The organism is Parasedimentitalea nitratireducens (assembly GCF_057444295.1).
Genome location: NZ_JBYAXC010000018.1, coordinates 1 through 43,422, shown reverse-complemented (window position 1 = coordinate 43,422; position 43,422 = coordinate 1). Strand labels below are relative to the sequence as shown.

Annotated in this window: 38 protein-coding genes and 1 tRNA gene; 25 read left to right on the top strand and 14 right to left on the bottom strand. The window is 54.9% G+C overall.

Features of this window, described 5'->3' with window-relative positions; genetic code table 11:
- Window positions 1–237: 237 nt before the first annotated feature.
- Window positions 238–948, bottom strand: coding sequence for a glutathione S-transferase family protein (locus AC2T28_RS23520; protein WP_486751049.1), 711 nt, complete (start codon window positions 946–948; stop codon window positions 238–240).
- Window positions 949–1,047: 99 nt separating this feature from the next.
- Window positions 1,048–1,590: an RNA polymerase sigma factor SigZ gene (gene sigZ / locus AC2T28_RS23515; protein WP_486751048.1), complete on the bottom strand. Its 543-nt coding sequence runs from the start codon at window positions 1,588–1,590 to the stop codon at window positions 1,048–1,050.
- 220 nt (window positions 1,591–1,810) lie between these two features.
- On the opposite strand from sigZ, the gene AC2T28_RS23510 reads away from it, so the two are divergent.
- The 6 genes from AC2T28_RS23510 to AC2T28_RS23485 all read left to right on the top strand — a co-directional run bounded on the left by AC2T28_RS23510 (window position 1,811) and on the right by AC2T28_RS23485 (window position 11,428).
- On the top strand, window positions 1,811–2,470 hold the full coding sequence (locus AC2T28_RS23510; protein ID WP_486751047.1) for a hypothetical protein: 660 nt from the start codon (window positions 1,811–1,813) through the stop codon (window positions 2,468–2,470).
- Window positions 2,471–3,095: 625 nt separating this feature from the next.
- Entirely contained in the window at window positions 3,096–3,575 is a 480-nt protein-coding gene (locus AC2T28_RS23505; RefSeq protein WP_486751046.1) for an ImuA family protein, read from the top strand.
- Entirely contained in the window at window positions 3,502–4,968 is a 1,467-nt protein-coding gene (locus AC2T28_RS23500) for a Y-family DNA polymerase (protein WP_486751045.1), read from the top strand. The genes AC2T28_RS23505 and AC2T28_RS23500 overlap by 74 nt, the downstream gene beginning before the upstream one ends.
- Window positions 4,965–8,249: an error-prone DNA polymerase gene (locus tag AC2T28_RS23495; RefSeq protein WP_486751044.1), complete on the top strand. Its 3,285-nt coding sequence runs from the start codon at window positions 4,965–4,967 to the stop codon at window positions 8,247–8,249. Before AC2T28_RS23500 ends, AC2T28_RS23495 begins: the two co-directional genes overlap by 4 nt.
- Window positions 8,250–8,380: 131 nt before the next feature.
- Window positions 8,381–8,920: a putative pterin-binding protein gene (locus AC2T28_RS23490; RefSeq protein WP_486751043.1), complete on the top strand. Its 540-nt coding sequence runs from the start codon at window positions 8,381–8,383 to the stop codon at window positions 8,918–8,920.
- A gap of 15 nt (window positions 8,921–8,935) precedes the next feature.
- Window positions 8,936–11,428 (top strand): hybrid sensor histidine kinase/response regulator, encoded by a 2,493-nt coding sequence (locus AC2T28_RS23485; RefSeq protein ID WP_486751042.1) that lies wholly within the window; start codon window positions 8,936–8,938, stop codon window positions 11,426–11,428.
- A gap of 8 nt (window positions 11,429–11,436) precedes the next feature.
- Here the strand turns inward: AC2T28_RS23485 and AC2T28_RS23480 are convergent, their stop codons facing one another.
- Window positions 11,437–12,123 carry a fumarylacetoacetate hydrolase family protein gene (locus tag AC2T28_RS23480; protein ID WP_486751041.1) on the bottom strand — a complete coding sequence of 229 codons (687 nt, stop codon included), beginning with the start codon at window positions 12,121–12,123 and terminating at the stop codon, window positions 11,437–11,439.
- Between the two features lie 365 nt (window positions 12,124–12,488).
- Here AC2T28_RS23480 and AC2T28_RS23475 point away from each other — a divergent pair, with 365 nt between their 5' ends.
- The 8 genes from AC2T28_RS23475 to AC2T28_RS23440 all read left to right on the top strand — a co-directional run bounded on the left by AC2T28_RS23475 (window position 12,489) and on the right by AC2T28_RS23440 (window position 21,038).
- The gene (locus AC2T28_RS23475; RefSeq protein WP_486751040.1) at window positions 12,489–14,102 is read left to right on the top strand and encodes an ABC transporter substrate-binding protein; all 1,614 of its coding nucleotides are present in this window, start codon (window positions 12,489–12,491) and stop codon (window positions 14,100–14,102) included.
- Between the two features lie 69 nt (window positions 14,103–14,171).
- Entirely contained in the window at window positions 14,172–15,101 is a 930-nt protein-coding gene (locus AC2T28_RS23470; protein WP_486751039.1) for an ABC transporter permease, read from the top strand.
- Window positions 15,098–15,961 carry an ABC transporter permease gene (locus tag AC2T28_RS23465; protein ID WP_486751038.1) on the top strand — a complete coding sequence of 288 codons (864 nt, stop codon included), beginning with the start codon at window positions 15,098–15,100 and terminating at the stop codon, window positions 15,959–15,961. The genes AC2T28_RS23470 and AC2T28_RS23465 overlap by 4 nt, the downstream gene beginning before the upstream one ends.
- Window positions 15,958–17,025 (top strand): ABC transporter ATP-binding protein, encoded by a 1,068-nt coding sequence (locus AC2T28_RS23460; RefSeq protein WP_486751037.1) that lies wholly within the window; start codon window positions 15,958–15,960, stop codon window positions 17,023–17,025. The genes AC2T28_RS23465 and AC2T28_RS23460 overlap by 4 nt, the downstream gene beginning before the upstream one ends.
- Window positions 17,022–18,014: an ABC transporter ATP-binding protein gene (locus AC2T28_RS23455; RefSeq protein ID WP_486751036.1), complete on the top strand. Its 993-nt coding sequence runs from the start codon at window positions 17,022–17,024 to the stop codon at window positions 18,012–18,014. Before AC2T28_RS23460 ends, AC2T28_RS23455 begins: the two co-directional genes overlap by 4 nt.
- Window positions 18,011–18,811: a pyrroline-5-carboxylate reductase family protein gene (locus AC2T28_RS23450; RefSeq protein ID WP_486751035.1), complete on the top strand. Its 801-nt coding sequence runs from the start codon at window positions 18,011–18,013 to the stop codon at window positions 18,809–18,811. The genes AC2T28_RS23455 and AC2T28_RS23450 overlap by 4 nt, the downstream gene beginning before the upstream one ends.
- Entirely contained in the window at window positions 18,808–20,577 is a 1,770-nt protein-coding gene (locus AC2T28_RS23445) for a hypothetical protein (protein WP_486751034.1), read from the top strand. Before AC2T28_RS23450 ends, AC2T28_RS23445 begins: the two co-directional genes overlap by 4 nt.
- Before the next feature lie 11 nt (window positions 20,578–20,588).
- On the top strand, window positions 20,589–21,038 hold the full coding sequence (locus AC2T28_RS23440; RefSeq protein ID WP_486751033.1) for a gamma-glutamylcyclotransferase family protein: 450 nt from the start codon (window positions 20,589–20,591) through the stop codon (window positions 21,036–21,038).
- A gap of 36 nt (window positions 21,039–21,074) precedes the next feature.
- Here AC2T28_RS23440 and AC2T28_RS23435 read toward each other — a convergent pair whose 3' ends face one another.
- From AC2T28_RS23435 to AC2T28_RS23415, 5 genes are all read right to left on the bottom strand, one after another.
- Window positions 21,075–21,767 (bottom strand): GntR family transcriptional regulator, encoded by a 693-nt coding sequence (locus tag AC2T28_RS23435; RefSeq protein ID WP_486751032.1) that lies wholly within the window; start codon window positions 21,765–21,767, stop codon window positions 21,075–21,077.
- Between the two features lie 212 nt (window positions 21,768–21,979).
- Entirely contained in the window at window positions 21,980–23,167 is a 1,188-nt protein-coding gene (locus tag AC2T28_RS23430; protein WP_486751031.1) for a carbohydrate porin, read from the bottom strand.
- A 55-nt stretch (window positions 23,168–23,222) separates the two neighbouring features.
- Window positions 23,223–24,602 (bottom strand): amidohydrolase family protein, encoded by a 1,380-nt coding sequence (locus AC2T28_RS23425; RefSeq protein ID WP_486751030.1) that lies wholly within the window; start codon window positions 24,600–24,602, stop codon window positions 23,223–23,225.
- A gap of 344 nt (window positions 24,603–24,946) precedes the next feature.
- Window positions 24,947–25,285 carry a DUF2141 domain-containing protein gene (locus AC2T28_RS23420; protein ID WP_486751051.1) on the bottom strand — a complete coding sequence of 113 codons (339 nt, stop codon included), beginning with the start codon at window positions 25,283–25,285 and terminating at the stop codon, window positions 24,947–24,949.
- A gap of 72 nt (window positions 25,286–25,357) precedes the next feature.
- On the bottom strand, window positions 25,358–25,846 hold the full coding sequence (locus tag AC2T28_RS23415; protein ID WP_486751029.1) for an efflux RND transporter permease subunit: 489 nt from the start codon (window positions 25,844–25,846) through the stop codon (window positions 25,358–25,360).
- A gap of 204 nt (window positions 25,847–26,050) precedes the next feature.
- Here AC2T28_RS23415 and AC2T28_RS23410 point away from each other — a divergent pair, with 204 nt between their 5' ends.
- On the top strand, window positions 26,051–26,575 hold the full coding sequence (locus AC2T28_RS23410) for a hypothetical protein (RefSeq protein WP_486751028.1): 525 nt from the start codon (window positions 26,051–26,053) through the stop codon (window positions 26,573–26,575).
- 99 nt (window positions 26,576–26,674) lie between these two features.
- Here the strand turns inward: AC2T28_RS23410 and AC2T28_RS23405 are convergent.
- From AC2T28_RS23405 to ychF, 3 genes are all read right to left on the bottom strand, one after another.
- Window positions 26,675–26,764 (bottom strand) — tRNA-Ser (locus tag AC2T28_RS23405).
- A 159-nt stretch (window positions 26,765–26,923) separates the two neighbouring features.
- Window positions 26,924–27,844 carry a nucleoside hydrolase gene (locus tag AC2T28_RS23400; RefSeq protein ID WP_486751027.1) on the bottom strand — a complete coding sequence of 307 codons (921 nt, stop codon included), beginning with the start codon at window positions 27,842–27,844 and terminating at the stop codon, window positions 26,924–26,926.
- Window positions 27,845–27,997: 153 nt separating this feature from the next.
- On the bottom strand, window positions 27,998–29,095 hold the full coding sequence (ychF, locus tag AC2T28_RS23395) for a redox-regulated ATPase YchF (RefSeq protein ID WP_486751026.1): 1,098 nt from the start codon (window positions 29,093–29,095) through the stop codon (window positions 27,998–28,000).
- A gap of 189 nt (window positions 29,096–29,284) precedes the next feature.
- On the opposite strand from ychF, the gene AC2T28_RS23390 reads away from it, so the two are divergent.
- The 3 genes from AC2T28_RS23390 (at window position 29,285) to AC2T28_RS23380 (ending at window position 31,506) form a co-directional block, all read left to right on the top strand.
- The gene (locus tag AC2T28_RS23390; RefSeq protein WP_486751025.1) at window positions 29,285–29,788 is read left to right on the top strand and encodes an acyloxyacyl hydrolase; all 504 of its coding nucleotides are present in this window, start codon (window positions 29,285–29,287) and stop codon (window positions 29,786–29,788) included.
- 107 nt (window positions 29,789–29,895) lie between these two features.
- A complete protein-coding gene (gene trpA, locus AC2T28_RS23385) occupies window positions 29,896–30,687 on the top strand; it encodes a tryptophan synthase subunit alpha (RefSeq protein WP_486751050.1) in 792 nt (263 codons plus the stop codon).
- Window positions 30,688–30,816: 129 nt separating this feature from the next.
- A complete protein-coding gene (locus tag AC2T28_RS23380) occupies window positions 30,817–31,506 on the top strand; it encodes a hypothetical protein (protein ID WP_486751024.1) in 690 nt (229 codons plus the stop codon).
- On the opposite strand, the gene AC2T28_RS23375 is transcribed toward AC2T28_RS23380, so the two are convergent.
- Together AC2T28_RS23375 and AC2T28_RS23370 are read right to left on the bottom strand one after the other, a co-directional pair.
- Complete coding sequence (locus tag AC2T28_RS23375) at window positions 31,503–31,955, bottom strand: MarR family winged helix-turn-helix transcriptional regulator (RefSeq protein WP_486751023.1); 453 nt, start codon at window positions 31,953–31,955, stop codon at window positions 31,503–31,505. The genes AC2T28_RS23380 and AC2T28_RS23375 overlap by 4 nt on opposite strands.
- Window positions 31,948–33,093: an Acg family FMN-binding oxidoreductase gene (locus AC2T28_RS23370; protein ID WP_486751022.1), complete on the bottom strand. Its 1,146-nt coding sequence runs from the start codon at window positions 33,091–33,093 to the stop codon at window positions 31,948–31,950. The genes AC2T28_RS23375 and AC2T28_RS23370 overlap by 8 nt, the downstream gene beginning before the upstream one ends.
- A gap of 137 nt (window positions 33,094–33,230) precedes the next feature.
- Here AC2T28_RS23370 and AC2T28_RS23365 point away from each other — a divergent pair, with 137 nt between their 5' ends.
- The 4 genes from AC2T28_RS23365 to AC2T28_RS23350 all read left to right on the top strand — a co-directional run bounded on the left by AC2T28_RS23365 (window position 33,231) and on the right by AC2T28_RS23350 (window position 37,945).
- The gene (locus tag AC2T28_RS23365) at window positions 33,231–34,394 is read left to right on the top strand and encodes an alpha-hydroxy acid oxidase (protein ID WP_486751021.1); all 1,164 of its coding nucleotides are present in this window, start codon (window positions 33,231–33,233) and stop codon (window positions 34,392–34,394) included.
- 74 nt (window positions 34,395–34,468) lie between these two features.
- Window positions 34,469–35,086 (top strand): hypothetical protein, encoded by a 618-nt coding sequence (locus tag AC2T28_RS23360; protein ID WP_486751020.1) that lies wholly within the window; start codon window positions 34,469–34,471, stop codon window positions 35,084–35,086.
- A gap of 110 nt (window positions 35,087–35,196) precedes the next feature.
- Window positions 35,197–35,835 carry a 50S ribosomal protein L25/general stress protein Ctc gene (locus AC2T28_RS23355; RefSeq protein WP_486751019.1) on the top strand — a complete coding sequence of 213 codons (639 nt, stop codon included), beginning with the start codon at window positions 35,197–35,199 and terminating at the stop codon, window positions 35,833–35,835.
- A 190-nt stretch (window positions 35,836–36,025) separates the two neighbouring features.
- Window positions 36,026–37,945: a DUF3604 domain-containing protein gene (locus AC2T28_RS23350; protein WP_486751018.1), complete on the top strand. Its 1,920-nt coding sequence runs from the start codon at window positions 36,026–36,028 to the stop codon at window positions 37,943–37,945.
- 7 nt (window positions 37,946–37,952) lie between these two features.
- On the opposite strand, the gene AC2T28_RS23345 is transcribed toward AC2T28_RS23350, so the two are convergent.
- A complete protein-coding gene (locus tag AC2T28_RS23345; protein ID WP_486751017.1) occupies window positions 37,953–39,596 on the bottom strand; it encodes a tetratricopeptide repeat protein in 1,644 nt (547 codons plus the stop codon).
- Between the two features lie 174 nt (window positions 39,597–39,770).
- Here AC2T28_RS23345 and pth point away from each other — a divergent pair, with 174 nt between their 5' ends.
- The 3 genes from pth to AC2T28_RS23330 all read left to right on the top strand — a co-directional run bounded on the left by pth (window position 39,771) and on the right by AC2T28_RS23330 (window position 43,387).
- Window positions 39,771–40,448, top strand: coding sequence for an aminoacyl-tRNA hydrolase (pth, locus tag AC2T28_RS23340; protein ID WP_486751016.1), 678 nt, complete (start codon window positions 39,771–39,773; stop codon window positions 40,446–40,448).
- A gap of 74 nt (window positions 40,449–40,522) precedes the next feature.
- Entirely contained in the window at window positions 40,523–41,686 is a 1,164-nt protein-coding gene (locus tag AC2T28_RS23335) for a serine hydrolase domain-containing protein (protein WP_486751015.1), read from the top strand.
- A 75-nt stretch (window positions 41,687–41,761) separates the two neighbouring features.
- A complete protein-coding gene (locus AC2T28_RS23330; RefSeq protein WP_486751014.1) occupies window positions 41,762–43,387 on the top strand; it encodes an AMP-binding protein in 1,626 nt (541 codons plus the stop codon).
- The last annotated feature ends 35 nt before the right edge of the window (window positions 43,388–43,422 follow it).

Below are 43,422 nucleotides of genomic sequence, written 5' to 3'. Positions count from 1 at the left end.
GAAGGAATGCGGTCCACCTAGGGGAGTTATACTTACCCATAGCGGACCGCCGCCCCGTGAGTGTTGAAGGGGTAAGATTAAGGTAGGCGGCTGTTTCATGCTGTCCAACAAAGGAGACCTTGACGGGTAGCGCGGCGAAGGTCAGATCCGAGCCCAAAGTGATGGATGCTGCACTTTGCTCCAATGTCGGCAATGGAAAACGTGCAGGTCATCAGAAGAGATGACCTGCAGCATTAGTTAGCCGCAGCAACTTGCTGCCTTCTGTTGCGGCGCTTCAGGAACAGATTCCGAAAAGTCAGCGCCACGCCCAAGGAACGTTCGGTCGGCGAGATAAAAGTCCGAAAACTTCTCTTCAAAGTCATCTGCGACGGATTGGACATAGAGGCCAGTGCCAGCCAAAGCAGACTGCCAGGCACGGACTTTTGGATAGTCGGTAAAGAAGTCATAGCCCGTATGCTCTTTAACGATTTGTGCCCTGTGGAGCAGCGGAAGCCAGGCAATATCCACATTCCCGAGTATATCACCGTTGAAGAATGGTCCTTCACCTAGTTGTCGTTCCGCTTTCTCAAAAGCTTTGGTCAGCTTGGCTTCACGTTCAGCTAAGATGGATTTGTCCTTGCTTTGCATGGTGCTGCATTGAACCAAGTAGTGTTTGGACGCCTGATAACTCCACGCACGGTCTTGTGCACGCTGAACTGGAGAGACGCCGACAACAAGGGGCGGCGTGACTTCTTCGATGTATTCGACAATGGCGTCGCTCTCAAAAAGCGCTTCGCCCGCTTCAGTGATCAGCAATGGCACCTGCCCGGTCGGAGAAATGTCCAAAAACCATTGCGGTTTGTCGCTGAGGCTGATGAATTCGATGTCATAGGGCACGTTCTTTGCTTCCAGCAAAGCTGTAACACGCTGGACGAAGGGGCAGATCTTGAAGCTTACGATTTTGATCATCGGTTTGTCCTTTCAATGTCGATGTCTACAAGTGAGACGCGCGACATCTGGAAAAGACGAACATCGGCGGATTTTTTTGTCAGCGCCGATACCGGGTGTTTAGCAGCTATCGCAACCCGGAGAATTCCTAGAGTAGTCCAGAACCGACCCGTCCGCTGCGAACGCAATATCGCAACATTGCTCGAACAACTGGCGCAGTTGCTTCCGGCTCGCTTGAACACGGGATTTGAGTGTTGAGTAACTAATGCCAAGTCTCTCCGCATACTCTTTTTGTGACACGCCGTGAATCTCAACAGCACGAAGAAGATCGCCTATATCGCTAGGAAGCGCGTCCAGGAATGGTTCGACACATCCTTCAAAGGCATGTTCAGTTGTTTCGTTCTGTTCAACGTACCAGAGGTCATCCGCCGACGCTGACGCGCCTCGGCTCTTGCTGCGATAATGATCCATCATTGCGTTCCGTGTGATCTGAAACAACCAGGGCTTGATTTTATCTTCAGATTTAAGCGTGTGCAGTTTCTGAAAAGTCTTGATCAGGGCATCCTGCAAAACATCCTCGACATCCGATGGATTGCGCATTCGAGATAACAGGAAGGCTCGAAGCGATGACTGATATTCTGTTATTACTTTTTCAGCGTTCATTTCGTTTCCAGTCGGTGTCGATACAGTTGGATGGGAACTGTTGTCAGATTTCTGCACTTCTTAGACCAGTTTCCTTAAGCCATCTACTTTCGATCTGTCTAGAAAGCAGCCATTCTCTCCATCCTCACGGATGACGGCAACGTTCGCACCTCGGACCTCTGTTGTCCAAACCGGGTAGGTCCGCTTAGGGTAGGGCGTCCAACAAAGGAGCGAATGTAAGGTGATAGAAAGCCAGTGGAATTCATTACCTGCCGACTTGCAGACGAAGCTATACTCATACGCCAGAAAATATCAGTGGTCAGTTTCAGAGTATGCAGGTGATGCAGAATTTCTCCGTGTAAAGGCTGGGAAAAATGAGGCGATGTTACAGTCATTTCTGAAGGCTGTGGGTTCTTGCCTTTTGCATGGCATCCTTGGCATTTTAGTTGTCGTTTCGTTAGTTGCTGGTTCTCGAGTTGCGGGGTTGACCCCTCAGTACATTCCGTTCTTTTGGGGTGTTGTTGCAGTGGCTGGGCTTTCTAGTTCTCTTGCTCGCTTAGCCGTGCTGTTAAGTCGACAGGTGGTGAAGCATCAAATGGCCACCAAAATCTATGTTCCGGGCCAGTTAGAAACGGCTGCCTATTTTATGAAGCAAGGGCTCACGGCGTCAGACTTACCTGGAACACCTTTTTATCACCCCGACGATATTGCGGGGTTCATTGCTGAAAATGACTTTCCTATCGAAGTCACTCGAGAACTGTATCGTTTCGAACATATAGTGAGAACGAACCTAAAAACCTGCCCTCGAGAGGGGTATTTTCAGTTGGCCGTGCTTTCTCAAGGCCTGTTTGTATTACAGGGGTATTATCGAGATAATCCTGAAGGCAATGTATATTTTTAGGGCGAGCCAGCACACTAAGGTCACCGTATGGGGATAGAGGCTTTCTCAAGGAACCTTAGCGTCGACGATGTCCAACAAAGGAGCCAAAGTCGGCTGTGCAGAGCGTTTCCAAGCGTGTGTTGCGTGGACCAGTTGAAACCGCTGCGCATGGCGGCCCTTGGAGGGGATCGCAGCTAAGGTGGGCAATCCGCCCTTTGTGACAGGCAGGCGGTTGCCTAACGTGAATTAGTCTCGATGTGATCGGACACCGCCCCCTTCCCAGCAAGCTGAAATGGGGACGCTTACTATTCACCTAAAACGACCCTTGTTCGGCAAAGGCCAAATCCAGCTCCCGCAACCAAAAAAATATCACCACATAACAACATGTTAAACCGCGCCTCGGCGGGGGTGGCGTTGGGCTCGAATGATGTTTGCTTTGAACAGCGTAGTAGTTTCAAACAGCGGCTTGATCCTTGGGCAATAGGCGTAGCTGGGCGAAAATGGGGAGTTCCTTCATGGGCGTCTCCTATATACAATTGCCTACATGCCAGATTCCTTTGTAAGAAATTTTCCGTTGCGCCAGGCGCGAACGCACGAAGTTTGCGGGGCTGGGGCACAGGCTTTTGCCTTTGCTTTGGCTGGGCAGATGCGGGCCAGTGTTTTGTGGATAGCAGAGGACTGGCCGACAACGCAGATTAACCCCGTTGGGTTTGGGGGCTATTTTTCGCCGCAAAATCTGTTGGTTGCCAAGGTTAAAGATCAAGTTGACGGGCTGGCCAGTGCCGAAGAGGCGCTGCGGTCAGGGGCCGTTTCCCTGGTTGTGATGGAGCTGAGCAAGCCGCTGAGCCTCTTGGCGGGACGGCGGTTGCAATTGGCGGCGGAGGCCGGAAAGTCAACGGGGCTGTGTATCATTCCCGAGGGCATGGGCAGCAATGCGGCCGAGAGCCGGTGGCGCTGTGAACCGGTTTTTGAGGCTGGGGACTCGACTCTGATGCGCTGGGAAATTATCAAGAACAAAACAGGAACATTAAACGGGTGGACCCTGCGCAGGGATGCAAAAACGAGTCGTGTCATTGTGGTTTCCGAGACTGCCCAGCGACAGGGTTCTGCGTGCACGTCCGGTTGATGCGCCTTTTGCGCTGACATTGCATCAGAAAAGCGCAGACCGGTTGTATTGCCTGAATGCGCAGGCCGAGGCACAGGGGCTGCATCGGGGCATGCCTTTGGCAGATGCGCGTGCGTTTTGTCAGGACCTGCAAAGTCAGCCTGTGGAGATACAGGTCGATCAGCTGTTTCTGAACACCTTGGCACGTTGGGCCAAACGCTATTGCCCCTGGGTCGGATTCGAGGGGCGGGATGGGCTGACCCTGGATGTCAGCGGCTCGGCGCATCTGTTTGGCGGGGAGGCCGCGATGCTGGATGATTTGCGGCGGCGGTTGACCCGTGCGGGGTTGAGCGTTCGGATCGGATTGGGGGATACGCGGGGGGCAGCCTGGGCGCTGGCGCATTTTGGCGAGGGCATTGCTGAGCCTGGTGAGGCACAAAAGCGTCTGGCAAAGCTACCAGTCGCGGCGCTGCGGCTGGAAGAGAAAATCTGCGTTGCCCTGCAGCGGCTGGGGCTGCGTCGGATTTCGGATCTGCAGGATTTTCCAAGGTCCACTCTGACTCGTCGCTTTGGGAGTGAGGTGTTGTTGCGGCTGGATCAGGCGTTGGGGGTACAGCTCGAGGAGATATCTCCACAGCGGGATGCGCCGCATTTTGGCGTGCGGATGAGCTTTCCCGATCCGATTGGGCTGGCTGGGGATGTCATGGCGGGCGTGGGGCGGCTGCTGGAGCAGCTCTGTGCCAAGCTGAACCGCCACGAGCAGGGCGCGCGGGTTCTGGTGCTGAGCTTGCGGCGGGTGGATCAGGCCAGCCAGCAGGTGGAGCTGCGGCTGGCCAGCCCCATGCGCGATGCCGCCCGTATGCTGCCCCTGTTTGAGCGGGGTATTGGTGAGGTGGATGCCGGGTTTGGCATTGATCAGATGCGGCTACAGGCGGTTCGAGTTGAGGCGCTGCCGCCCGAGCAGGTGCGCCATATCCGTCGCGATGATCGCAGCGGCTTGGAGGATCTGATCACGCGGATTGGAGCTCGGATTGGACTGGAGAACATCCAGCGGTTCCTTCCGGCGGATAGTCATATCCCGGAACGCAGTTTTCTGATTGCTCCGGCAGCCTATTCCAGCCCCGAGGAAGGGTGGGACTGTTCGCGTCCACGCCCCTTGTTGTTGTTTTCGCCCGAGCCGATTGAGGCTAATGGGCAGACCCCACCGCGCGCATTCCGCTGGCGGCGGATGTCGTTGACCACTGGGCGGGCAACTGGGCCGGAACGCATCGCGCCGGAATGGTGGCTGTCGGATGACAACTGGCGGTCGGGGGTGCGGGACTATTGGAAGGTGGACACCACACAGGGGCGGCGGTTGTGGATGTTCTATACGCCGCAGAACCCGGGATGGTTTGTGCAGGGGGAGTTTGCATGAGCACGGGTCGAGAAGAATATCCGCAGGCTCCTGTTACAGATGGCTATGCCGAGTTGTGTGTGACCAGCAACTTTACCTTTCTAACTGGCGCCTCGCACCCCGAGGAGATGATTGCGCGCGCGGTGGAGTTGGATCTGGCCGCGATTGCGATTACTGACCGGAACTCACTGGCGGGTGTGGTGCGGGCATATTCCGCGCTCAAGGAATTGCGCCGTACGGCAGAGGAGGAGATGGAGGGACCTGTCTCCTGGCCTAAGCTGATTGTCGGCACGCGCCTGTGTTTGCGTAATAGTTCGGTGGACTGGGTTGCCCTGCCGCAGGATCGGCCTGCCTATGCACGGCTGAGCCGTCTGTTGACCCTTGGCAAACGCCGTGCGCCCAAGGGAGAATGCCATCTGGATATGGCGGACCTGCTGGCCGGTGCCGCCGGGTGCATCCTGATTGCGGTGCCGCAGGCGGGATGCCATGTGGGAAGGGTGATCCAACAGGTGCAAAGAATGGTGCGGCAGTATCCCGGCCATGTGTTTCTGGGCGCAGCGCCACGTTACGACGGCAGCGATCAGGCCTATCTGGAGCATATCGCAGGACTGGCGCATCGAACCGCTGCGCCGATGGTGGCGCTTGGCGATGCTCTGATGCACCACGGTAAGCGCCGTCAACTGGCGGATGTGCTCACCTGTATGCGTCACCACATCACCATTGATCAGATCGGCACACGGGCGCTGCCCAATGCCGAGCGTCGCCTAAAAGGCGCGGCAGACATGACGCGGATGTTTCGCAATCATCCGGCGGCGATCCGGCGTGGTCTGGAGATTGCCGCACGGTGCAGCTTTGATCTGAGCGAGCTGTCCTATCAATACCCGGATGAGATTACAGGGGATGAAGCCCCGCAGGAGCGGCTGGCGCGATTGGCCAAAGAAGGGCTGAAACGGCGCTATCCACATGGGGCACCTGACCGGGCTAAGGCACAGGTTGCAAAGGAACTGGCTCTGGTCGCCAAGCTGAAATTCCCGGCTTATTTTTTGACCGTGCATGACATTGTGCAGTTTGCCAAATCCAAGGGGATCCTGTGTCAGGGGCGCGGGTCGGCGGCGAACTCGATCCTGTGTTATCTGCTGGGGATCACCGATGTCAGCCCGGAAACCATTACCATGGTGGTGGAGCGGTTCATCTCGGAACACCGGGGGGAGCCACCGGATATCGACGTGGATTTTGAACACGAGCGCCGCGAAGAGGTGATCCAGCATATATATGAACGCTATGGCCGTCATCGGGCGGGGCTGTGCGCAACGGTGATCCATTTCCGGTCCCGAGCGGCCATTCGTGAGGTGGGTAAGGTGATGGGGCTGTCGCAGGATGTGACGGCCAACCTGTCAGGACAGATTTGGGGGATGTCCAACGGTGGGGCTGATCCTGAGCGGGTGCGCGAGCTGGGGCTGGACATGAACGACCAGCGGCTGGCCCAGACCATCCGACTGATTGGTGAGGTTATCGGCTTCCCTCGTCATTTGTCGCAGCATGTTGGCGGTTTTGTCATCACCAAGGACCGGCTGGACGAGATGTGCCCGATTGAAAACGCCGCGATGGATGACCGCACGGTGATCGAGTGGGACAAGGATGACATCGATGCGCTGGGGATTCTGAAGGTCGATATTCTGAGCCTTGGCATGTTGACCTGCATTCGTAAGTGTTTTGATCTGATCGCCAAACACGGGGGTGAGCAACTTAGCATTGCCTCTGTGCAACAAGACGACCCGGCCACCTATGACATGCTGTGCGTGGCCGATGCGGTTGGAGTGTTCCAGGTGGAAAGCCGGGCGCAGATGAATTTCCTGCCCCGGATGAAGCCGCGCGAATTCTATGATCTGGTGATCGAGGTGGCGATTGTGCGCCCCGGCCCCATTCAGGGCGGGATGGTACAGCCCTATGTGAAACGTCGGCAGGGGCTAGAGCCGGTCAGCTTTCCCTCGGCCGAGTTGGAGGGGGTTCTGGGCAAAACGCTTGGGGTGCCGCTGTTTCAGGAACAGGCGATGCAGATCGCTGTGGTGGCGGCTGGGTTCACGCCGGAAGAGTCCGACCGGCTACGCCGGTCGCTGGCGACGTTTCGACGGATGGGCACCATTGGCACGTTTCGCGATCAGTTCATCAACGGCATGCTTGCAAATGGCTATGATACCGAATTTGCAGCGCGCTGCTTTTCTCAGATCGAGGGGTTCGCTGAATATGGGTTCCCCGAAAGCCATGCGGCGGCCTTTGCCATGCTGGCCTATGTCAGTGCCTGGCTGAAATGCCATCACCCGGCGGCCTTTGCCTGTGCGCTGCTGAACTCTCAGCCGATGGGGTTTTATGCGCCCGCCCAGATCGTGCGGGATGCGCGTGAACATCGGATCGAAACCCGCCCCATCTGTGTCAACAACAGCGGCTGGGATTGCCATCTGGAACATCGCCCTGATGGTGCGCTGGCCCTGCGGTTGGGCTTTCGTCAGATCAAGGGATTTCGCGAAGAGGACGCAGGGTGGATCGTGGCGGCACGCGGCAATGGCTATCGGGATCCCGAAAGTCTGTGGCTGCGGGCGGGTGTTAAGCCTGCCGTGCTGGAGAGGTTGGCCGAGGCGGATGCCTTTGCGGATATGGGATTGGGGCGACGCAATGCGTTGTGGCGGGTCAAGGCGATCCGGGGGCAGGCACCACTGCCGCTGTTTAACGACCCGATCGAGGGCGAGGGGCTCAATGAGCCTGATGTGGTTCTGCCTGCGATGCATCTGGGCGAAGAAGTGGTTGAGGACTATGTGGCTATGCGGTTGTCACTGCGGGCGCACCCGATGGAGCTGATCCGGCCAAAGGTTCCAGGGTTGACCGCACATGCAACCTTGCCAACGGCGCCGCTGGGTAGGGTTTCGGTCTGTGGTCTGGTCATTACCCGCCAACGACCCGGCACCGCGTCTGGTGTGATCTTTCTGACGCTGGAGGATGAAACCGGGGTGTCGAATGTGGTGGTCTGGCCCAAGGTCTATGAGACATACCGGCGGATTGTCATGGGTGGGCGGCTGTTGCAGGTCACGGGGTATTTGCAGCGCGAAGGCATCGTGGTGCATGTGATCGCGCAAGAGATTGAAGACATGTCGCATATGCTCTCGGATCTGGGGCATCCATTAGACAACGCCATTGGCATCACCCAGCCCCAAGCCGATGACGCCCCGCGCCCGTCGCGTCAGCCTCCAAGTGCCCGGCATCCTCGGGAACAGGCTAAGCGTCTATTTCCGAGTCGGGATTTTCACTGACACATTGACGGAAACCGCCTCTGCATCATTTCAATAGGGAAATCCGGGCCAAGTCGTGCGGCTGTTTGGCATGCCGAATGGCTGGGTACCGGAAATGCCGTGCCAACCTTGCAACGATAGGTCTGTTTATGATGACAAAGAACGCCGGAATACACCATTGGAGAAACGTGCTGAGAGTGATTGTGCTCGTGTTTTTTGCTATGTTTGGCACCGCGTCGGCACAAAGCCATGACGACGTTGTTGTATTGCATGTGGATATTCTGACCCTCACAGCAGGGGAGGTGTCAGAGATATCAACAGTCACTTTCAACATGCTAGAGTTGCAGAATTTCCCAGCCGTAACATTTGAAACCGAAACAATATGGACTGATGGCGAACAGTCGTTCAAAGGCGTATCCTTGGCTGTGTTGCTTGATCATCTGGGCATCTCTGGCGGTACACTCCAAGCGCAGGCGATCAATGATTATATTGTTGAAATCCCTGTATCAAATGCGGTCGAGGGTGGGCCTATCATCGCCTATGAACGCAATGGTGCGCCCATGTCGACACGTGACAAGGGGCCGTTGTGGATTGTGTATCCCTATGACAGCAATCGAGACTACAAGACGGAGGAGATATTTTCCCAAAGCGTCTGGCAACTGGTGCGTCTTACCGTGAAACCTTTAAGCTAAAGAAAGGCGAAGCCAGTGCGGGATAAGCCTGCTCACTCTGCACCCAAACCAGCTATCGTTACTGCCTCGGTTGTACTAAGCGTGTTGCTGATTATGTCGGTGTTTCTGGGCCGCGAAGTGCTGCGCAAGCTGCATGATTTGTCAGTCGCGACCACCGACAACGTGCAGTGGAACCTATCTCAGGGCGAAGTCGAGCATCTGCAAATGCAGGCAGCAGCGCATCGGGCAGAAGATGGTGAAAGCCTGGAGCCCCTGCGGCGGAAATTTGATATCTTCTACAGTCGTATGGTCATTCTGCATGAAAGTCCGCTGTTTGCTACCGTTCGTTCGAAGGGTGAGGGAGAGGAAACGCTGTCCCGGATCCAGAGCCGATTGGACCGACTTGTGCCACTCATTGATGGGGCGGATCTGGAACTGCGTATTGCGCTGTCAGATGTCACCAAGGAGTTGGAGGAAAACGCGCGTGATGTGCGTACGATGACACTGCTTGGGGTGGCGGTGTATTCGCAGGAAGCGGATGCAAAACGGCGGGGTATGGTGGAAACTCTTCGGTTGTTGGGCTGGGTGGTCTTGGCGCTTCTTGCTGCGTTGATCATTACGGCTTTTATGATTGGCAGGTTGTACTATCGAAGTCAGGCATTGGCCGCCGCTAGTGACGCATCAGCCGCGCGAATGAAGGCGATGGTGACGTCATCCTTAGACGCCATTCTTGTGTTGGACGCCAACGGGAAAATCGTTTCCTTTAACGGGGCTGCCGAAGCTGTTTTTGGCTATTCGAAGGATGAGGCAATAGGTCAGGATATGGTTGATTTGATTGTCCCGGATCATCTGCGCGAAAAGCATTCACTTGGGTTTGAACGATACCTTCAAACCGGTGAAGCGGCGTTTATGGATCAGGGGCGTGTACGGCTGGAGGCAAAGCGTAAATCTGGGGAGATTTTTCCAGTGGAGCTGTCTGTGGCGCTGAGCCATTCGGGGGAAGATATCGTATTTGTCAGTTTTTTGCGGGATATCTCTGATCGTATTGAGGCAGAAGCTCAACTGACCCGTGCCCGTGACGAAGCTTTGGCCGGGGCGCGGGCGAAGGAAAATTTACTTACCGTCATGAGTCACGAAATGCGAACACCCTTAAGTGGGGTGCTGGGTTCATTGGAACTGCTTGATGCATCTGGGGTGACGGCCGAGCAGCATAGCTATGTACATGCGATGCGCGTTTCGGGGGAGCTGTTGTTACACCATGTCAACGAGGTGTTAGAGCTATCCAGGCTAGAGGCAGGTGCCGTATCAGAACAATCCCGATCTTTTGACCTCGGGGATCTGATGCGCGGGCTGGTCGATAGCCAGAAGGCAAACGCTCAGATCAATGGAAACTCGCTTGAATTGAGTTGTGACTTGGCTGGTGAGGTCAATGTAACGGGACGCCCCCACCAGATCCAACAGGTCATCCTGAACCTGATTGGAAATGCCTTGAAATTCACCGTGAATGGTATCGTTTCAGTTCGGGTTAAGCGTCTGCTTGATGAGTCTCGGGTCGAGTTTCTGGTCAGTGATACCGGGGAAGGAATTGCTGCAGGTGATCTGGAACGCATCTTTGAGGACTTTGTTACGCTGGACCCCAGCTATGGCCGCACCAGCGAGGGGACCGGATTGGGGCTTGCGATCACGCGGCGTATCGTAGACGCATTGGGAGGAGAGATAGAGGCAGAAAGCGAGCAGGGCAAGGGAAGCCAATTTCGGGTTTCTTTACCGCTTCCGGTGGCGATAATGGATTCAAAAAGTGTTTCGAACCAGCATGCTGAGACAGCAACTGCGAAACGTATACTTGTTGCAGAAGACAACGATATTAACCGGCTGCTATTGGCAAAGATGCTCGAACGTTTGGGGCATAGGGTTGTTGCGGCCGAAGGTGGTGCAGAAGCGGTGCAAGCCGCAGTTGAGGGGCAGTTTGATCTGATCCTGATGGACATCAGTATGCCCGGGGTCGACGGCATCGAGGCGAGTCGCCGGATCCGTGAACAAAAACTGGCCGAGGGAGTTGAAATTGTTGCTTTGACCGCCCATGCGGCTGCTGATGATCATGCCCGTATTCTGAAGACAGGATTTGCCGAAGTAGTGACCAAGCCCATCAGTCGGTTTGAGTTGGGAAAATTGGTGACACGTCACGCCGGCGCTTGGCTGCCTCAAGACGCTGACAAGTCAGACATTGACCAGTTTACCGAGGCACTGGGGGCCGAACGCGCGATGGGCTTCCTTGGAGCATTCTGCACGGAAGTGACCAAATTCCTTGACGATTTGAAAATGGTCTCTGCCGCGACTAACGCACAACGCGACGAGGCGCATCGATTGGCAGGGTCCGCAGCCATTTTGGGTTTGGATGCGCTGCGTCGCAGCTTGCTTGAGATTGAAGGTTCAGAAGAGGGGGCGCCGCTTTCGGTTGCCCCTTTGACACAGGCCTGGGCCGAGGCAGAGGCGGAGCTGAAGGCCCATGGTGCACAGGCCAGCAGATGAAGGGCTGTTTACACAACAGTGACTGTTAGCTCTCCGACACCTTGGACCGAGCCTGTCATGACATCGCCGCGCGTGACGGCGCCGACGCCCGCCGGGGTGCCAGCCATTATCAAATCCCCAGCCGCGATCTCGTAGTACTCGGATAGGTAGCTAATCATTTCGGGCACTTTCCAGATCATCTGGTTGAGATCCCCAATTTGGTGCTGTTCTTCGTTTACCCGAAGCTCGATTTGACCAGAGCTGGGGTGGCCTGTTTCGGCAATGGGGCTGATTGGTGTCATCGGGGCGCTGTGTTCAAAGGCTTTGCCAATTTCCCAGGGGCGGCCGGCTTTCTTCATTTCGCCTTGCAGGTCGCGGCGTGTCATATCCAGACCAACGCCATAGCCAAAGACACAGTCAAGCGCATCGTTGAGTGCTATGTTGGTTCCGCCAGACTTGAGAGCGACAACCAACTCGACTTCAAAGTGAACGTTGGTGGATTTGGCTGGGTAGGGAAACTGCCCAGACGAATTGGCGTTATCTGGGTTCTTTTGAAAGAAAAACGGAGGTTCGCGATCAGGATCATGACCCATTTCAATGGCGTGCTCTGCGAAGTTCCGACCAATGCAATAGATCCGGCGCACTGGAAACACCGATGAGCTGCCTGTAACTGGGATGGAGGTTAGCAGAGGTTTTTCGACCGCATAGTCTGTCATCGCACAATCCAATCCTTGGTGCTTGGTTGCCCTGATCAATCACGATCTTGGCGCGGTATTTCAAGCATCTTCATCACTTGAAATGCTTGAAAGGCACAACTGTATAGATTTCGGCGTCGAAAATGGCCTCGGCAATATGGCATTTGTCAGCAAGTGGTCTGTCTATCATATTGTTGCCAAACGATAATATAAAAATTAGAAATCAAATTGTATTTATGGTTGTTGACCGAATCAAATCCGCCTCCTACTGTCCCTCCAACCGTTGGCGGTACTTGGGTATTTTGGCTGGCGGAGGACGGGGGCAAGGAAGAGGCGAAAACCTCTCTCGAAGATGTCCCCGCATTGCTGCTGACATGGAGATTGAAATGAAATTTAGAAAAGTACTTACACTGCTGTCCACCGTCGCCTGCATTGGTGCAGCGGGCGGGTTGGCAACATCCGCCTATGCCGCCGAGCAAGGGGGCACATTCAACTTTGTTGCGCCCTATGACGGAAGCATCCTGTCGCTGGATCCGCATATGACCAGCAAACAGCAGGATCTGCTGGTAACAAGCAACATCTTCCAAAGCCTGTACCAGTGGGACAGTGAAGAGAACCGCCCGAACCCCGAACTGGTCGAAGTGACTTCGATCTCGGATGACGGGCTGACATATACCTACAAGATGCACTCGGGCATCATGTTCCACAATGGCCGCGAGATGACTGCGGATGATGTGATCTGGTCATGGCAGCGTATGTTGTCGATGAAGCCGGTTAGCCCAAATGCTGGCCACATAGAAATCGTTGCGGGCACCGAAGTGTTTAAGAACGGCGAAGCTGACAGCATTTCTGGAATCACTCGGATCAGTGATCATGAGTTTTCGGTCACACTGAACAGCCGTGTGAACCCGGCCTACTATTTCTATCAGCCCGGCACAGCCATTGTTCCAAGCGAAGAGGTTGAGGCTGCAGGTGACAAGTTTGGTCTTTCCCCTGTAGGTAGTGGCGCGTTCAAGTTTGACGAATGGGTCAACGGCAGTCATGTGTCGCTGTCCAAGTTTGATAGCTACCATGAAGAGGGCAAACCCTATCTGAATCAGTTGAACTTCCGCATCATGCAGGAAGGTGCAACACGCGACATCGCATTCCGTTCGGGTGAGCTGGACAGCACCTTGGTTGAGGCTGCGCAGTACCCGCAGTACACCCAAGATGCCGCGCTGGGCGAGAACTTGGTTGAAGTGGCCGAGATGTTTACCCGCCTGATCAGCCTGAACCCTGAGTTCGAACCCTTTGCGGATAAACGTGTCCGTCAGGCGCTGACATTGGCGATTGACGAAAGCGCGATCAACAAGCGGTTCCTGCGTGGTAAGGCCTATGACCCAATTGGCTGGCTGCCACCCACATCCGAAGGCTTTGATCCTAGTGCGACTGGCCTGGGCTATGACGTTGAAAAGGCCAAGGCGCTGATGGCTGAGGCAGGATACGAGGATGGCTTCAAGCTTGAGATCCTGGGCACAGCCAACGAATCCTACGGTGTAGGCGTGGCCGAGGTGCTGGGACAGTTCCTGGATGACATCAATGTTGAGATCAGCACGCAGCAGCTCGAAGGTGGCATCCTGTATGACCGTCTGGTTGCAGGTGACTATCAGGGCATCATCTGGTCGTTTGGTTCTGGTGCTGACCCGCTGAAGGCTCTGAACCGTTGGCATTCGTCCACTGCCAATACATCAGGCAACTATGTCCACTATAACAACGCCGACTATGACGCGCTGCTGGATCAAGCTGCCACGACAAATGATCAGGACGAGCGGGTGAAGCTGCTGCAACAGGCAGACCGTATCTTCCAGGACGACGCACCTGTGTGGATCTTCAACTACAACAAGGCGGTGCTGGCAGTGCAGCCTTGGGTGCATGGCATTCAGCCGGTTGCGATCGAAATCATGTATCAGGATTTCGCAGACGTCTGGGTGGATTCCTCCTCTCCTCGGGCTGGCCAGTAAGGCCCGCACGCTTGGCTGCGGTGATTTATTCACCGCAGCCCTTTTCTTGAATACAACCCGAGCCCTCCCATGACCTCTTTTATTCTGCGACGCCTGTTGCAGTTCATTCCTACCGTGATTGGTGTGACCCTGATCGTGTTCCTGTTGCTGAACCTGGTGCCCGGAAACGCGGCGCTGGCAACGGCGGGGCGGCTAGAGCTGGACGCCGATGTGGTGGAGCAGCTGCGCAAGGACTTTGAGCTGGATAAGCCGGTGGTGGTTCGCTACGCGAATTACCTGGGCCGTTTGGCGCAGGGCGATATGGGGAAATCCATGCTGCGTCGGTATGACGTAGCCGAGGTGGTGTTTGGCCGGGTAGGGGCCACGCTAAAGCTGGCCTGTGCAGCGCTGGGCATCGCGATCTTGATTGGGGTTCCATTGGGGTTCATTGCTGCACTCAGGCAAGGCAGCTGGCTGGATATCGGGTTAACGGTGGCCTCGGTCGCGGGGGTGTCGATCCCGCAGTTCTGGCTGGGCATCCTGATGATGTATGTGCTGAGCTTTAGTCTGAATCTGTTGCCAACATCGGGGTACGGTGACGGGGCATTGGCCAATCTTGTCATGCCCGCCCTGACCTTGGGTGTGGGCTATGCCGCCCTATTGGCGCGGATCACGCGGGCCTCGGTGATAGAGGTTCTGTCGACCGACTACATTCGCACCGCCCGAGCCAAGGGGCTGCATCCGACCGCCATCAATCTGCGTCATGTGTTCCGCAATGCTTGTGTTTTGATCCTGACCACCGCCGGCTTGCTGTTTGGCTCGCTGATGGGGCAGACGGTTGTGGTCGAGCGTGTCTTTGCCTGGCCCGGCGTGGGCTCGCTGCTGGTCGAGAGTATCTTTCAGCGCGACATTCCGGTGGCTCAGGGCTGTTTGCTCGTCATCATTCTGGCATTTCTCATCGTCAATCTTGCCGTTGATATCCTGTATCGCGCCATCAATCCGCGGATCGAGTTCAAATGAGTACATCTGTGATGACCCACCGCTTGATGCGACAAAAGAACTTGCTGGTTGGTGGCAGCATAGTCGCCATTGCCGTGTTGATGGCCGTGTTTGCGCCGCTTATCGCGCCGTTTGATCCGGTGCATGATGCCGACATTATGCGGTCTGAAATGTCGCCAGGGCTACCTTATCTATTTGGCACGGATTCCCACGGGCGTGATGTGTTTTCGCGTGTGGTTTACGGCGCGCAGGTGTCGCTGAGTGTTGGCTTGATCACCCAAGTGCTGAACACCTGTATCGGGGTCAGCCTAGGTCTGATCGCGGGATACCGGGGTGGCCTGGCGGATGACATGATCATGGGGCTGACCAATATCATGCTGTCGATCCCGGTTGTGGTCTTTGCCCTCGCCATCATGGCTGCGCTGGGGCCAGGATTGATCAATCTTTACATCGCGCTGGGCCTGACCAATTGGTCTTATTCCTGCCGCCTGACACGGGCGCAGGTGCTGTCAGCCAAGCAGAGCGACTATGTCAAAGCCGCGCGGGTGCTGGGCTATGGTCATTTCCGCATCATGTTTGGCCAGATCATGCCCAACGTGTTGGGGCCGGTGCTGGTGATTGCTACCCTTGGCGCAGCCGAGGCAATCCTGATGGAGGCGGCGCTGTCCTTCCTTGGTCTGGGTGCGCAGCCGCCGACACCTAGTTGGGGCGGTATGCTGTCTTCGGCGCGTGATCAGTTCTTTACCGCGCCTTGGCTGTCCATCTTTCCGGGTCTTGCGATCTTTGTGACCGTGCTGGGGCTGAACTTGTTTGGTGATGGATTGCGGGACATTCTTGATCCGCGCAGTACCCTGAAAAACAGCGGTGGAGGCACAGCATGACCGTGCAATTCCAACAGGACAAAGGTGTTGGACAGTCGCTGGGACCGTTGCTTGATCTGCGCGGTTTGCGGGTTGGGTTTAACAGCCCAACTGGCGAAGTTCCGGTGGTGCGTGATGTCAGCTTTTCCATCAACCCGGGCGAAGTGGTTGGATTGGTTGGTGAAAGCGGGTCCGGGAAAAGTGTGACCGCGCTATCGCTGTTGCGCCTGATTGCCTCGCCGCCTGGAAACATCCGGGCAGGGCAGGCCTTGTTTGAAGGGCAGGATCTGTTTCAGTTGTCTGAAGCTGAGATGCGCAAGATCCGTGGCAATCGCATTTCGATGATCTTTCAGGAACCGATGAGCTCGTTAAACCCACTGATGCCCATTGGACGTCAGATCTCTGAAGTGTTTCAACTGCACCAGGGGCTGGGCCGGGCGGAGGCCCGTAACCAGGCAATTGCAATGCTGGAACGGGTGCAGATCCCGGCTGCCAAACGACGCATGAAGGATTTCCCACATCAACTGTCCGGGGGCATGCGGCAGCGGGTGATGATTGCCATGGCACTGTGCTGCAATCCGGCAATGCTGATTGCGGATGAGCCAACCACGGCGCTGGACGTGACGATACAGAACCAGATTATGGAGCTGATCATGCAGTTGCGGGCCGAGTTTGGCAGCGCGGTGTTGATGATCACCCATGATCTGGGAGTGATTGCAGAAACCGCGCAGAAGATGGTGGTGATGTATGCCGGTCAGGTGGTTGAAGCCGGCCGGGTGGACGAGATCTTTGCTGCGCCTGCACACCCCTATACCAAGGCCTTGATGCAGTCGGTTCCAGTGCTGGGGCGGCGGGCAAAATATGGCAGGCAGCGGCTGGCCGAGATTTCTGGCACGGTGCCCGATCCAGCCAAGCTGCCGCCGGGGTGTGCGTTTTGCAATCGCTGTGAAATGGCGCAGCCGCAATGCCAGTCTGTCGCGCCAACTCTGACTGAAAATAGCGCTGAGCGTTCGGTGCGATGTCATTTTCCTTTGATCCAAAACCAGCCCGAAAACACAGGCGCAGACCAGATGGTGCCCTCATGACCAAACCTGAAACCCCGCTGTTGTCCGTAAAGGGGCTGAAGGTGCATTTCGGCTCTAAATCAAGGCCTTTGCGGGCTGTTGAGGATGTCAGCTTCTCGATCAATCGAGGCGAGACGCTGGCGATTGTTGGTGAAAGCGGCTGTGGTAAAACAACCACCGGAATGGCGGTGTGCGGGTTGCAAGAGAGCACCGAGGGGCAGGTAATATTTGATGGCCTGTCTCAGCAAGAGATTGCTGCGTTGCCTGCCCGCGAGCGGATGCAGTATCGGCGCCGGGTGCAGGTGGTATTTCAGGACCCATTCTCATCGCTGAACCCCCGGATGTCTCTGGCGCGCACGTTGGAAGAGCCAATGCGATTGCACGGTGCGACCCGTGCCGAGGCGCGGGAGCGGGCAGATTGGTTGCTGGACAAGGTGGGGCTAAGACCGGCGCAGCGTGATCGCTATCCGCATGAGTTTTCGGGCGGCCAACGGCAGCGGATCGGCATTGCACGGGCACTGTCATTGGACCCGGACCTGATTATCTGTGACGAGGCGGTTTCGGCGCTGGATGTTTCGGTGCAGGCGCAGATCATCAACCTTCTGATGGATCTGCAGGATGATCTGGGGCTGTCTTATCTGTTTATTTCACATGATCTGGCAGTGGTCGAACATATCGCGGATCGGGTGGCGGTAATGTATCTGGGCCGGGTGGTTGAAGAGGCCCCGTGGGAGCAGTTGTTCACCGCGCCCAAGCATCCCTATAGCAAGGCACTGCTGTCAGCGATTCCGCGTCCAGACCCAAGCTATCAAAATACGGATCGGATCACCTTGTCTGGCGGAATACCGAATCCGATGGATCCACCCAGCGGCTGCGCATTTCATACTCGGTGTCCGAAAAAGGAACCTCAGTGCAAACTGTATCGCCCTGAACTGGAGACACTTGCGGAGGAACACAAAGTAGCCTGCCACCCGGTGACGCAAGATCAATATGGATCGCTATCGGCATGACACTGACAGTAGCATTCATCGGCGTCGGACACTTGGCTGAGTACATGATACAAGGTCTGCGCAAGGCGGACAAAGCAACGCAGATATGGTTGTTGGCGCGTAGCCAAGAGCGGGCGTTGAAGCTGTCGAGCTGTGACCCCAACACTCATCTTGCGAGTGATAGGCAGGCCGCTGTGGAGCAAGCCGATATCATTGTGGTTGCGACGCGCCCTGACGATGTTGAGCCTGCTTTGTCCAGCCTTCGGTTCCTGTCACATCAATCCATTGTCAGTGTGGCTGCGGGTGTAGACTTGGCCGCACTGTCAGCGGTTTGTGCCCCAGCCAAAGCCGTTCGCAGCTTGCCCTTGTCTTGTGTGTCGATCCAGAAAAGCCCAACACTGGTTTATCCCGATGACCAGATTGCGACGGATTTTTTAAGTCAGTTAGGTTCTGTGCATGTACTGGAGGACGAGAACCAGTTCCCCGCAGCAACCGCGCTGACCGGCGCGCTGTATGCCTGGCTTTTTGCCCTGATGGGCGAGACTTATGAATGGGCAAAGACCAGTGGGTTGCCGGATGGCGTGGCGCGAGAGTTGGTGCAGGATACATTTGCCGGTGCTGCGGCGATGGCGAAGTTTCAGGGCGGTGTGAGTTTTGATGACATCTGGGAGTCATTGGCCACTCCCGGCGGGATTTCGGAGCAAGGGCACCGGGTAATATCCGAACGGCATGGGTTCCAAGCGTTTTCGGATGCGCTGGGCGCGGTGCGGGATCGTTTGGGTGGGGCTGAGAAAGCTTCCTCAGAGGAGAACTCATGAAGGTCGCCAGCTTTGACGGGCGAATGTCGGCCATTCGCTCTACGCCTCTTCCTGATATTTCATCTCTATTTGCCGAGGCAAAGCAGGCCGCGCAGCATATCACGATTGGGGGCACAGCTGCCTTTGATCGGTGGGGTGTGAGTTCTGAGGCCGAGTTCAAGCGCCAATGCATCAAGGATGGGGAGATCACCTATCACGCGCATATTGGCATGGGCAGTTGGGGGCTGACCACGCAGGCCTTGGATTTTCTGTGGACCGAAGGGGCCAATGCCGGAGCTGAGGTGCATCGGGCAGGACTTTGCCTGGATCGACGTATGGGGCTGCCCGAGCAGGTCCGGTCCAAGGCGGCAGCTGAAACAGGCCCTATGTTGGAGACCACATCGGATTGGCGTGAGATTGGCCAGCAGACCCCAATCCAGCCCCATATGGGCGATTTCATGATTGGGTTTCCGTCGTCCTTCGCCAATACCGTGCATGCGTTGCGGGCCGGAGTGACGACGATTGGGAACCTGTCGCAGTTTTTCTCGCACGAGGCGCCGGGGTGGACAGACCCAGTTGCCACTGCCGTGGAAACAACCAAGGCCATCGCATTGCTGTCGCAGTTCCGCGACCAAGGCGTGATGCTGCACTCCTATCTTGAGGATGGGTTTGGTGCGTTGTTCTTTGACTGTACCACCATTGCCGGTTGGGCGCTTCTGGAACGCTATATCGTCGAAGAGCTAATGGGGGCGAAGCTGTCCCATTGCATTGGCGGACTCACCTCGGACCCGGTGAAGCGGGCAGGGTGGGTTTTCGCCTTGGATCGGATCCATCAGGGTGAGTGCCTGGGGTCGATGTTCTATGGCGACACTATTTCGTTCACGCGGAACTTCGACCAGAACCGGGCGATGATCGCGGAATACATGTTGTGGGACATCATGGCGCAGCTGGCTTGCCCGACCGGTCACGCAGTGCTGCCCTTGCCGGTGACCGAGGCGATCCGCGCGCCTTCGGCCCAAGAAATCCTTGAAGCACAGGTGTTGGGGCAGCGGGTTGAGGCGACGGCGCGTCGGCTGTTGCCACGAATGGATTTCAGCGACAGCCATCTGTTTGCCGATAAGATGTTGGAACACGGCCAACAGGTGTTCGACAACGCATTGGCGGGGCTGGAACAGGCTGGAGTGGATATTAGAAACCCGCTGGAGCTGCTGTACACATTGAAGATGCTAGGCCCAGCGGTGTTCGAAGAACGGTTTGGGGCAGGGGCACCTGATAGCGGCGAGGCCCGTGGGCGGAAAATCATCGTACCCACTGATATTTTCCAGCAGTCCATCGCCAAGTATCAAGACAGCCTCACCTCGTTTCAGGACCCCAAGTTGATTGAGCGGCTCAAGGGTAAGCGGTTGCTGTTGGCCTCGGCGGATGTACACGAGCACGCAATTATCGTGCTGAATTGGCTATTGGCGCACGGCAAGGCCGAGGTGAATTATCTGGGTGCAGAAGCCAGCCCCCAAGCCGTTGCCGATGCAGCGAACGGCATGGATGCCATACTTGTCAGCACCCACAACGGAATGGCGTTGGAATATGGCGAGCAATTGAAGGCTGCGCTGCGGGAGAGATCCCTTGATCTGCCCATCTTATTTGGCGGAGTATTGAACCAGAAAATCCCGGATCAAGAGATCCCCGTGGATGTCAGCAACGCCCTGCAAAACATCGGAATCCAATCTGCCACCTCGGACGCCGGGGCGCGGTTGGGCCGCTTTCTAGAACATAAAAACCAGACTTAGGAGAATTTAAAATGTTGCACTTTGGATTTGGGTCCAACCTACAGATGAGCTTTCTCAAAGAGATTTTGCCAAGCGCAGAGTTTCAGCAGAAGGCTTATATCCCGAACTTCGAAATTCAGTTCAATTTCTATTCCAAGATCCAGAACGCCGGGATCAGTAATATCATGCCTGCACCAGGTAAGATGGTGCATGGGGCCTTGTTTGAGGTTCCGGAGCAGGAACTGTTGGATCTGGATGTCAAAGAAGGCGTTTACATCGGCGATTACGAGCGTCAAACATTTGTAGCGCTGGGCGATGATGGCAAGTGGCACGAGGCTGATCTGTATCGGGTGATCGATCCGCAGGGGCCGTTTAAACCAGCCAAGAACTATGTCAAAGGCATGCTCGAAGGTGCGCGTGAGCTGGCGCTAGACCCGGCTTATGTCAAAACGATTGAGGATTTCTACGCCGAGTCCCACTGACCTAGGCGAAGTCGAATTTACATCAGCGAGGTTGGGCTAGAAATTCAGCCCGGCCTTTTCTTGTTCCATCTGAACCAGGTTGTCACAGGCATTGATACGGCTGTTTTCGATGTGTTCAGCAAGCAGCTGTTCAGCCTTTTCAGTGTCACGCGACAGGATAGCGTCGAGAATGCGCCCGTGATCATTTTCGTTTGACGTATTGCGGGTGACATAGCGCAGGCTGGCCTGATATTTCAGATGCAACAGATCAAAAGTATTGCGCAGGGCCCGCACCCTTAGGGCCTGATTAGACAGCCGTGCGATGGTCAGATGGAACTCCATATCCGTGATCAGCTTTTGGGTCATATAGACATTGTCCAAAGCCTCAAGATACTCGGCATGTGCAGTCTTCAAGGTCTGCTCACCTGCTTCATCCAGGTTGGCAATTGTTTCGCGCAACAAGGAGAGTTCCAGCAAAGCGCGAAAACGGAACAGCTCATCCACCTCTTCAAGCTTTAGTTGCTCGATGAAATAGCCCTTGTTGGGTTCGCGCCGGACAATGCCCTGAAATTCCAGAAATTTGAGTGCCTGAACCACCGGGGTTGGGCTCATCTTCATGTCATCAGCAAGTTCTTGGAACGGGATTTTCTGGCCGGCCACCAGCTCATTGTGAAACAACATCTGGCGAATTCCATTATAGGCCTTTTGCGTCAGATCAACTGAGGGCTTCTTTTCAGTTTTCTTGGCCATTTAAACTCGCAATTTGAAGGGAAAAAGGGGACCTTTAGTCAGAAAATACTATTCCGCAGCGGCAGATAGATCAAGCAGGACAACTGGAAGTAACGTGCATCAATTTCGAACACAAGGGGCGAGCGCCGCGTATCAAGGGGATCGGGTTTGCGACCGCAATGCCGTTGAACGTGAGGCGTGCTCGACACCAATAGCAGGCTTGTAGTTACACTCTAGAACACAATCCGCGCCCGAAGTCCGGCTATCGTTATGCTGTTTTGCGCTGGGTTATTCAGTGGGTTGTGAATGTACTGCAACGAAGGGGTGATTTGCAGGCCGGGAGAAATAGAAAAACGGTAGAATAATTCTGCGGTTGTTTGGCTACCGGGAACACCTTTTGCCTCAGCCCAGTTCAAGCCCAGCCCACCCAGATCAGTGTTGTGACCGTAGTACCCAATACCGGCAGACACAGACCGCTCGTAAAGCGCTGCCGTGCCTTTGGATGCCCCAGCGCGCAGGAAGGGCATCCACTTGTTATCAATGAACCAAGCTGCAGAAAAGGAAGCGCCGTAGTCCTCAGCCCGACTGCCATCGGTCGCGGCATCTCCGTGCCACAGGGTCAGGTGGATGTTGTCGAAATAGATCCGGTCAAAGCCGCTTGTGTAACCAATCTCGAGACTTTTGTAGAGATCACCATCTGAAAAGACGTCAAGGTCAGGTTCTGTCGGATCGGCATTGGCGTCTGCCACGGCACCGATGACGTAGAAATTGCTGCCCAGTTTGGCGCCACCAGCAATCCCAAGCCCCTGGTTTGGGGCATTGATGGTTGGGTTGGTGTTAAAGGCCAGGTTTTGGAACGAGGTATAGGGGCTGACCAGCCCGTAGATATCAGTGAAATCCGTGACGTCGAGCTGGCCAATTTGCAGCGTCCAAGAACCGTCAGCCGCGCGCTGGGTCCAGAACAGATTTGTCAGCATTGTGCCATTGCCATTAAAGGCGGTTCCGGTGATCGACAGCGCCCCCCCGTCGAGACCCAGAAACTGCGGAGCGACTGCGCCATAGGTGTGGCGGTCTTCGATTTTGAAAGTCAGCGATCCTAGCTCGGTTGCTTGCCAACTACCGTATAAACGGGCGATGCCCCCGCTGGCATGACCCTCGCCCATGTCCGAGGTCGAGGACTGACCAAGCGACAAGTAATCAATGTTAAATTTGAATCGCTGTTCGCCGAGTTGGTCTTTCCATGCAGACCAACCGGGCGCGACATTATTGGGGAATTCTGAACGGAACTGGGGATCGGCTAGACCGTCACCGGGATCCAGATCGGCCTGAACCGAAGAAGGGCCTCCTAGGCCCTGCGCAACACTCGAAACTGGTAGGGCCAGCAAGCAGAGCGTGGCCATCACTTGGAAACTACGGTTCATCTTTGGGTCTTTCGAATGAGGTGAATGGGGCGGCCCAAAAGAGCCGCCCAAATTATCAATCGAGTGTATTTTTATAGATAACGCCGTCTTTCATGATCAGGCGGATGGTTTCTGGGCTGTCCGGACGCGGGGCCGCAGTGAACCATTCATCGCCTGTACCGATCACAGTTATGTCTTCGAGGGGATTGCCGTCTATAAGCAGAAGGTCAGCGTAGGCACCTGCTTCAATCACCCCCAGTTTTCCTTCAGGGTAAGGGTTCATGAATTCACCTGTTAGCGCGGCGATTTCTCCACCAACCGAGGTTAAAGCAACTAATGTTGTGTGGTTGCCAAAGAATTCGGCGTTCAGGTGCTTTTCGTATGCAACCTGAATGTTGCAGGCAACGGCGTTACCGACACAGTCAGTGTGGAAACCGCGCTTGGCTGGGCATTCGCGCATATTGTCGAGATATCCTTCAAACTCTTTTTGCGCAGCAATTGCTTTGCGGAAGCTGGATGGAACGTCACGCACAGCTGGAATATCCAGAAGGCCGGGATCAAATGCAGTTAGGTTTGTGGTGATGTAAGCACCTTTTTCTTCCATCAGGGCCCCAACTTCACAGGTGTAACCGAACCCGTGTTCCAACGACATCGCACCCAGCTCCAACGCTTTGATCATCAAAGGTGTGCGGTATGAATGTGCCATCACATAGGATCCATAGGCGTTTGCCACCCAAACCGCCGCAGAAAACTCTTCGTCTGTGTAGCTGTCCATCTGCCATGGGTCGAACGCAGAAGTCACGCCGCCGGATTGCATGACCTTCAATTGAGTTGCACCCATGCGGAAATTGTTGCGCGCAGCTTGCAAAACTTCCGCCTTACCGTCGGCTTCTCTTCCAATGTTCAAATACCCGATTTGTCCTTCGTCGCCGGGCTGCCCAGTGAACGGCTGAAAATCAGAATGCCCGCCACGAGGGCCGATAAATGCGTTCGACGGGTACATCCGCGGGCCATCAAGAAGCCCTGCATCAACGGCGCGTTTTATGCCAGCATTCATGCCGCCTGCGTCGCGGATCGTGGTGAAGCCCTGCATCAGATACATTTCTGACATGAGAACCGCGTTAACAGCCATGTCTTCCCAGGTCAGGTTGGTCTCATGTCCCGGAACTGTTGGTCCAGGTAAAGCAAGATGGGTGTGGTTGTCGATAAAGCCTGGCGTCAAAGTGCGGCCACCGCCGTCGATTATCTCTGCGTTAGGGGCATCAATTGCCTCGGTTGAAACCGTTTTGATGAGGTTGTTTTCGATCAACACACTGGCGTTTTCCATCAGGGCTTCGTTGGTGCCGTCAAAAATATTGACGTTTCTGATCAAAACTTGCACGGGGTCTTGTGCCATTGCCGCTGTTGCAAGTGTCGCCCCAACGACAGCTCCGGCTAAAATTCGAAAGTGCTTCATGTCTTGCTCCCAATTTTACTGTTTAAACGTGCTTGTTAATTGCCTTGTATTGTTCGTGCGCCGGACATCGCCGCCATTAAGGTCGGCAGACTGTTGCAGGCTAGGTAGAGTTCAAAATGCGAGAGTCTACGTTTTCTGTTCAACTTCCAGTACTTTAACTGGATGTTGGAATTTGAAAAGGCATTGGGGACATTACGACGGCAATGCCAAAACACACCAGGGGGGATTGTTGGGAGTGGATTGTAGTCACCTTGGTGTGTCATCACTGAAAATTCGCTAAATTAGTCATTTAAAGCCTTGGGTGACGGCCCAAAACTGGATCGTCACTTAGAAAACGGTCAAACTTACTGATCGTAATGAATGGGAATTCGAATATTTCCAGGCCAAACAGAGGCGGCTGCAAAGTCTGGATCGTCTTCGGGCTTTGTCGCTCGGGTTGCTCCTAAACCTTCCAGCAGTTGGGTATCGGCTGCGTTCAAATCTTCATCGCCGGTTTCTTCCTGGAACAGGAAAATCGCATAGGGCCCTTTGGTCATGTTCTTGAATTCATGACGGATGCTGCCTTGTTTTGCAGTAATTTCGCCAAAATCTACCGCCTTCCACACGTTGAGATTTTCAAAGGCGCGTTTGTTGTCGAATACAAAAATCAGAACGTTGCCCTTGGAACTGCGCAGCCCTTCGATTGTGACATTCTGTCCTTGGGAAAGGCGGGTGACGAGAGTGAAAGGCTGAGGACGCTGGTAAGAATGAGTTTTTTAATCATGATTAAATCCTTGGTTTAGCTTGGAGGTGGAGTGGGTGAAAAGTGCAAGCACATCTTCGGTGATTGCGATGAGTACGGGGACAAGAACCAGCATCAGCGCGGTTCCAAACAGTTCGCCAAAAGCCAAAGAAACTGCTGCAGGGATAAGATACTGTGCCTGTTCCGAGGTTTCCGACATCAGCGGTATCAAACCGATCACAGTCGTAGCTGTGGGTAGGAAAATCGCCTTGAATCGGCCTGTGCCAGCACTGTGCAGAGCTTGGGCAACGGTTTGGCCGACGTCACGGGATTGGTTGTAGTGGGTGATCATCACAAGACTGTCGTTCACAACAACGCCTGTCAGTGCCAACATGCCAAAGAGCGAGAAAAGCGACAGTGTGACTCCCATGATCATATGCCCAACCACGGCGCCGATGAAGCCAAAGGGGACGATGGCCAGAATGACAAAGGGCTGCCAATAACTTTTCAATGGGACAGCCATACAGGCGTATGGCCAAAATATTTTCCCGCATTGTATTCTCCAGACAATCAGCTCGAAGCCGCAGGCGACTATCGGAGCCAGGGGCGACCGGCGCAGCCTGTTTTGTTGAACCGTTGTACACACAAAACATTGCTTGCTGGTCTTAACTAATTCAAATGATGGTATCATAATACCTCCATTGATCAATCTTCGTGGAGACATTTGATGTGGACAAACAGCACATGGCGCAGGGAAGTAATGCGCGAAACGCGTCGTCACCTGGCGGGTTTCACACCCGTGTTTTTGGCAGATAGAGATACGCTCAAAGGCAACGGTGCGGCCTACTTGAAGGGGAAAATCTGGATCGCAAAAGAGCTTGAAGATCGTACCGATATTGAGGTCGAAGAGCTACTGCATCATGAAATTTTTCACGGCAAGATCGCGCGGGCAAAACGGCAAAGGGTGCGCCTTGGAGGTATGGATATCGATGAGGCGATACGACTCTCAGGTAGCGTTGCTGGTACTGTTTTAGCTCACAGCCCACGGGTGAAATTAATTGGGCACTATCGCAAGCACGCTGGTGAGGACTTTGCGGAAGAATGCCTAGTACAGCTCTGCTTGTCCGTGCGATTTGATGAGAATGTGGCACTGTGCGTCGGTGCAGCTAAGAGAATCGAACTTTGCCTAGCTCTACAATTTCAGGGTTGTGGACGGGTTCGGCAAGTCGTCAATATGTTAAGTGCACGCTGAATTATTGAGGCATCGCTTTTCAAATGTTGGTGCAAATGTTGGGTGAAGGTGCGTTGCGCCAAATTTTCCCACAATAAACAGCATGTTACTGAAGGTTGATGGCGGAGACGAAGGGATTCGAACCCTCGAGACCCTTCCGGGCCTACTCCCTTAGCAGGGGAGCGCCTTCGACCACTCGGCCACGTCTCCGTTGACCCGTCTAGCAGCGCAGTGGAGTTGAGAACAAGGGCAAAAAACCGGTTTTTGTGATTTTTCTTTGTCAGATGCGTCGGAGTGAAATCGGTTGGGCTGTAGCACAATCTGCATAGGGCCAGAGGGCGCTCTAAGACTGGGGCGCCCTCTGGATATTCAGGGCAGCAGGGCCAGGCGGCTGAGGAACAGGGATTTCACTTTCTCTGATTGGACGGCCAAGTAGACATCGACATCCGGGCGGCCGCTTTCAGGGGCGGCCAAGGTTGCGCCGGATGTTTCACCCTCACAAAAGACCCGTAGTGGAGTTGGCTGTGCTTCAAATAGTTCCGGGTGCGTGCAGGCAATGACTGCGGCCGGGTCGTGCAGGGAACAGCCGTCGAACTTCTCTACCGATTCGTAGAATTTCAAGTAGAATACCGACATTTCCTGCAGCATGCCGCCCAGTTCCGGGGCCTTGGCAGCGATGTCGGCAAAATCTGCTTTGGTGCACAGAATGCGATGGGTGACATCCAAGCCTACCATTTCAACCTTGGCGCCGGACGCAAACACAACATCTGCAGCGTGGGGATCATGGTAGATGTTAGCCTCGGCATGTGGGGTGATATTGCCACCTTCGTTCAGCGAGCCGCCCATGATGACAATGCGCCCGACGTTCTTTGCGAACTCAGGGTCGCGCTGAATGGCGTGGGCGACGTTAGTCAGCGGGCCAATGGGGCAGACGACCAGTTCGCCTTTGTGTTCTCGCGCCATACGGCACAGGAAGTCAGCGGCATCTTCGTCGATCTTTTGCCCTTTGGGCGTAGTGGCACGTATGTCGCCGAAACCTTCGTCACCGTGCACGTGAGCCGAAGGGGTAAAGGGCGGTAGGACCAGAGGAGCCTCTGCACCCTGGGCAACGGGGAGTTCCAAGCCAGCAGCTTCGAGCAGGCGCAGGGCGTTCCGTGTCGCGGTTTTAGTGGTCACATTGCCAAAAATTGTGGTCAGACCCAGCAGCTCGATATCCGGAGCTGCGGCGGCGTAGAAAATTGCCATGGCATCGTCGATGCCTGGATCTGTGTCGATGATGATTTTTTTCATTTTTGTTCGTCCGACTGATGAATTGATCGGGAATAGCACTTCCGTTAGCGCAATCGCAATCCCGGGTTTTCCAAGAAGCTGTCTTCGATAAAAATAGAAAAAGCCCGGCCAGATTGTGTCCTGACCGGGCTTTCTAACGCATTCTTATTGAAATCAGTTATTGAACAGGAAGTGCATGACATCGCCGTCTTTGACGATGTAACTTTTGCCCTCAGCCCGCATTTTGCCGGCTTCCTTGGCACCCTGTTCGCCGTTGCAGGCGATGAAGTCTTCATAGGCGATGGTTTCGGCCCGGATGAAGCCTTTTTCAAAGTCGCCGTGAATGACGCCGGCTGCCTGCGGGGCGCCAGTGCCACTGCGGATGGTCCAGGCGCGGGCTTCTTTGGGGCCAACCGTGAAATAGGTTTCCAAGTGGAGCAGTTCGTATCCGGCGCGGATCAGCCGGTCCAGACCTGCTTCGGCCAGGCCCATTTCGCTCAGGAACATTTCGGCTTCTTCCGCGTCCAGTTGTGATATCTCTTCTTCGATCTGGGCCGAGATGATCACGTGGCTGTTGCCCTGCGCGGCGGCCATTTCGGCAACTTTGGCAGAATGCTCGTTGCCATCAACGGATTCGTCTTCGCCAACGTTGCAGACGTACAGAACCGGCTTGCTGGTCAGCAGCTGCAGCAGCTTCCAGGCTTTGATGTCTTCTTCGTCAACTTCGACCAGACGGGCGGGTTTGCCATCTTCCAGCATCGCTTGGGCATCTGCTAGCAATCGGTCTTGTTGCTGGGCTTCTTTGTCGTTGCCCTTTAGCTTGCGCACCAAATTGGCGCGGCGTTTTTCGATGCTTTCCAAATCGGAGAGCATCAGCTCGGTCTCGATAGTTTCGGCATCGGCAACCGGATCAACACGGTCTTCGACATGGGTTACATCACCATCTTCGAAACAGCGCAGCACATGCGCAATCGAGTCGGTCTCGCGGATATTGGCCAGGAACTGGTTGCCCAGACCTTCGCCCTGCGATGCACCTTTGACCAGGCCGGCAATATCAACAAATGTCATCCGGGTCGGAATGATTTGTTTCGAGGTGGCAATGGCTGCCAGTTTGTCCAGACGTTCATCCGGAACACCAACCTCGCCCACGTTGGGCTCAATGGTGCAGAACGGAAAGTTGGCCGCCTGCGCCGAGGCGGTTTTGGTCAGTGCGTTGAACAATGTGGACTTGCCGACATTCGGTAGTCCCACGATCCCCATTTTAAAGCCCATAACGGCCTCCTGATGACATGTCAGCGGTGCTTCTAGGCAGCATTTGCGCATGACGCAAGCTCAGCCGCTGAAGGTTTGCCCTGTTTATTGCTGCGCTTTGTTGCGCGATCACGGCAATGCGAGCTATTCTAGTGTAATACTTTTGTCTCCCTAGATCGCTTCTAACGTAAACTTAGAGCCGGACTTCTCATGAGAAAGCTAAGTATCGTACTGGCAGGAAGTGCCCTTTTCACACTATTAAGCGCTCCTCTTGCGGCACAGGGGGTTACAATAGGAATTGGGTTCGCTGATTTTTCCAGCGGTCTGTCCGAAGATGGCGGGATGGTATCAGCCGAGTATCATCACTCACCTTTTTATAAAGATGATCGTGTTTCGCTTAAACTCGGGGCTGTGGCGTCGGTTCATTTTTCCGGCGACATTCATCTTGGCGCAGGTGTTGTCGGTAGCTACCAGTTCCAGAACCGGTGGTTCCTAGAGGGAAGTGTTATGCCGGGAGCCTATTTCGAAAATGAGGTTCAAAATGGTCTGGGTTCAACTTTCGAGATTCGCAGCCTGTTGGCACTGGGGCGCAGATTCGAGAATGGAAAAGCTGTTTCTGTAGCGATTACGCATAAATCTAACGCTTCAACAGCTTCCTATAATCCTGGGGTCAACTCACTGCTGCTGCGCTGGCATATTCCATTGAACAAGTAGGAAATAGCTGCCCAGTGCGATTGAATGCGCCATCAATCAAGCAGGCGGGATTGATTTCCCTGTCAGATTTGGGCACATCCGACAGGTACATTGAAAAAGGCCTGATCATGACCCGTATTGACGCCAAATTTGCCGAACTTTCGGCGGCAGGAAAAAAAGCATTTGTATCCTACGTGATGGCGGGTGATCCGGATTTTGAAACGTCGTTGGAGATCGTCAAAGGTCTGCCCGGCGCCGGTGTTGACATCATCGAGTTGGGATTGCCGTTTACCGATCCAATGGCAGATGGTCCGACAATTCAGTTGGCTGGCCAACGTGCCCTTGATGGCGGCATGACTCTACAGCGGACATTGGATCTGGCGACCGAGTTCCGCAAGACGGACGACACCACCCCGATTGTTCTGATGGGTTATTATAACCCGATCTATTCGCGCGGTGTCGACAAGTTCCTTGACGATGCCAAGTCTGCAGGAATCGATGGGTTGATCGTGGTGGACCTGCCTCCCGAAGAAGATGACGAGTTGTGCATCCCGGCACAAAAGGCGGGTTTGAACTTTATCCGCTTGGCAACCCCAACCACCGATGATGCGCGCCTGCCGCGGGTGCTGCAAAACACATCGGGCTTTGTTTATTATGTTTCGATCACGGGCATCACTGGCGCGGCCGAGGCTGAAGCCGGTGACGTTGGCCCTGAGGTCGCCCGCATCAAGGCCGCCACCGATCTGCCGATCATCGTGGGCTTTGGTATCAATACCCCCGAGCGAGCCGAGAAAATCGCGTCTATCTCGGACGGCGCCGTTGTTGGCAGTGCCATCGTCAGCCAGATCGGCGCTGGCAAACCGGTGGCCGAAGTGTTGGCATTTGTGAAGTCGCTGTCTGACGGCGCGCATCGCGCGTGATCAGACACTCCGTCAGGCAGTGAACCCTGCTGCCTGGCGTCCAAGACCCTTTATGAGCTGATTTTTTCAAGGAATTTTACTTTGCTCCAAATGTATCGCCGCGCTGCGAGTGTATTTTCCAAAAACTTCGTGCTCTTTGCGCTTCTTGCCGCTGTCCCTGTTGTTGTTGACGCTTTTATCACCGGCTCTGGCGGGATTGGGGGCAAGCTGGTTCTCTATGCAATAACAATACTCTTCTGTCATCGGTTGGTGCTGAGCGGTGCCTCGATGGGGCTCAAGGATTCACTGAAGGGCGGCCCACTAGACGGTCCGATGAAGCCGTTTATGCTTAGGTTAGTTGGTTTCTGGGCTTTTGCAGCTCTCGTCTGGGCTATCTGGACTTTTGCGATGTTTCAGATTGTCCCTGATACAGACGAATTTCTGGGCCTGATGATACTGGGGCTTATACCCACGGCACTGATTGTCCACATCGTATTGTCGCTTGTCGGGACGATGCTACCTGCAGCGGCTGCGTTGGAAGATGCCAGCTTTGCCCGTGCTTTTGCCGTCGGACGGAGTTCGTTCTGGCGCACCTTTGTGAATCTGCTGCTTGGGAACGGTTTGTTCATTGTTGTGTCCGTTTGTGCACTAGTCGCCATCGACGGTTTCTTTGCAGTGCCTGATACAGGACCGGCTTTTTTTGCCTTTGATTTCCTTGGGTCTTTGTCAGGCATGTTTGGCATGCTTCTGACTGCCACAGCTCTGTGTATCGCTTACGAGGATGGTCAGGCTAAAGAGGTTGATCACAAGCAGGCGTCCGAACCTGCCAGAGCCGACTAACTCTCGTCTCGCGCTTTATCCAGGAACTGGCGCATTGCCGTCAGTTCCGGCAGCAGGGCCGTAACCCGTTCGGCTGAAAACTCTTTGGCGAATCCCTCTAGTTCGGTCGCGGCGGCGGTGACCATCTCTTCCCTGACCGAACGCCCCTTGTCGGTCAGCCACACACATTTACTCCGTGCGTCCTCGGGATTGGGGCGCATTTCGATCAGCCCGTGTTTGACACATCCACCCAGGGTGTGGGTCATCGTGGTTTTGGGCACCTGAAACGCGCGGGCTAGGGCGAGGGGGGTGGTGCCCTCGCCAACGCGCACCAGATGGTTGAGCACGCCGAAATGCGAACTGAGCAGCCCGTCAGGTAACCGTGCCTCAAGCAGGGCGCGGCTCAGCTGATGCAGAATCCCTATTTCGTTGAACAACACAAAATAAGGAGAGGGCGGGCTGTCAGGCATTTATGATCTTCGCTTCCAAAGGCCAGCGCGGGCTTTCCGGGACTGGCGCACAATATCCAAGGCGACCAAACATTTGCACGGTTTCGCCGCCTTCGGCCAGTTCTTTGTGGATCTGATCATAGTGATCGGCCATTTCCGGATATTCCTGCAGTGCTTGGCTCAGTGGTTGCAGGCCCATTCCCAGAGCGGTTGTTTGTAGGTTCAGCCGCACCCAATCGCGACCCACAGCGATCTGATCTTCACGTGTGTTGCCCTTGGTGGTGATCCAAATATGCGCCATCGCGGTGCGGGTGTTTGATAGAACAGCGTCGATTCCGCCAGTGTAAGTGACGCTGTTCTTGTCCAACGCTGCCTTGCGGCTGAACAGGCCAAACATGTTCAGTGTTTCGAACAACGGGCCAGAGAAATCGATGCCATCCGGGTTCTGGTTGACCTCGACGCGGCCAATACGGAACAGGTCAACGCTCTCACGATAGGTGTGGGGCGTGTCGATTTCGACCATCATCGCCTCTTCGGACAGTTGGCGATAATGCTCAACTGATTGGTCCGAGTTGTCCGCCCACCGCCGTGTGCCAGATTGTGAAGCGCTGATCAGGCTGCGCAGATCGCTGTCAGTGACCGGTCGATCCATTTCAAAGGGTTCTTTTTGGGTGCGCCGCTGCATGATGTGCGCAAACAGAGGGTCGGGCTTAACGCTGACTGATTTCTTGAAGTGGGCGATAGCAATGGGGCGGCTGTCTAGCTTTTTGGTGTCGGCCCCTTCGGGGAACAGGTCGAACTGCACGTCATAGCCATCCTGCGCGGCGGCCATCCGCATGACTTCAAGAAAACAGCCCTGACCAATGGTGATCTGGCGGCTAAACGGGTCGGTGTGGGGGAGCAGCCGACTGGTGTCCACATAGAGCTTAACCTGATGCGGCGTGCCAAGATCAACCATCCAGGGCTGACGGTTGTGCGGATTTGGCGCAAGGATGGCGTAGGACAGCGCGCGCTTGCGGATCTCGTCATATTGCCCGGCAGCGGCCCAGGGGGCGAGCGCCTTGGTAGGCTTGCGGGTTACGTGAACTCCGGTTCCTGCTGCAGCCAAAATTACGCCGCCGCCGATAACCGAAAGAACTTTACGTCTGGAAACTGTCATGGATCACCTATTTTAATACGATATCGCACTAAATATAGTACGATATCGCACTTTCAAGAGGTGTGGCAAATTATCTATTGCAGTAACCCCGGTGGATTGGTAATTTTTCTTTACCAAAATTAGGGAAGCGACTGCAGATGCCGACCATCACCAACATCGACGACCTCAAGCGCATTTACCAGCGGCGCGTACCGCGGATGTTTTATGACTATGCCGAAAGCGGTAGCTGGACCGAGCAGACCTTTCGCGAGAATACCACTGATTTTGACCAGATTCGCCTGCGTCAGCGGGTGGCAATTGATATGACTGGTCGCAGCACCGCCAGCCAGATGATTGGGCAGGATGTATCGATGCCGGTTGCGCTCGCCCCGGTTGGCTTAACGGGCATGCAGCACGCGGATGGCGAAATCAAAGCCGCGCGCGCAGCGGAAAATTTTGGTGTGCCCTATACACTGTCCACCATGTCGATTTGCTCGATCGAGGATGTGGCAGAACATACAAATAAGCCATTCTGGTTGCAGGTTTATACACTGAAAGATGATGATTTCATGCAGCGCCTGTTTGACCGGGCCAAAGATGCCAAATGTTCGGCCGCAGTGATCACGGTTGATCTGCAGCTGCTGGGGCAGCGGCACAAGGATTTGAAGAATGGGCTGTCAGCCCCGCCAAAGCTGACCGTAAAATCGGTCAGCAACATGATGACCAAAGTCCAGTGGGGGCTGGGCATGCTTGGCACCAAGCGCCGGTTCTTTGGTAATATCGTTGGTCACGCCAAAGGGGTCAAAGATCCTTCGTCGCTCAGCACATGGACAGCTGAGGCCTTTGATCAGGCGCTAGATTGGGACCGCATTCGGGAATTTCGCAAGATGTGGGACGGCCCATTGATCATCAAGGGCATTCTGGATGCAGAGGATGCCATGCAGGCACTGAACGTTGGGGCGGATGCCATCATCGTATCGAATCACGGAGGTCGCCAGCTGGATGGAGCGATAAGCGCAATCAAATCCCTGCCTGCCATCATGGATGCGGTGGGCGACAAGATCGAAGTCCATCTCGATAGTGGTATCCGCTCGGGGCAAGACGTTCTCAAAGCGCTGTCGTTGGGGGCCAAGGGAACTTATATCGGGCGGGCCTATATCTATGGTCTGGGTGCTATGGGCGAAGCTGGGGTCACAAAATCACTGGAGGTCATTCACAAAGAATTGGATACCTCGATGGGGCTGTGTGGTGTGACCTCGGTTCAGAATCTGAGCCGTGACAATCTTCTGGTTCCAAAAGGGTTTGAAGGACAGTGGCAATAGGCAGAGTGTTGCCTTGCGTATAATAGAGAGATTGAGTTCACGAAATACCAACCAAACCCCCCTTAGAAGGGGGCATGCTTGTCTTCTTTGCTCAATCTCTTGCCTATCTGGCGGTCCCCAAGACGGGGACCACAGCCGTTGAAACCGCCCTAAAGGCCAAGGCCGACATGGTTTTTGGAAACAGGCGTAAGCACCTGACTGCTCAGCGGTTCCATAACCGTGTGGCGCCGTTCATACGTGATACATTTGGTCAGGAGCCAGACCGGGTGGCCGTTATTCGCGACCCGGAAGAGCAAATACGCAGTTGGTATAGGTATCGCACCCGCAAGGGGCGAGCCAATCCCGGCTGTGACACCAGCCAGATCAGCTTTGATCGCTTTGTTCTGGATGTGATTAGCGATAATCCGTCGCCCGCAGCGGGAATTGGGAGCCAGCATCGCATTCTGACTTCCGCGCGTGGTGAGCTGCTAGTCCATCATCTGTTTGCTTACGAAAACCAAAAGTCATTCCACGACTTTTTGTCTGACCGGTTTGAGCAGGAAATTGCGTTTAGAAAACGCAATGTTTCTCCGTCTCTTGACGCGCAATTGTCGGAACGGGTGCGCAGGCGTTTGCGGGCCGCACGTGCCAAAGAATTCGACTTGTACGAGCGGGTTCGAGATGCGGGTGGCCATTTGAAGACTGCGATTTAAGCCAGGCTGATATTCCCTCTTTCCAAGTGTCGGGAACTGTTCTATATGCGCGGCTTCACGCGGGGATACAGCCTTGGAGGATTCCCGCCCTTACAATTTGGAGAATTATCATGGCTGGAGAGATTCCTGATCTCGTAGCTCTGGAACGGACGGGGACAGGCAAGGGCGCCGCTCGTCAGGCACGCCGCGATGGCTTGGTCCCAGGTGTTGTTTATGGTGGCGACACTGACCCACTTGCGATCAACGTGCCTTTCAATAAGCTTTTCAAAAAGCTGAAGGCTGGCCGGTTCAAGTCGACACTGTTCAACCTGAAAGTTGAAGGCCACGACGACGTTCGCGTGATCTGCCGTGACGTTCAGCGTGATGTTGTCAAAGATCTGCCAATTCACCTTGACCTGATGCGCCTGCGTCGCACTTCGGAAATCGCCCTGTTTATTCCGGTCGAGTTCACCAACGAAGACGAAGCTCCAGGTCTTAAGCAAGGCGGCGTTCTGAACGCTGTGCGTCCTGAGGTCGAGCTGGTTGTGACTGCTGGTGATATCCCTGAGAAATTGGTTGTTGATCTGACTGGGCTGAATCTTGGCGACACCGTCACTATTTCGTCGATCAATCTTCCCGAGGGTGCTCGCCCAACTATCGACCGCGATTTTGTTATTGCCAACATTTCGGCACCATCCGGTCTGCGTTCTTCGGATAACGAAGACGACGGCGAAGCCGAAGGCGAAGAAGCCGCAGCTGCTGAAGAATAAGAACTGCGCCACATGGCTAAGTTCTGCAAAGGGATCCCTCAGGGGTCCCTTTTTTTTGAGGCCAGCGATTTCTGGCTAAGATTCTAGAGAAGTCTTCAAAACTCTTCTCAAATAGAAAACCGCTCATATAGTGAAGGCATTCCCTTTGACTGCACTTCACGACCGAATTTTCATGCCGGGAGAGCGCATTATGTTACCCAAGTTAAACGTCTACCGAGTATTTGCCGCTGCTGCGTTGTTGCAAACGACTGCCCTGCCAGCCTTAGCCCAGGTGCAGGATACACTCCCCAGCAAGGAAGATGTCGGTGCGCGCTTTGTGAGTGACCACTACTCCCCATACGCGGGGCGCAATTTCCCTACCCAGGTTCTGTGGGGCGATACCCATCTTCACACCGAAGTTTCCGTAGACGCGGGTACCATGACGCGGCTTAGCCAAGAGGATGCATTTCGGTTCGCGCGTGGTGAGGAAGTGACCACTACACATGGGTTACAGGCCAAGCTTGGCCGTCCACTGGATTGGCTGGTTATTTCGGACCACGCTGAAATGTATGGTTTGATGCCACAGTTGCTAGCTGGTGATCCGCAAGTCTTATCCACGCAGCAGGGCAAGGCCTGGTATGATGAGCTAAGCTCGAATGACCGGGACCGGATTTTCGATACGGCAATGGAAATTGTCGCCTCACTATCAACCGACACCCCACCAATAAACAACCCGGATGCGATCAAGTCTGCTTGGCAGAACTATACCGCACTTGCTGATCGCTACAATGATCCGGGCACCTTTACCGCAATGATTGGCTATGAGTGGACAGCAGAGGGCGGTGACAACATCCACCGCAATGTTCTGTTCCGCGACGATGCTGCAATGGCCAATACTGTGGTACCCTATTCGCAGTTTGACAGTAAAAACCCCGAAGATCTGTGGGCTCATCTTGCTGAATACGAAGATCGTACAGGTGGGGATGTCCTCTCCATTCCTCATAACGGAAACCTGAGTAACGGCCGTCTCTTCTCGGTCTCTAATTATGACGGTACACCGTTGACGACTGAACTTGCTGCTTTGCGTGCCAGATTTGAACCGGTCATCGAAACAACTCAGATCAAGGGCGACAGCGAAGCGCATCCCTTCTTGTCCCCGGATGACGAGTTTGCTGATTTCGATACTTGGGACGCGTCCAACCTGAACGGGACCGAAGCGAAAACGCCCGAGATGCTACAATACGAATACTCTCGCGAGGCTTATAAAACGGGCCTGCTGTTGGAAGAGCAACTGGGGGTGAACCCGTACAAGGCTGGTCAGATCGGATCCACAGATGCGCACACCGGTATGGCCGCGGTCGAAGAAGAGAACTTCTTTGGAAAGCACTCGGGCGTCGAGCCTGAGCCACATCGCTGGGAGCATGTTGTCATCGAAGCACCGGATCCTGAATTCACGATTTATGGCTGGCAGCAGGCTTCGGGCGGTTACGCAGCAGTTTGGGCCACCGAGAACACCCGCGCGGCCATTTTTGACGCGTTAGAGCGTCGCGAAGTCTATGGCACTACTGGGTCTCGTATTATGCTTCGGTTCTTTGGTGGCTGGGACTTTGCGCCTGAAGATGCAATGTCACGCCTGCCGGCTGATATCGGCTATGCCAAAGGCGTGCCGATGGGGGCGGACCTACCGACCCGTGCAGGGGATGAGGCCCCCAGTTTTCTGATCGCGGCGCTCAAGGATCCGTATAGTGGTAACTTGGATCGGATTCAGGTGGTCAAGGGCTGGCTGAATGCTGACGGCACCCGTGGAGAGAAGGTCTATGATGTGGCCTGGTCAGATGATCGTACAGTTGGCGCCGATGGTAAGCTTGCCTCGGTTGGAAATACTGTCGATGTCGCCACCGCCAGTTGGACCAATAGTATCGGTGCGCCAGAGTTGATCACTCAATGGCAAGACCCGGACTTTGATCCGTCAGTGCGGGCATTTTACTATGTGCGCGTAATCGAAATCCCAACACCGCGCTGGACTGCTTACGAAGCTGTGCGGTTCAATGTGCAAATGGATAGCGAGGTTCCGATGACAACAACGGAACGCGCCTATAGTTCGCCAATCTGGTACACGCCAAGTAACTGATGGCCTCTTACGTCCGGTTTACAGCGTTGCGACAATAACATGAGGCGCGGATTGGCACGCCAGCCCGCGCCACCGCTTTCTTCAGCTGTTGCTTGATTATGAGCGCTTCTGCTTCCTCACCACGTCGGGACAGGCATTCATGTAGCCCATGCAGACTCCAGACATTGGCAGGGTGCTGGCAGGCCCGGCTCAGTGTTTCGTCCAACCCAAGATCAGCACGATACACGGCTTCTGCTTCGTGATAGTGCCCGCCATCCAAAAGCAACGCCCCAGGGGCATGGCGTGTCGGCTGCATCCAGGCCCAGGGTTCATCAAACGGCATGGCGTCATCGATCTGAAAGGACCTGCGCAGATGGTCGTAAGCCGTTTCCGCGTTGCCTTTGTGGTATTCCAATTCTCCCAGCATCATCTGTTCGGCGACTTTCAGGATGTCCTGGCAAGTGTTGTTGAACAGCATTCGGGTTTCGGGCACGCGGGCCTTGGCCTCTTGGAACAATGCAGCTTCTGCTTCCGCGGCCGGGAGCTGCTTGGTATTTGCTAAGGCAACTGTGCGCGCATAACGCATCATGGCGGTTGTTACGCAATACAGCTCACTGTTTTGAGGGAGGTCTTGGGCGAGGATATCGTGCCAACGTCCGAACCGGATCAGCACGTGCTGTTTCATGGGCACAAAGGCTTCGAACCAGTCTGCCATCTGCTCCAGCAATGCGCTGGGCAAACCGTCAATTAGCGCATCAGCAGCTTCAAGCGCAGGTTCAGGCTGCCCCAAGAACATTGCGCCGTAGATTTTGAAATGCAGGTTATGGCAGCGGTAGACCGTATAGAAATTGTCGGCCCCGGCAAGGTCTAGGAATATCTGATCGGCCTCAATCGCGGTTTGGTTGCGGTCGACCACATTCTGGTAATCGCCACACAACACATCGATATGGGTGGGCATATGCACCAGATGCCCGGCATCGGGAACCAACCCATACAATCTGTCCCCATGACGAAGTGCACGTTCGGGGTGCGGCGACATTTCCATCAGGTGGATATACATATGTAGTAGGCCGGGGTGGTCCCAGGCCTCTTTTTGCTCGGCGAATGCTGTTTCCAGCACCTCCACTGCTTCCAATGTGTCGGCCCCATGCATCGGAGAGCCGCTGGGAAGATCCCATAGCTGCCAGGGGGTCCGGTTCATAAGGGCCTCGGCAAACAGGGTGCAGATATCCAGATCCTTAGGGTGGGCGCGATGAACCTGGCGCATGGCATTTGCATAGGCGTCATGCCACGGGGCAAAGCTTTCGGTGTCGGCCTGTTGCGGGTACCGGCTTTGGATCGCCTCGATCAGCGCTCGTTCCACATCACTGACCTGATCTATCAGAGCGGTGCAGCTGCGGATCGCAGATTGGGCAATGGACAGTGCGCTGGGCTTTTCGTCGTCCTCAAAGGCTTCCCAAGGCTTGTTGTAGTTTGGGCCAATTGCATTGGCGATGCCCCAATGGGCCATGGCGCAATTCTCATCCTTTTCGAGCGCCTGCTCAAAGCACTTGATGGCCTCTTCGTGATTATAGGCGTAGGTCCAGATCAGCCCGCGATCAAACCATGTTTGAGCTTGATCCGACGTGGTGGTGATTTTGCGCGAGTGAGTGCCCAAGTCATAATAATCCATTGGAAATCTCCGAAACGTGTCAACTCAGCTGGCGCGGCCTTTGGTATCCTTTGAGTGTGCATCTAGCTGTCAGGGAGCTGAAATCAATTTCACAGCGGTCTTACAGCCCCCGTTTCCATTCGCCGAAAGGCCATGTAGTCATGCAGCAAGCGCAATCGACACCTTAGGCGGCTCATGAAACTTTTTGTTGGTCTTGGAAATCCCGGCGGTAAATACGCCCGCAATCGTCATAACATCGGCTTTATGGCGCTGGATCAGATCGCCTCGGATCACGGGTTTTCGCCTTGGAAGTCCAAGTTTCAGGCCGAGATCAGCGAAGGCAAATTTGGCAGCACCAAGGTGCTGTTGCTAAAGCCGCAGACATTTATGAACCTATCCGGCCAATCGGTGGGCGAGGCAATGCGGTTTTACAAGCTGACGCCAGATGATGTGACCGTATTGCATGACGAGCTGGATCTGGTTCCGGGCAAATGTCGCGTCAAACAGGGTGGGGGTCATGCCGGTCACAACGGTTTGCGGTCCATCCATTCTCATATTGGCGCCGACTACGGCCGCGTGCGCTTGGGGATTGGTCATCCCGGCCACAAAGACGCGGTATCAGGTTATGTTCTGCGCGATTTTCCCAAGGCGGACGAGGGCTGGCTGGATGACCTGATGCGCGGCATTTCGGATGGGGCTGTCCATTTGGCTGCTGGCGATGGTGGCAAATTCATGAACGCTGTTGCCCTGCGTACCGCGCCACCGCGCAGTTCAAAAAGTAAACCCAAGGGCGAAGGCGCAAAACCCGAGGCTAAAGAAGAGCAGCCTGACACACGTTCGCCGCTCGAGAAGCTGCTGGGAAAGTTCAAATAACGCATATTCCGTAGCGTTTCAGTTGCCACAAAGCCCAGTCTTGAGCTTGGGTGTTGCAACTGAAAGGAATATTTATGCGCAAGGCTTTTAAGGTCACATTTCGAGTATTGTTGGTTTTGGCTGTCGTCGGTGCAGCCCTAGGTGTCTGGAAACGTGAGGAACTATTCCGCCTGATGGCGGTGAACTCGCTGTTCTCCGAAGAGAAGATTGTTGCCAACTTCTCCAACATGGAGGGTGCGTTTCTGACGACGCCTTTGTCGCGAGGCGAAGGGGAGATCAGTCCGCTTCCGCGTGGTGAGGAAATGACCATGCCCGCAGATATGGACCAGTGGCTCCAAGAGCGTGCGGTTACTTCATTGTTGGTCCTGAAAGATGGCGAGATCCGCCATGAAAGCTACCACTTGGGCACAACACCCAATGACCGACGCATTTCATGGTCAGTCGCCAAAAGCTACCTGTCCGCCCTATTTGGGGTACTGATGGATGAGGGTAAGATTGCATCTTTGGATGATCCAGTCACCAAATACGCCCCGTTGTTAAAGGGCAGCGCCTATGATGGCGCCAGCATTCGCAATGTGCTGAACATGGCCAGTGGTGTCACCTTTGACGAAGACTACTTGGACTTTGACTCTGACATTAATCGGATGGGGCGGGTCATTGCGCTGGGCGGCACGTTGGATCAGTTCTCGGCTGATATAAAGGACAGCTTCGCCACGCCCGGCGACACCTGGCAATATGTCTCAATTGATACCCATGTGATTGGCATGGTGATCCGGGGCGCAACCGGGCGCGATGTGCCTTCGCTGCTGGTTGAAAAAATCCTGACACCGCTGGGGCTGGAACGGGACGGCTACTATATCACCGATGGCACAGATGTTGCCTTTGTCTTGGGTGGGCTGAACTTTACCACCCGTGACTTTGCGCGCTTTGGGCAGATGATCATGCAGGGCGGAAATTATGGCGGCCAGCAGATTGTTCCTGCTGCTTGGATCGCTGAATCCACTCAGGCCTCGGCTCCAACTGAAACTGGCAAGAAAGGCTACGGATACCAGTGGTGGATCCCAAAGGACGCGCAGGAAGGGGAATTTTTTGCCCACGGCGTGTATGGGCAATACATCTATTTCGATCAGTCCCGAGGTGTTGTGATCATGAGCACAGGCGCGGATCGCAAATTCCGTGAACCGGGAGTTGGCAGCAGCAATATCGAGATGTTCCGCAAGTTGGCATCCATTCTGTAGCCTACATGAAACGGGGCAGGGCGGTGGCTGTGCTCTTGGAATGCGCGAAACGAATTAGACTTAGGGGTTCTTGATATGAAAAGCTGGTTGAAGACATACGGTGCAGCGGTTCCGGCAGAGGTAGACGCAGACAGATATCCCTCCATTGTGGCGCTGTTTGAGGAAGCCGCAGAAACCTATGCCGGCAATGTGGCCTATGAGTGCTTAGGTGTAGAAATGACCTATGCCGAGGTTGAAGCGAAATCGCGCGCGGTAGCCGCCTATTTGCAAAACAAGATGGGTGTCAAACGCGGTGATCGCATCGCCTTGATGATGCCGAATACCTTTGCCTTTCCCATCGCCATGCTGGGTATTCTTCGGGCCGGGGCGGTGCAGGTTAACGTCAACCCGCTTTATACCGCGCGCGAGCTTGAGCATCAGCTGAACGATGCCGGGGTTGAAACGATCCTGATCTTCACAGGGGCCACTCCGGTTTTGGCCGACATCATCGACAATACAGTGATCGACACCGTTGTGACCCTTGATCTGGGGGATGGCAGCGATCTGTCTGTTCCCTCTCCAGCGGTGGATGGTCGGCTGGCGAATGTCACAGCCTTTGCTGATGTGCTCGTACAGGGGGCCGATCTGGACTATCACACCGTCGGGCTAACGGGAGATGACAACATCTTTTTCCAATATACAGGCGGTACAACCGGTCCTTCCAAGGGGGCAGTGTTGAGCCATCGTAATGTGGTGGCCAATATCGAGCAGTTCAAAGCCCATTGGCATGAAGCCTTTCGGCCCAATGTTGAAGTTATGGTCTGCGCGCTGCCACTCTATCATATCTTTGGTTTGTCGGTGTCCATGTCTTATGTATCGCTAGGGGGGCGGATCCTGCTGATCCCAAACCCACGTGACATGGATGCCGTCATTGACACCATCAAAGACGCGGGCATCACCATGTTCCCAGCGGTCAATACTCTGTTTGCTGGATTGGCGATGCACCCGCGGGCCAAGGAAATCGACTTCTCTAAACTTGTGTTCTCGTTAGGCGGAGGCTCTGCCGTTCTTGAAACAACGTCGAACAGTTGGAAGGAGCTGACAGGCAGGCACATCACCGAAGGTTACGGTATGTCAGAGGCCTCGCCGTTGTTGACCGGTGTGCCAATTGGCGGCGCGGAGTTCAGCGGTTCCTGCGGGCTACCTGTGCCCTCGACCGATATTATCCTGTTGGCGGACGATGACACTGTCGCCCCGGTCGGAGAACGTGGCGAGATCTGTGCCAAGGGTCCCCAGGTGATGGCGGGGTATTGGAACAGGCCCGACGCGAACGCTGAAACCTTTATCAAAGATGGCTACTTTCGGACCGGTGATATCGGTGTGTTCGACGAGGCTGGTTTCCTGCGCATCGTGGATCGCAAAAAGGACATGATCATCGTATCCGGCTTCAACGTCTTTCCCAACGAAATCGAGGCCATTGTCGCCGCCTGTGATGGAGTGGCCGAATGCGCCTGCATCGGCATTGCGGATGACAAGACGGGTGAGGCTGTCAGCCTGTTTGTGGTCAAAGCGCCTAGAGCTGAGTTGGGCGATGAGATGATCATCGAGCACTGTCGTCAAAACCTGGCAGCCTACAAGGTGCCACGCAAAATCACCTATCTCGATGAACTGCCGAAATCCAATGTCGGCAAGATTCTCCGTCGTGAGCTTCGGGGGGTGTGATTGGGCGGCTCGGTTTTGGAGTTTCCGACTCGGTT

Bases quoted from the DNA above. Each gene is read 5' to 3' on its own strand.
- AC2T28_RS23495 (WP_486751044.1), top strand. From the start codon at position 4,965: ATGAGCACGGGTCGAGAAGAATATCCGCAGGCTCCTGTTACAGATGGC.
- AC2T28_RS23460 (WP_486751037.1), top strand. From the start codon at position 15,958: ATGACCGTGCAATTCCAACAGGACAAAGGTGTTGGACAGTCGCTGGGA.
- AC2T28_RS23505 (WP_486751046.1), top strand. From the start codon at position 3,096: ATGCGGGCCAGTGTTTTGTGGATAGCAGAGGACTGGCCGACAACGCAG.
- AC2T28_RS23500 (WP_486751045.1), top strand. From the start codon at position 3,502: ATGCAAAAACGAGTCGTGTCATTGTGGTTTCCGAGACTGCCCAGCGAC.
- AC2T28_RS23410 (WP_486751028.1), top strand. From the start codon at position 26,051: ATGTGGACAAACAGCACATGGCGCAGGGAAGTAATGCGCGAAACGCGT.
- AC2T28_RS23475 (WP_486751040.1), top strand. From the start codon at position 12,489: ATGAAATTTAGAAAAGTACTTACACTGCTGTCCACCGTCGCCTGCATT.
- AC2T28_RS23425 (WP_486751030.1), bottom strand. From the start codon at position 24,602: ATGAAGCACTTTCGAATTTTAGCCGGAGCTGTCGTTGGGGCGACACTT.
- AC2T28_RS23490 (WP_486751043.1), top strand. From the start codon at position 8,381: ATGACAAAGAACGCCGGAATACACCATTGGAGAAACGTGCTGAGAGTG.
- AC2T28_RS23520 (WP_486751049.1), bottom strand. From the start codon at position 948: ATGATCAAAATCGTAAGCTTCAAGATCTGCCCCTTCGTCCAGCGTGTT.
- AC2T28_RS23450 (WP_486751035.1), top strand. From the start codon at position 18,011: ATGACACTGACAGTAGCATTCATCGGCGTCGGACACTTGGCTGAGTAC.
- AC2T28_RS23415 (WP_486751029.1), bottom strand. From the start codon at position 25,846: ATGGCTGTCCCATTGAAAAGTTATTGGCAGCCCTTTGTCATTCTGGCC.
- AC2T28_RS23435 (WP_486751032.1), bottom strand. From the start codon at position 21,767: ATGGCCAAGAAAACTGAAAAGAAGCCCTCAGTTGATCTGACGCAAAAG.
- trpA (WP_486751050.1), top strand. From the start codon at position 29,896: ATGACCCGTATTGACGCCAAATTTGCCGAACTTTCGGCGGCAGGAAAA.
- AC2T28_RS23360 (WP_486751020.1), top strand. From the start codon at position 34,469: ATGCTTGTCTTCTTTGCTCAATCTCTTGCCTATCTGGCGGTCCCCAAG.
- AC2T28_RS23350 (WP_486751018.1), top strand. From the start codon at position 36,026: ATGTTACCCAAGTTAAACGTCTACCGAGTATTTGCCGCTGCTGCGTTG.
- AC2T28_RS23465 (WP_486751038.1), top strand. From the start codon at position 15,098: ATGAGTACATCTGTGATGACCCACCGCTTGATGCGACAAAAGAACTTG.
- AC2T28_RS23430 (WP_486751031.1), bottom strand. From the start codon at position 23,167: ATGAACCGTAGTTTCCAAGTGATGGCCACGCTCTGCTTGCTGGCCCTA.
- AC2T28_RS23445 (WP_486751034.1), top strand. From the start codon at position 18,808: ATGAAGGTCGCCAGCTTTGACGGGCGAATGTCGGCCATTCGCTCTACG.
- AC2T28_RS23470 (WP_486751039.1), top strand. From the start codon at position 14,172: ATGACCTCTTTTATTCTGCGACGCCTGTTGCAGTTCATTCCTACCGTG.
- AC2T28_RS23390 (WP_486751025.1), top strand. From the start codon at position 29,285: ATGAGAAAGCTAAGTATCGTACTGGCAGGAAGTGCCCTTTTCACACTA.
- AC2T28_RS23455 (WP_486751036.1), top strand. From the start codon at position 17,022: ATGACCAAACCTGAAACCCCGCTGTTGTCCGTAAAGGGGCTGAAGGTG.
- AC2T28_RS23335 (WP_486751015.1), top strand. From the start codon at position 40,523: ATGCGCAAGGCTTTTAAGGTCACATTTCGAGTATTGTTGGTTTTGGCT.
- AC2T28_RS23400 (WP_486751027.1), bottom strand. From the start codon at position 27,844: ATGAAAAAAATCATCATCGACACAGATCCAGGCATCGACGATGCCATG.
- AC2T28_RS23345 (WP_486751017.1), bottom strand. From the start codon at position 39,596: ATGGATTATTATGACTTGGGCACTCACTCGCGCAAAATCACCACCACG.
- AC2T28_RS23375 (WP_486751023.1), bottom strand. From the start codon at position 31,955: ATGCCTGACAGCCCGCCCTCTCCTTATTTTGTGTTGTTCAACGAAATA.
- sigZ (WP_486751048.1), bottom strand. From the start codon at position 1,590: ATGAACGCTGAAAAAGTAATAACAGAATATCAGTCATCGCTTCGAGCC.
- AC2T28_RS23365 (WP_486751021.1), top strand. From the start codon at position 33,231: ATGCCGACCATCACCAACATCGACGACCTCAAGCGCATTTACCAGCGG.
- AC2T28_RS23480 (WP_486751041.1), bottom strand. From the start codon at position 12,123: ATGACAGACTATGCGGTCGAAAAACCTCTGCTAACCTCCATCCCAGTT.
- AC2T28_RS23440 (WP_486751033.1), top strand. From the start codon at position 20,589: ATGTTGCACTTTGGATTTGGGTCCAACCTACAGATGAGCTTTCTCAAA.
- AC2T28_RS23355 (WP_486751019.1), top strand. From the start codon at position 35,197: ATGGCTGGAGAGATTCCTGATCTCGTAGCTCTGGAACGGACGGGGACA.
- AC2T28_RS23370 (WP_486751022.1), bottom strand. From the start codon at position 33,093: ATGACAGTTTCCAGACGTAAAGTTCTTTCGGTTATCGGCGGCGGCGTA.
- pth (WP_486751016.1), top strand. From the start codon at position 39,771: ATGAAACTTTTTGTTGGTCTTGGAAATCCCGGCGGTAAATACGCCCGC.
- AC2T28_RS23330 (WP_486751014.1), top strand. From the start codon at position 41,762: ATGAAAAGCTGGTTGAAGACATACGGTGCAGCGGTTCCGGCAGAGGTA.
- ychF (WP_486751026.1), bottom strand. From the start codon at position 29,095: ATGGGCTTTAAAATGGGGATCGTGGGACTACCGAATGTCGGCAAGTCC.